The sequence below is a fragment of the Streptomyces sp. SID14515 genome (assembly GCF_010548505.1).
GTDB lineage: Bacteria > Actinomycetota > Actinomycetes > Streptomycetales > Streptomycetaceae > Streptomyces > Streptomyces caviscabies.
In genome coordinates this window covers 1-56,518 of the sequence record NZ_JAAGMH010000098.1, presented here as the reverse complement: position 1 = coordinate 56,518, position 56,518 = coordinate 1, and the positions used below count along the sequence as shown (strand labels likewise).

At 71.3% G+C, this 56,518-nt stretch carries 47 protein-coding genes and 1 tRNA gene; 36 read left to right on the top strand and 12 right to left on the bottom strand.

From position 1 onward, the window contains the following. Together G3I54_RS39050 and ligD are read right to left on the bottom strand one after the other, a co-directional pair. Positions 1-1,627 (bottom strand): PBS lyase (locus tag G3I54_RS39050; RefSeq protein ID WP_343240390.1); only part of this gene is annotated, 1,627 nt, incomplete at its 3' end. Between the two features lie 254 nt (positions 1,628-1,881). Then, positions 1,882-2,772, bottom strand: coding sequence for a non-homologous end-joining DNA ligase (ligD, locus tag G3I54_RS22225; protein WP_164616629.1), 891 nt, complete (start codon positions 2,770-2,772; stop codon positions 1,882-1,884). 59 nt (positions 2,773-2,831) lie between these two features. Here ligD and G3I54_RS22220 point away from each other — a divergent pair, with 59 nt between their 5' ends. Then, on the top strand, positions 2,832-4,013 hold the full coding sequence (locus tag G3I54_RS22220) for a Ku protein (protein WP_164616628.1): 1,182 nt from the start codon (positions 2,832-2,834) through the stop codon (positions 4,011-4,013). Positions 4,014-4,087: 74 nt separating this feature from the next. Then, positions 4,088-5,836: a serine/threonine-protein kinase gene (locus G3I54_RS22215; protein ID WP_203686944.1), complete on the top strand. Its 1,749-nt coding sequence runs from the start codon at positions 4,088-4,090 to the stop codon at positions 5,834-5,836. Here G3I54_RS22215 and G3I54_RS22210 read toward each other — a convergent pair. Together G3I54_RS22210 and G3I54_RS22205 are read right to left on the bottom strand one after the other, a co-directional pair. Continuing rightward, the gene (locus G3I54_RS22210) at positions 5,805-7,442 is read right to left on the bottom strand and encodes a hypothetical protein (protein ID WP_239144501.1); all 1,638 of its coding nucleotides are present in this window, start codon (positions 7,440-7,442) and stop codon (positions 5,805-5,807) included. The two genes, G3I54_RS22215 and G3I54_RS22210, sit on opposite strands and share 32 nt — an antisense overlap. A 416-nt stretch (positions 7,443-7,858) precedes the next feature. Then, on the bottom strand, positions 7,859-11,059 hold the full coding sequence (locus G3I54_RS22205; RefSeq protein WP_343240389.1) for a BTAD domain-containing putative transcriptional regulator: 3,201 nt from the start codon (positions 11,057-11,059) through the stop codon (positions 7,859-7,861). Between the two features lie 331 nt (positions 11,060-11,390). On the opposite strand from G3I54_RS22205, the gene G3I54_RS22200 reads away from it, so the two are divergent. Further along, positions 11,391-12,641: a hypothetical protein gene (locus G3I54_RS22200; RefSeq protein WP_164616626.1), complete on the top strand. Its 1,251-nt coding sequence runs from the start codon at positions 11,391-11,393 to the stop codon at positions 12,639-12,641. A gap of 520 nt (positions 12,642-13,161) precedes the next feature. Here the strand turns inward: G3I54_RS22200 and G3I54_RS22195 are convergent. Beyond that, positions 13,162-15,495, bottom strand: a complete 2,334-nt coding sequence (locus G3I54_RS22195) for an NB-ARC domain-containing protein (RefSeq protein ID WP_164616625.1) — start codon at positions 15,493-15,495, stop codon at positions 13,162-13,164. Positions 15,496-15,782: 287 nt separating this feature from the next. Here G3I54_RS22195 and G3I54_RS22190 point away from each other — a divergent pair, with 287 nt between their 5' ends. Both G3I54_RS22190 and G3I54_RS22185 read left to right on the top strand, forming a co-directional pair. After that, positions 15,783-16,103, top strand: a complete 321-nt coding sequence (locus tag G3I54_RS22190) for a hypothetical protein (protein WP_164616624.1) — start codon at positions 15,783-15,785, stop codon at positions 16,101-16,103. 211 nt (positions 16,104-16,314) lie between these two features. After that, a complete protein-coding gene (locus tag G3I54_RS22185) occupies positions 16,315-16,878 on the top strand; it encodes a hypothetical protein (RefSeq protein ID WP_164616623.1) in 564 nt (187 codons plus the stop codon). Between the two features lie 123 nt (positions 16,879-17,001). Here G3I54_RS22185 and G3I54_RS22180 read toward each other — a convergent pair. Beyond that, positions 17,002-17,073: transfer RNA gene (locus G3I54_RS22180), tRNA-Arg, on the bottom strand. 211 nt (positions 17,074-17,284) lie between these two features. Here G3I54_RS22180 and G3I54_RS22175 point away from each other — a divergent pair. The 26 genes from G3I54_RS22175 (at position 17,285) to G3I54_RS22050 (ending at position 45,126) form a co-directional block, all read left to right on the top strand. Continuing rightward, a complete protein-coding gene (locus G3I54_RS22175) occupies positions 17,285-17,698 on the top strand; it encodes a response regulator (protein WP_164616622.1) in 414 nt (137 codons plus the stop codon). A 55-nt stretch (positions 17,699-17,753) separates the two neighbouring features. Then, positions 17,754-18,833: an ArgS-related anticodon-binding protein NrtL gene (gene nrtL / locus G3I54_RS22170; protein WP_164616621.1), complete on the top strand. Its 1,080-nt coding sequence runs from the start codon at positions 17,754-17,756 to the stop codon at positions 18,831-18,833. Between the two features lie 33 nt (positions 18,834-18,866). Beyond that, positions 18,867-20,258: a diaminopimelate decarboxylase gene (gene lysA, locus G3I54_RS22165; RefSeq protein ID WP_164616620.1), complete on the top strand. Its 1,392-nt coding sequence runs from the start codon at positions 18,867-18,869 to the stop codon at positions 20,256-20,258. 95 nt (positions 20,259-20,353) lie between these two features. Continuing rightward, positions 20,354-21,655 (top strand): homoserine dehydrogenase, encoded by a 1,302-nt coding sequence (locus tag G3I54_RS22160; RefSeq protein WP_203686942.1) that lies wholly within the window; start codon positions 20,354-20,356, stop codon positions 21,653-21,655. Positions 21,656-21,662: 7 nt separating this feature from the next. Beyond that, positions 21,663-22,733: a threonine synthase gene (gene thrC, locus G3I54_RS22155; protein ID WP_164616619.1), complete on the top strand. Its 1,071-nt coding sequence runs from the start codon at positions 21,663-21,665 to the stop codon at positions 22,731-22,733. A gap of 386 nt (positions 22,734-23,119) precedes the next feature. Further along, on the top strand, positions 23,120-24,037 hold the full coding sequence (gene thrB / locus G3I54_RS22150; RefSeq protein WP_164616618.1) for a homoserine kinase: 918 nt from the start codon (positions 23,120-23,122) through the stop codon (positions 24,035-24,037). Positions 24,038-24,426: 389 nt separating this feature from the next. Further along, positions 24,427-26,445, top strand: coding sequence for a transcription termination factor Rho (gene rho / locus G3I54_RS22145; protein ID WP_164616617.1), 2,019 nt, complete (start codon positions 24,427-24,429; stop codon positions 26,443-26,445). Positions 26,446-26,690: 245 nt separating this feature from the next. Then, positions 26,691-28,421, top strand: a complete 1,731-nt coding sequence (locus G3I54_RS22140) for a trypsin-like serine protease (protein ID WP_343240388.1) — start codon at positions 26,691-26,693, stop codon at positions 28,419-28,421. A gap of 253 nt (positions 28,422-28,674) precedes the next feature. Beyond that, positions 28,675-29,778, top strand: coding sequence for an LCP family protein (locus tag G3I54_RS22135; protein WP_164616616.1), 1,104 nt, complete (start codon positions 28,675-28,677; stop codon positions 29,776-29,778). Positions 29,779-29,944: 166 nt separating this feature from the next. After that, positions 29,945-30,169 (top strand): 50S ribosomal protein L31, encoded by a 225-nt coding sequence (gene rpmE / locus G3I54_RS22130; RefSeq protein ID WP_015611364.1) that lies wholly within the window; start codon positions 29,945-29,947, stop codon positions 30,167-30,169. Positions 30,170-30,322: 153 nt separating this feature from the next. Next, on the top strand, positions 30,323-31,399 hold the full coding sequence (gene prfA / locus G3I54_RS22125) for a peptide chain release factor 1 (protein WP_073802672.1): 1,077 nt from the start codon (positions 30,323-30,325) through the stop codon (positions 31,397-31,399). Positions 31,400-31,445: 46 nt separating this feature from the next. Beyond that, a complete protein-coding gene (gene prmC / locus G3I54_RS22120; protein WP_007447711.1) occupies positions 31,446-32,291 on the top strand; it encodes a peptide chain release factor N(5)-glutamine methyltransferase in 846 nt (281 codons plus the stop codon). Between the two features lie 52 nt (positions 32,292-32,343). Then, entirely contained in the window at positions 32,344-32,991 is a 648-nt protein-coding gene (locus tag G3I54_RS22115; protein WP_164616615.1) for an L-threonylcarbamoyladenylate synthase, read from the top strand. Further along, positions 32,988-33,629 carry a protein-tyrosine-phosphatase gene (locus tag G3I54_RS22110; protein ID WP_137233501.1) on the top strand — a complete coding sequence of 214 codons (642 nt, stop codon included), beginning with the start codon at positions 32,988-32,990 and terminating at the stop codon, positions 33,627-33,629. Before G3I54_RS22115 ends, G3I54_RS22110 begins: the two co-directional genes overlap by 4 nt. 150 nt (positions 33,630-33,779) lie before the next feature. Then, positions 33,780-35,066 (top strand): serine hydroxymethyltransferase, encoded by a 1,287-nt coding sequence (gene glyA / locus G3I54_RS22105; protein ID WP_164616614.1) that lies wholly within the window; start codon positions 33,780-33,782, stop codon positions 35,064-35,066. Positions 35,067-35,150: 84 nt separating this feature from the next. Beyond that, entirely contained in the window at positions 35,151-36,542 is a 1,392-nt protein-coding gene (locus tag G3I54_RS22100) for an MraY family glycosyltransferase (RefSeq protein ID WP_343240387.1), read from the top strand. Between the two features lie 264 nt (positions 36,543-36,806). Continuing rightward, positions 36,807-37,244, top strand: coding sequence for a hypothetical protein (locus G3I54_RS22095; RefSeq protein ID WP_164616612.1), 438 nt, complete (start codon positions 36,807-36,809; stop codon positions 37,242-37,244). Between the two features lie 225 nt (positions 37,245-37,469). Then, positions 37,470-38,291 carry a F0F1 ATP synthase subunit A gene (gene atpB / locus G3I54_RS22090; RefSeq protein ID WP_343240386.1) on the top strand — a complete coding sequence of 274 codons (822 nt, stop codon included), beginning with the start codon at positions 37,470-37,472 and terminating at the stop codon, positions 38,289-38,291. A gap of 66 nt (positions 38,292-38,357) precedes the next feature. Next, entirely contained in the window at positions 38,358-38,588 is a 231-nt protein-coding gene (atpE, locus tag G3I54_RS22085) for an ATP synthase F0 subunit C (RefSeq protein ID WP_164201926.1), read from the top strand. A 44-nt stretch (positions 38,589-38,632) separates the two neighbouring features. Continuing rightward, positions 38,633-39,178: a F0F1 ATP synthase subunit B gene (locus G3I54_RS22080; RefSeq protein ID WP_164616611.1), complete on the top strand. Its 546-nt coding sequence runs from the start codon at positions 38,633-38,635 to the stop codon at positions 39,176-39,178. Next, the gene (locus tag G3I54_RS22075) at positions 39,175-39,990 is read left to right on the top strand and encodes a F0F1 ATP synthase subunit delta (RefSeq protein WP_164616610.1); all 816 of its coding nucleotides are present in this window, start codon (positions 39,175-39,177) and stop codon (positions 39,988-39,990) included. The genes G3I54_RS22080 and G3I54_RS22075 overlap by 4 nt, the downstream gene beginning before the upstream one ends. Positions 39,991-40,127: 137 nt before the next feature. Further along, on the top strand, positions 40,128-41,699 hold the full coding sequence (atpA, locus tag G3I54_RS22070; protein WP_030580920.1) for a F0F1 ATP synthase subunit alpha: 1,572 nt from the start codon (positions 40,128-40,130) through the stop codon (positions 41,697-41,699). A 3-nt stretch (positions 41,700-41,702) separates the two neighbouring features. Further along, positions 41,703-42,620, top strand: coding sequence for a F0F1 ATP synthase subunit gamma (locus tag G3I54_RS22065; protein ID WP_164616609.1), 918 nt, complete (start codon positions 41,703-41,705; stop codon positions 42,618-42,620). Continuing rightward, the gene (gene atpD / locus G3I54_RS22060; RefSeq protein WP_030580926.1) at positions 42,620-44,062 is read left to right on the top strand and encodes a F0F1 ATP synthase subunit beta; all 1,443 of its coding nucleotides are present in this window, start codon (positions 42,620-42,622) and stop codon (positions 44,060-44,062) included. The genes G3I54_RS22065 and atpD overlap by 1 nt, the downstream gene beginning before the upstream one ends. 109 nt (positions 44,063-44,171) lie before the next feature. Then, entirely contained in the window at positions 44,172-44,546 is a 375-nt protein-coding gene (locus tag G3I54_RS22055) for a F0F1 ATP synthase subunit epsilon (RefSeq protein WP_010060164.1), read from the top strand. Positions 44,547-44,679: 133 nt separating this feature from the next. Further along, positions 44,680-45,126, top strand: a complete 447-nt coding sequence (locus tag G3I54_RS22050) for a DUF2550 domain-containing protein (RefSeq protein ID WP_164616630.1) — start codon at positions 44,680-44,682, stop codon at positions 45,124-45,126. Positions 45,127-45,247: 121 nt separating this feature from the next. Here G3I54_RS22050 and G3I54_RS22045 read toward each other — a convergent pair whose 3' ends face one another. The 3 genes from G3I54_RS22045 to G3I54_RS22035 form a co-directional block, all read right to left on the bottom strand. After that, positions 45,248-47,119, bottom strand: a complete 1,872-nt coding sequence (locus G3I54_RS22045; protein WP_164616608.1) for a glycoside hydrolase family 18 chitinase — start codon at positions 47,117-47,119, stop codon at positions 45,248-45,250. 165 nt (positions 47,120-47,284) lie between these two features. Further along, entirely contained in the window at positions 47,285-47,935 is a 651-nt protein-coding gene (locus G3I54_RS22040; RefSeq protein ID WP_164616607.1) for a response regulator transcription factor, read from the bottom strand. Continuing rightward, positions 47,932-49,131, bottom strand: coding sequence for a histidine kinase (locus tag G3I54_RS22035; protein ID WP_164616606.1), 1,200 nt, complete (start codon positions 49,129-49,131; stop codon positions 47,932-47,934). The genes G3I54_RS22040 and G3I54_RS22035 overlap by 4 nt, the downstream gene beginning before the upstream one ends. Positions 49,132-49,281: 150 nt before the next feature. Between G3I54_RS22035 and G3I54_RS22030 the strand changes: the two genes are divergently transcribed. Beyond that, on the top strand, positions 49,282-49,854 hold the full coding sequence (locus tag G3I54_RS22030; protein WP_164616605.1) for a hypothetical protein: 573 nt from the start codon (positions 49,282-49,284) through the stop codon (positions 49,852-49,854). A gap of 3 nt (positions 49,855-49,857) precedes the next feature. Here G3I54_RS22030 and G3I54_RS22025 read toward each other — a convergent pair whose 3' ends face one another. The 3 genes from G3I54_RS22025 to G3I54_RS22015 are packed head-to-tail and all read right to left on the bottom strand — an operon-like array spanning position 49,858 to position 51,986. Further along, entirely contained in the window at positions 49,858-50,430 is a 573-nt protein-coding gene (locus G3I54_RS22025) for a cob(I)yrinic acid a,c-diamide adenosyltransferase (protein WP_164616604.1), read from the bottom strand. A gap of 13 nt (positions 50,431-50,443) precedes the next feature. After that, positions 50,444-51,193 (bottom strand): ABC transporter permease, encoded by a 750-nt coding sequence (locus tag G3I54_RS22020; RefSeq protein ID WP_164616603.1) that lies wholly within the window; start codon positions 51,191-51,193, stop codon positions 50,444-50,446. A gap of 10 nt (positions 51,194-51,203) precedes the next feature. Next, positions 51,204-51,986, bottom strand: a complete 783-nt coding sequence (locus G3I54_RS22015) for an ATP-binding cassette domain-containing protein (RefSeq protein ID WP_164616602.1) — start codon at positions 51,984-51,986, stop codon at positions 51,204-51,206. A gap of 108 nt (positions 51,987-52,094) precedes the next feature. Between G3I54_RS22015 and G3I54_RS22010 the strand changes: the two genes are divergently transcribed. From G3I54_RS22010 to G3I54_RS21995, 4 genes are all read left to right on the top strand, one after another. After that, the gene (locus G3I54_RS22010; RefSeq protein WP_164616601.1) at positions 52,095-52,736 is read left to right on the top strand and encodes a TetR/AcrR family transcriptional regulator; all 642 of its coding nucleotides are present in this window, start codon (positions 52,095-52,097) and stop codon (positions 52,734-52,736) included. A 150-nt stretch (positions 52,737-52,886) separates the two neighbouring features. Further along, positions 52,887-53,735: a 3-hydroxyacyl-CoA dehydrogenase family protein gene (locus G3I54_RS22005; protein WP_030079294.1), complete on the top strand. Its 849-nt coding sequence runs from the start codon at positions 52,887-52,889 to the stop codon at positions 53,733-53,735. Positions 53,736-54,004: 269 nt separating this feature from the next. After that, entirely contained in the window at positions 54,005-54,328 is a 324-nt protein-coding gene (locus G3I54_RS22000) for an STAS domain-containing protein (RefSeq protein WP_003966237.1), read from the top strand. A 239-nt stretch (positions 54,329-54,567) separates the two neighbouring features. Beyond that, positions 54,568-56,518 (top strand): ATP-binding protein (locus G3I54_RS21995; RefSeq protein WP_164616600.1); only part of this gene is annotated, 1,951 nt, incomplete at its 3' end.

The following is a 56,518-nucleotide window of genomic DNA, read 5'->3' as shown; positions in this document are numbered from 1 at the left end:
GCTCCACCTCCGCGAGCCTGCGCCGCAGCGCCCCGGCGAGCGGCCGGGCCGCCGCGCCCAGGTGGCCCACCGCGAACCCCACGTCGTGCGCCACCTGCGGCAGCTCCAGCGCCGCCGCGAGCGCGGGCACCGCACGGGCGTCGCCGAGGCGGGTCAGGGCCTTCACCGTGGAGCCGAGCCCGGGCGGACCGCTGGCCCAGGACTTCACCCAGCTCCCGGGATCGGCGGCCAGCCGGGCGGCCAGGGCGTCGGCGGCGGGCGCGGCGAGGCCGAACAGCTCCTCCAGGACATGGGACGCGGCCTCGGCCAGCCGGGGTTCGGGATCGGAGAGCTGATCGCCGACGAGCGCCACCAGCTCCTCGTACGGGCCGCGCCAGGCCCGTATGAGCCCGCCGCTCATCCGTACGGCGTCGATGCGCTGGCGGCGGTCCGGGCTGCGCAACTGGTCGGCGAGCAGCGCGGTGCGGTCGCCCACCCGGTCGTCGAGGCCGACGTGCAGGGTGCGCAGCAGATCGGCGGCCCAAGGGGTACCGCGCCCGGCGCTCTCCGTGCTCCCGGCGTTCTCGGCGCTCTCCGTGTTGACCTGGGCGGACAGCGACCGCAGCCGCCCCACGAGGGTCGGCGCCGCGATCTGCTCGCCCCGACCGGCCTCCGCCGCGAGCGCCGACTCGGAGTCGACCGGCTCGGAGTTCACGGGCTCGGAGTTCACCGGCTCGGAGTTCACGGGGTCGGAGTTCACGGGGTCCGGGTCCTGAGTCCGGTCGGGGTCGGGCTTCCGGTCGGGGTCATGCTTCCGGTCGGAGGCCGGGGCCAGGGCCGGGCCGGGGTCCGGGGCCCGATCATGACCCGGCTCGCCGCCCTTCCCCTCCTCCCGCTCCGGAACGGCACGCTCCTCCGGCGCCGAACGCATCTCGCGCAGCAGCCCCGAGACCACCGGCACCACATCACCGGGCAGCCCGTCGGGCGAACACCGCGCCAACTGGGCCAGGGCCGCGAGCCGCAGCCCCGGCGAGTGCGCCCGGGACGCCAGCCGGCCCAGCCACTCCGCGGCCCGCCCCGCCAGCGGCCGGTGCCGCAGCGCGACCCGGCCGGCCGCCTCCACGAGGGCGAGCCGCACCTCCTCGTCGGGCTCCACCGGCAGCCGCTCCCGGAGCAGCGCGAGCACCCGCACGGGGTGCCGGTGCAGCGTGGCGAGCGCCAGCGGGGCCGCGAGCCGTACGCCGGGGTCCTCGTCGGCGATCAGCTCGAAGAACACCCCCGCGCCCGCGGTGACCGCGGCGGCCGCCATCGCGTAGTTCGCGGCACCCTCGATCTCGTCCTCGTCGATCTCCGCCTCGTCGTCCTCGTCGAGGTCGAAGCCGCCGATGCTGGTGAGCAGTTCGACCACGCTGCCCCGGTCCTGCACGCCCGGATCCACGACCAGCTCGAACAGGAACGGGATGCACGCGAGCGTGCACGCGTACACATCGCCCTGGTGGTGGACCGCGCCGTACATGCCGTCGAGCGCCGCCTCCCGCACCGCCGGATCGTCGGAGGCGAGCCCCCGCAGAAGCTCCGGCACATCGTCGGCAGGCCCGTAGGCATGCTCCATCGAGGCCCAGTCGACCTCGTCGATCCCCGAGAACACGCCATCCCCTCCCCACGACCACGACAGCGCCCGGACCGGCGCGCCCGATGGCGCGCCCTTGTCCATCACACCCCTCCCGGCGCGCCCCGTAGAAAGCGCCTGCGCAGAGTGTGCACCACCGCTCCGACAATCCACCCGCCACTTGTGGCCTTTCCTCGGGCCGTAACGAGGTCATGACCCGGTCAAGACGATTCGGCTGTGGATTCCCTGTGGACAGGGGTGCCCCCCGGGGGTTTCCAGGGCCCTTCCGGGGTTCACACGGGCAGCGGACGCGCCCGCTCCGGATCGTTCAGCGGGGCGAGCAGATCGCCGTGCCGGTCCAGCCGGGCGGCCATGTCCCCGGCGCGGAACACCAGGGCCCCGGCCTCCCGGCACTCCGCGATCTCGTCCCAGGCGACCGGGGCCGAGACGGTGGGCTCGGTCCGGGCCCGCAGGGTGTAGGGCGTGGCGGTCGTCTTCGCCGCGGCGTTCTGGCTGAAGTCGACGAAGACCTTGCCCGGCCGCAGGGCGCGCTTCATCCGGTGCAGCGCCAGCTCCGGCAGGGCCGCCTCCGCCTCCACCGCGAGCCGCTTCGCGTACGCCGACACCTCGCCGGAGGGGGTGGGCTCCAGCGGGACCAGCAGATGCAGCCCTTTGGACCCGGACGTCTTCCCGTACGCGAACAGCCCGTCGGCCGCGAGGCGCTCCCGCAGCCAGAGCGCCACCGTGCAGCACTCCACGACGGTCGCGGGGGAGCCGGGGTCCAGGTCGAAGACCATCCGGTCGGCGACCTCCGGCGCGTCCGTGCGCCACTGCGGGGTGTGGAACTCCACCACCAGGTTGGCCGCCCACATGAGCGAGGCCAGATCCCGCACGACCACCTGCCGGGCGTTCTGGTCCTCGCTCCGGGGAACGGCGGCGGTGGCCACCCAGGCGGGCGTACCGGGCGGCGGATTCTTGGTGAAGAAGAGCTGGCCGCCCGGCCCGTCCGGATACCGCAGGAAGGACACGGGGCGGTCGCGCAGATGGGGCAGGATCACGCCGCTCACGGTCGCCGCGTAGTAGTGCAGCACCTCGCCCTTGGTGGTCCCGGTGGCCGGATAGAGGACCTTGTCGAGATTGCTGAGCGAGACCCGTCGCCCCTCCACCTCGGTGATCGGCGTCATACGATAAGAGTCACACGAAAACCCTCCGAACTGTGCTTGGCGGTCAAAAGGGGTGAACGGTGAGGTCCATATGGAACGGCGCGATCTCCTTCGGGCTGGTCAGCATCCCGATCAAGCTGGTCAACGCCACCGAGAACCACTCGATCCACTTCCGGCAGATCCACCTCGCCGACGGTGGCCGGATCCGGTACCGCAAGGTCTGTGAACTGGACGAGGAGGAGGTCGGGACCGGCGAGATCGGCAAGGCCTACGAGGACGCCGACGGCACGATGATCCCGATCACCGACGAGGACCTCGCCCAGCTCCCGCTGCCCACGGCGAAGACCATCGAGATCGTCGCCTTCGTGCCCGCCGACCAGATCGACCCGCTCCAGATGGACGCGGCGTACTACCTCTCCGCCAACGGCGTCCCGGCCGCCAAGCCGTACACCCTGCTCCGCGAGGCCCTGAAGCGCAGCAACAAGGTCGCCGTCGCCAAGTACGCCCTGCGCGGCCGTGAACGGCTCGGCATGCTCCGCGTCGTCGACGATGTGATCGCCATGCACGGCCTCCTGTGGCCGGACGAGATCCGCGCCCCCGAGGGCGTCGCCCCGGACGGCGACGTCACGGTCCGCGACGCCGAACTCGACCTGGCGGACGCCCTGATGGACACGCTCGGCGAGGTCGACATGGACAGCCTCCACGACGACTACCGGGAGGCGGTGGAGGAACTCATCGCCGCGAAGGCCTCCGGCGGGAGCGTGCGCCCCGCCGAGACCGAGGACGCCGGCGGCGGCAAGGTCATCGACCTGATCGCGGCCCTGGAGAACAGCGTGCAGGCGGCCAAGAAGTCCCGGGGCGAGCAGTCCGCCGAGGCGGCGGACGAGGGCGACGGCGACGGAGAGATGGCCGACGTCCACCCCATCAAGAAGGCATCCGGAAAGTCCGCCGGGAAGCCCTCGGGGAAGTCGTCCGGGGGAACCACGAAGAAGACCACGCACCGCACCCCGACCGGCAAGACGGTCACCCGCTCCGGAAGCTCCACGGCGAAGAAGTCCGCCCCCAAGTCCACCGGCGCGAAGAAGTCCACGTCGACGGCGAAGAAGTCCTCCGGAAGCACCGGAAGCACCGGAAGCACCGGAAGCGCCGGAAGCGGCGGAAGCCGGGCGACCGGAAAGAAGACCGCGGCGAAGAAGACGTCGTCGAGCGGCGGCACCACGGCGAAGAAGACGGCGTCCACACGCAAACGCGCCTCGGCCTGAGGCCGCTTCAGCCCTTCAGCCCTCGGCGCGGCCCCCGCTCCCCGCTCTCGTACGCCCCCCGTACGCTACGGCCCATGAGCGAAGAGGCCCCTGCGAGACGGGTGATCGACGGTCGCTTCACGCTGGTGGAGCGGCTCGGCAGCGGTGGTATGGGCATGGTCTGGCGGGCCCGGGACGAGGCGCTCCACCGCGATGTCGCGCTCAAGGAAGTACGGCCCCCGGACCCGGCGCTCGCGGAGTACGACCCCGAAGGGGCCCGCACGCTGCGCGCCCGGGTGTTGCGCGAGGCCCGTGCCCTGGCCCGGGTCGACCATCCCAACGTGGTCACCGTCCACCACATCGTCGACCCCGGCGAGGAGGGCTACCCGTGGATCGTGATGGAGCTGGTGGCCGGCTCCTCCCTGCACGAACGGCTCGCCGCCGGGCCCATGGAGCCCGCCGAGGCCGCCGAACTGGGGCGCGGCATCCTCTCCGCCCTCCGCGCCGCTCACGCCTCCGGCATCCAGCACCGTGACGTCAAGCCCGCCAACGTGCTCCTGCGCACCGACGGCCGCCCCGTCCTCACCGACTTCGGCATCGCCGCGATCCGGGAGTCGACGAGCCTCACCGCCACCGGCGCCCTCATCGGCTCGCCCGACTACATAGCCCCCGAGCGCATCCGGGGCACCGAGGGCGACCCGTCCTCCGACCTCTGGTCGCTCGGCATGATGCTGTACGTCGCCGTCGAGGGCCGCCACCCGCTGCGCCGGGCCACCACCCTGGCGACGCTGGCCGCCGTGCTCGACGAGGAGATCCCGCCGCCGGTACGCGCCGGGGCCCTCACCCCGGTGCTGAGCGCGCTCCTCACCCGGAACATCCCGGCCCGCCCGGACGCCGAGGCCCTCGACCGCATGCTGGCCGAGGCCGCGCGCACCGGCGGGAGCCCGGCCCCGACCCCCACCGAGCCCGTACGGGAACAGCCCGCGCAGCCCGGGTCCGCGCACCCCGGGTCCGTACACACCACGCCCACGCAGACGGCCGCCGTGTCTCCGCCCGGTGCGCCGGAGGATCGTGTACCTACGGGCTACGGCCACGGCTACCAACAGGTCGTCACCGGCCCGTCCCGCACCCCGGGCACCCCGGAAGAGCGCGAGCGCCGGGACCTGCGCCGCGTCCGGATGATCAGCGCCGCCTCGTCCGTCGTCTCGGCCGTGGTCATCGCGGGCGTCATCCTCTGGATGGTCGACCCGTTCTCCTCCAAGGGCTCCGACGGCGACGAGCGCCCCCGCGACCGGGCGAGCGCGCCCCAGGCATCGGCTCCGGCGCCGAACCCGGTCACCGACGGCTCCGACGAGCCCGGCCCGTCCGACGAGCAGGACGTACCGGAGGCCGAGGACCTGCTGACCCCGGACGGGGCGCGGGCGGCGATCAAGGCGCTCAAGCCGCTCATGGGCGGGACGAAGGTCACCGACTTCACCCTCTACGACGCGCACGCCTCGGCGCAGGCACCGTTGAAGTCCAACTCCGCGCTGTACGACCGCTTCAGCTACCGCGACGGCCGGGCGAAGAACGACGAGATGGGCGGCACGCGGATGTCGGGGGACACCACGGTCGACCTGAACTCCGTCGACTGGGACGCGCTGCCCGCCCTGCTGAACACGGCGGAGAAGACGCTCAACGTCCCGGACCCGGAGAGCCGTTATGTGATCGTGGACCCCTCCTCGCCCTTCCACGAAGACCGCCCGGTGCTGCGCGTCTACGTCTCCGACTCGCACGGCGGCGCCTTCCTCACCGCAGGCCTGGACGGACGGGTCATCGAGAAGAACCCGCGTCCCAAGGGCTGACCACCGGCTTGACCGGGTCCGGTATCAGGGGCGGGTCCAGCCCGAACGGATTCCGCTCGATGACGTAGGTGCAGCTGGTGTACGTGTAGCCCGGCTGGACCTTCGTGCCCGAGGAGTAGCTGTCCACCCCGGCGGTCGCGCCCGTGCCGTGCTTGTAAAGGAAGTGGTACTCCCCGGCGGGAAGCTGAAGCCGTGCCTTCGGGTAGCTCCTGCCGCTCGCCTTGCAGGCCTGCCGCCCTCCGGCGGAGGCGCTGTACCGCTTGCAGCCGGCACAGGCTTTGAGCGTGACGGTGCCGGTGACCGGGCCGGTGTAGAGCACCTCTACCGCGTTCGGCGCGTCATTGCTGATGACCAGCTCCATCCGGGCCCCGCCGGGCCGCTTCGTCGGCGGCAGCCGCTTGCCCGCCGCCGGCCGGTCGTCGGCGATCTCCGCGGCGATGGCGATGTCCCGCGCCTGCCGCACCCGCCCGTCGCTCTTGTACGTCCGCGCGAAATCGGTCAGCGTCGTGCGCGCGTCGCCGAACTTCTCGTCCTTGAACTGGTCGACCCCGCAGGCGTACGTCCCGTTCAGGACGCCCCGGTCCGCATCGGCGCGCAGCGACTTCACACTCTCGGCGGGGAGCCCGGACGCGGTGGCGCCGAGGCTGCGCAGCACCGTGGTGGCCGCACACGGCTCGGCCCCCTTCAACGCCTTCACCTGGGCCTTGATCCGCTCGTCGATCGCCGGCCCCACCTGCTGCGCGGACGCGGACTCGGGGAACGTACGCAACAACTCGCCCAGCTCCGTGCCGCCTCCGCCCGCCGCGCCCAGGCGCGAGACCCCGCAGCCGTACAGCGACTCGGCGAGAGGCTCGTCGGGCCAGGAGGCCAGGGCCCCGAGAAGCTTCGCGTCGACCGAGTCCGGCAGCGTCCGCAGATAGGTCAACGGCTCCACGGCTTCGCAGTGCCGCTTCTTCGCGTACGGGGCGGAGACGGCGTCGTAATACGTCTTCAGACGGTCCGGGACCAGCTTCGCGGCCCGGGAGCCGGGATGGTCGTCGCCGAGCGCGCGATAGACGTCGAGCCCCTTCTCGTAGTCACCCTTCGCCGAGCCGAACGGCTGCCGCGAGGCCGCCGCGACCCGCTCGTCACCGGCCGCCAGCCGGTCCAGCAGCATCTGCTCCCGCGCCTCGTCCCGCGCGGAGCCGTACACCGCCGCCCCGCCCGTCGGCACGGCCAGCAGCACCACCCCGAGCCCGACCGCCAGGACGGGCCGCCACGCCCCGCCCAGCGCCGAACGCCGGGCGATCCGGGCCCCGTCGGCGGCGGCGAGCACCAGCACCAGCAGATACCCGGCGAGGACGCCCCCGGGCACCCCGTCCGGATCGGCGGGCAACGCCACCCACAACAGCATTGCCGTGGCCGCCCAGCACCCGGCCGCCCGCACCCAGCGCCCCAACAGGGCGTAGCCCAGCCCGAGTCCGGTCAGATTGAGCAGCGCGGCCCCGACCGCGCGCAGCGCCGCACCGGGCGGCGGCGGTCCGACGGAAGGCGCGTGAGAAGGCGGCGGCGGCACGGCCCCGCCGGCCCCGTACCCCGCAACCCCGTAATGATCACCGGACTCCATACGGTCCCCCCACCGTCGAGCCTCATAGGTCCCCGACACTCTGCCCGGATCCGCCCCGTTCCACGCCACAGCCGATGGGTGATTTTCTATCGGTTCGTCGGTGATCGATCCGATGCATGATCTGGGCGGACATGCACGTGACGAGGCCGTCGGATGCCCGACATTCACTCGAACGAAAATACAGTTCGACAAGGGGCCACCACGCCCGCAAGGATCATGCCCGTCGGCTCCGCGGAGCCCGGCAATCCGTTCGTGCAGATCCGTTCGCGCCGTCAACTCGGCCTATGAAGAAAGTGATTCGGAGAGACATGTTCTCGATCGACCAATGGATGTGGTGAGCCCGCACGGCCTGACCGGCCCTGTCGGCAGAGGGTGATCACAGACCCTCACTCGAACGGGACCGGCTGCCCGCACCGTCAGGCGCCGGTCCACTTCGTCTCCTCCAGCAACAGCCGCCGCAGGCTCTCCGCCTCGGCCTCGGAGCCCAGGCTCCGGTACACCCCCTCCGCCCTCCTGCCGTACTCCACGGCCAGGTCGCCCCGGTGCGTGCTCAGCGCCGCACGCGCGAGACCTTCCAGCGCCCGCGCCGCGGCGGGACGGGAGCCGGTGCGTTCGGTCAGGCGGAGCGCCTGACCGTAGACCTCCAGGGCCACGTCCGGCCGGCCCGCCGACCGGTGGACGTCGGCCACGCCGAGCAGGGCCCTGGTGCGCTCGTAGGCGCTGTCGATCCGCCGCGCGACCTCCTCCGCCAGGGTGAAGTGCAGCAGCGCCCCGTCGTCGTCACCGCTCGCGGCGTGCGCCGCGCCCAGGCTGATCAGGGCGTTCGCCTCGCCCAGCGAGTCCCCCCGGGAGCGGTGGCTCTCCAGCGCCCGCCGGAAACCCGCCAGTGCCCGCGGAGTGTCGCCCATGGCCTGGTACACGGCGCCGAGATTCGTGTCCAGGATCGCCAGCTCCTGCGCCCCGCTGTGCAGCCGGGCCAGCACCCTCGACCGTTCGAAGTGGTCGTGGGCGTGCTCGATGCGGCCCTGGAGGTGGTGGATCTCGCCGACGTTGTTGTGCGCGCGGATCTGCCCCAGCAGATCACCCGTCCCCTCGTGGATCTGCAGCGTGAGGCGCGCCCGGCCGAGCGCCTCGTCGTACCGGCCTTCGTAATACAGCGCCGCGCCCTCGATGTTGAGGCAGTCCGCCTCGCCGTGCAGATCGCCCAGGGAGCGGTAGAGCGCCAGCGCCCGCGCCACCATGCGCAGCGCCGGGCCGGTGTGCCCGGCGGCCAGGTGCGCACGGCTCGCCTGAAGCGAACTGTCGGCGCACCCCGCGGGGTCGTCGAGATCCTGGAACAGGGTCAGCGCCTCGCCCGCGCAGCTCAGCGCCTCCCCGGGCCCCGTCTGCGCCAGTACGTCCGCCGCCTCCACCAGCGTCTGCGCCAGCAGCAGCGGATTGCCCCGGGAGCGCAGCGCCTCCACGGCCGCGCCGTACAGCTCGTTGGTGACCGCCCAACTGCCCCAGATCCTGAGCGAGGGGGCGAGCGCGTGCGGGAAGAGCGCCGCGTGGTCCGGGTCCTCCGCGGCCGCCGTACGCGCGGCGGCCAGCAGGTTGGCCCGCTCGGCGTCCAGCCAGGCCGCCGCCTCCTGGGCGTCGCCGAACTCGGGCGCGTACACCGACAGCTGCTCGGGCTCCAGGGCCCGGCGGCGCGGATGGGTGAGCCGGTGGGCCCGGTGCGCGGAGGTGAGGCAGTACCCGAGGAGCCTGCCGACGGCTTCGCCGCGAGCGCTCTCCGGTTCCTCGGCGGAGGACATGCGCAGCGCGAACGCCCTTGTCAGGTCGTGCAGTTGATAGCGGCCGAGCACCGGCTCCGCCAGCAGATGGCAGTCCAGCAGCTCCTCGATGCTGCGCCGTACGCCCTCGGACCCGCCGCCGGGTCCGAGCCCGGTTCCCCGCCCCGCCAGGGCGGCCGCGGCCGCCGCCGTGATGTCGGGCCCCGGGTGCAGCGCGAGCAGCCGCAGCAAGCGGCGTGTGCCCGGCGCGAGCTCCGCGTAGGAGAAGCGGAACGCCGAGACGAACACCTCCTCGTCGAGCTCGTCCAGCGGGTCGCTCGACTGCGCCAGCCGCTCCAGGAGATGGCGCAGGTCCCAGATCTCCCGGTGCCGGAAGCGGCCCGCGAGCAGCGTCGTGGCCAGCGGATGGCGGCCGCAGGCGTCCACCAGCAGCTCCAGCGCCTCCGGGTCGCGGGAGGTGCGGGCGGTGCCCGCGATCCGGGTGAACAGGGCCGCCGCCTCCCGGGCCGACAGCGCGTCCAGCAGCAGGGACGTGGCGCCGTCCAGCGCGGAGAGCCGGTTGCGGCTCGTCACGATCGCCAGACACCCGGCCGAACCGGGCAGCAGCGGACGGACCTGGGCGGCGTCCCGCGCGTTGTCGAGCACCACCAGCACCCGGTTGCGCGCGGTCCACTCCCGCCATGCGGCCGCCCGCCCGTCGAGGGTGTCCGGCAACGTGCCGTCGGCCCCTGCGGCACGCAGCAGCAGAGCCAGCGCCTCGGCCGGGTCCAGGGGCCGCCGCCCGCTGAACCCGTGCAGATCTACGTACAGCTGACCGGCCGGATAGTCCTCGGCCAGCCGGTGCGCGGCGTGCACCGCCAGCGCGGTCTTGCCGATGCCGGGCATCCCGTGGAGCACGGCGAGCGGCAGCGCGTACCCGTCGGCCCCGGCGACGCCCTCGCGCAGCGACGTCAGCTCCCGCGTCCGGCCGGTGAAGTCCCGGGTGTCGCGGGGGAGGTTGTTGCGGACCGAGGGGGCGGGCGAGGACCGCGCGACCGGGGCGGCGGGCGATGCCGGAGGAGTGGGCGATGCCGGGGGAGCGGGCGCGGGAGTGAGGGTGGCGGAGGCCCTGACGGTGACGGCCGCCGACCGGGGCTCCGTCAGGTCCCGGTCCTGTTCCAGGATCCGCTGGTGCAGCGCCCGCAGCTCGGGCCCCGGATCCATGCCGAGCCCCTCCCGCAGGCGGGTGTGCGTCGTGCGATAGAGCTCCAGCGCCTCGCTGTGCCGCCCGCTGCGGTGGAGCGCCAGCATCAGGGAGCCGACCACCCCTTCCGCCAGCGGGCTCTCCGCCGCCAACTCGCGCAGCTCACCGATGAGATCGGCATGCCGGCCGAGCTCCAGCTCCAGCCGGATGCGCTCCTCCCGGACATGGCGGTGATCCTCCATCAGCCGCGCACGCACCGACGCCGCCCACTCGCCGGAGCTCTCCGGCAGCGGCTCGCCCCGCCACATGCTCTCGGCGGTCCGCAGCAGCCCGATCGCCCAGTCCGTGCGGCCCTGCTCCGCCGCCACGGCCGCCTCGGCGCGGAACCGCTGGAAACGGACCAGGTCCAGATCGTTGCGGTCGTTCATCCGGAGCCGGTACAGCCGGGGCGGCACATGGTCCACGCGCAGAAGCGCCGGCCCCACCGCGGCGTCCAGACGCCGACGCAGTTTGGAGAGGTACGTCTGGAGCGTCGCCGGTCCTTTGGGAGGAGGTTCGTCGCCCCAGACCCGCTCCATGAGCGTGTCCACGGCGACCGGTTCTCCGCGCGCGTGTACCAGAACCGCGAGCACGCAGCGGTGTTTCACCGAACCGAGCATGTGCTCCTGGTCCCCGTGCCATAGTTCCAGAGGTCCCAGAGCAAGAAGGTCCATATCGCCCCCCGATGGGTGCGCCACTTCCTGCCGCCACCGGCAGCGTCCGCACGTCTGTGCGGAACAGTCCACTGTTCCCTGAGCCACCGGCCCGGACCAGAGCGCACAGGGGGCGTGAGCGGGGCGCATGGCGCAGCGCTGTTCCGCCTACAGCTGGAACACAGGATTCCTGCAAGCCACCCGTCCACCTCCGTGGGCAGACGCTTCCCCGGGCCGCCGTCAGCCGCGGCCCACGCGGACCCACCGGTCCGCGGCGACGGAAACGGGGACTGATCAGATGAGCCTGACCATGCCGGACGCGCACCGGACCCTTGTACCGGTACGCCTCGACGTCGAACGCTGGGCCACCCGGCGGACCCGCAGGAAGATCCTGGCCGTGGTGCACACCGTCACGGCGGGGCAGCGGCTGCTCGAAGCCGTGCGGCTGCTGGAGGGCGACGCACGGGTGCAGGTGTTCTTCACCCAGGCGCCCGATGTGTTCAGCCACGGGGTGGACCACTTCCTGGAACAGCTGGGCGGCCTGGTCCTGCCCTGGCACCAGGTGGTCCAGATGCCCTTCGACCTGGCGCTGGCGGCCGCCCACGGCGGACTCCAGGAACTGCACGCCCCGGTGATCGTGCTGCCGCACGGCGCCGGGCACAACAAGCTGCTCCCCGCCGGGCAGCGCGGCCGCCGGGTCACCGGGCGCGGGATCTACGGACTCGGCCGGCAATGGCTCGTCCAGGACGGCCGGGTGGTGCCCGAATCGATCGTGCTCGCCCACCACGAGGACCTGACCCGCCTCGGCCGCGAGTGCCCCGAGGCACTGCCCGCCGCCGAGGTGGTGGGCGACCCCTGCTTCGACCGGATCACCGCGAGCCTGCCGCAACGGGCCCTCTACCGCGACGCGTTGGGGGTCGGAGCGCGGCAGCAACTGGTGACGGTCTGCTCCACCTGGGGGCCGGGCTCCTTGCTGGGCCAGCAGTGGGAGCTGCTGGAACGGCTGGTCGACGAGCTTCCCCGGGAGGACTTCCGGGTCGCGCTCCTGCTCCACCCGCACGTCTGGAACGCCCACGGCGAATGGCAGATCCGCAGCTGGCTCGCGGGGCTCGTACGCTCCGGACTCCTGGTGATCAGCCAGCACGCCGACTGGGTGGGGGTGCTGGTCGCCGCCGACCACATCGTGGGGGACCACGGCTCCGTCTCGCTGTACGGGGCGATGACCGGGGTCCCGGTCCTCATGGGCAACGTCCCCGACGGCGACCTGGACCCCGGCTCGCCCGCCGCCGAACTGGCCTCCTTCGCCCCGCGGCTGCACGCCGGCCGCCCGCTTGACCGCCAGCTCGCCCGCGCCGCCGCGGCCCACCGCACGGAGCGGTACGAGCAGGTGGTGGCCCGGATCACCTCGGAGCCGGGGCGGTTCGCCGTCCGGATGCGGGCCCTGATCTACCGCAAGCTCCGGCTGCGCGCCCCGGCCGCCCGGCCGCGCACGGACCACGCGCCGCTGCCGGTGACGGTGCGCCACGACGAACGGGGAACCGCCCGATGACCGCGACGACCGTACGGCTCACCGAGGACGTCCCGCAGCGCGGGGTCCGCCGGGCCGGAGCCGCCCTGCTGCACCCGGACCGCCCGCTGCGGGTCGTCGACGAGCACCTGCGCGTCCGGCTCTCGGCCGCGCACCCGATGCCGCTGCTGGCGGACGCCCTGGTGGCGGAGCTCCCGCCGGGGGCGCTCCGGTCAGGTGCGCTACGGGCCGACGCGCTCCGGTCCGGGGAGGTGCTGCCCGGAGCGCTTCCGTCCGGGGAGCTTCCCCCGTACGAGGACCCCGCCCGGTACGCCGCCGAGCTCGCCGACTGCCACCCCGGCGCCCTGGTGGTGGCCGTGTACCGGGGCCCCCGCTGCTGGCTGCGGCTCGGCGGCCGGCCACGGCTGCTGGTCCATGAGCCGGGGTGGCCGGTGCAGCCCTGGGCGGTCTGGGCCTCGGTCGCGCACGTCTGGCTGGTGGCGGGCCTGGACCCGGCCGCGTTCGACCCGGCCGCCGTACGGGTCGTCAGGACCGTACGCGGCTACGCGCCGGCCCCGCCCCGCTCGTCACCACCCCGGTCGTGCCCGGACGGAGCGGGCCCCGGGAGCACGGGCGGCGGCGAGCCCTCCGCTTCCGGCAGCTCCTGCGACTCCTGCGGCTCCTGCGGCTCCGGCGGCTCCGGCGGCTCCGGCCGATCCAGCGCACCGAGCCGGGCCTCCGCCTCGACCGCCTCCGCCGACCGCGACCGGCCGACGGAGGAGTACAGGGACAGCGCCTCCCGGTAGTACAGCCGGGCCTGCCGCGGCTGCCCGCGCCGCTCGGAGAGCCGAGCCAGGCCTCCGAGCACGCGGGCCGCCTCGAACCCGGCCGCCTCCGCCCGTAACGCGGCCAGCGCCGCCGACAGCTCCGCGTCCGCCCGGTCGAGCCGGCCCAGACCCACACAGGCCCGCCCGGTCAGACCGGCGGCCCGCGCGGCGTTGTACGTGTCGCCGGCCGCCTCCAGAGTGATGCGGGCGGCTTCGGCGTCGACGACGGCGTCCTCGTACCGCCCCTCGGACAGAGCGACATCGGCCAGATTGAACCGGGCCAGCGCACCGGCCCGGAGATCACCGAGGGCGGGCAGCTCGGCGGCCGCGCGCGCGAAGAACTCGGCCGCGCGGTCCAGACGCCCGAGCCGCTGATGGGCCAGCCCCCGGTAGTTCAGCGTCCGGGCGTGCCCGAGGGCGTCGCCGCGCTCCAGGAAGGCGGCAGCGGCCCGCTCGAACATGGCCAGCCCCTCGGCGTGGTCGCCCGTGGCGAGCATTCCCAGCGCGCCGGAGGTCAGCATCCGGCAGGCGGCCTCACCGTTCCCCGCCTCCTCGGCGGCCGACAGGCCCTCCTGGTGCGCCTCGGTCCACTCCCGGTACAGCTTGCGACGCGGGAACAGCGGCCACATCGCGTCGGTGAGCTGCCAGGCCAGCTCCGGGGCGCCCAGCGGGCGCGCGAGCCGGACCACCGCCATCAGGTTGGGCAGCTCCCGCTCCAGCCAGTCCAGCGCCGCCTCCGCCTCCGTCCGCCCGTCGACGGGACCGAAGTCCTCCTCCGCCACGGATCCCGGTCCGACGTCCCGCCCGGAGCCCTCGGCGCTCCGCCCGAAGTCCCGCTCCAGGGCGGTGCGTCCGGGCTCGACGATCTCCTCGGCCCGGCCGGTGTTGGCGAGATAGTGGTGGCCGATGCGGAACAGTGCGGCGGTCCGCTCGTCGGCGCTCTCGTCCTGCGCGGCCCGTGCGGCGGCGTGCAGCCGCACCAGATCGTGGAACCGGTAGCGCTCGCCGCCCGACGCCTCGGCGACATCGACGAGCAGATTCGCGTCGTGCAGGGCGTCGAGCGCCTCGGCCGGGTCCCGGCCCAGCAGCGTCCACGCCACCGGGGCGCCGAACTCGCGGCCCGGGTGGAGCCCGAGCAGCCGGTAGAGCCGGGCCGCCGTGGGCGGCAGGCCCTGGTAGGAGAGGTCCAGCGCCGCCCGTACGTCGTGGTCGCCCTCTATGGCCAGCGCCTCCAGCCGCTCGTGCTCCTCGGACAGGGCCCGGACCATCGCGGTGATGCCCTGCCGGGGGCGGGCCGCCAGCCGTGCCCCGGCGATACGCACCGCGAGCGGCAGCCCCGCGCAGAGCAGGACGAGGGCCCGCGCCTCCTCCGGCTGGGCGGCGACCCGGCCGTCGGCGAGGGTCGCGTCGAGCAGTTCGACCGCCGCCTCGGTGGAGAGGGGCTCCAGATGGATCACATGGCCCCCGTCGAGGCTCAGCCCCGGCATCCGGCGGCGGCTGGTCACCGCCGTCACACACCGCCCCGCCGGCAACAGGGGCCGCACCTGGGCCGCGGTCGCCGCGTCGTCCAGCAGCACCACGAGCCGTCGGTCGGCCGTCAACGACCGGTAGAGCGCGACCCGTTCGCCCAACGCCTGCGGCACCTGACCGGTGGGTACGCCCAGCGCCCGCAGGAACCGTCCCACCACCTCGCCCGGGTCGGCGGGACCGTCCGGGGCCTGCGCGCCCAGATCGGCGTACAGCTGACCGCCGGGGAAGTGCGGGCGCAGATGGTGCAGCCAGGCCAGCGCGACCGCGGTCTTCCCCACCCCGCCGAGACCGCTCACCGCCGCCAGCGTGGGATGCCCGTCCTCCGTGGCCCGGCAGCGGTGCACCTCCAGGGCGCGGAGCTCGTCCGTACGGTCGGTGATCCGGACCGAGGGCGGTAACTGCCAGGGCGGCGGCACCTCCTCCCGCGCCGCGGGCCCCGCCACATGGATGCCGCCGTGCACGCTTCCCGCCTGCACCACGAAGCCGTGCACCGTACCGCTCAGGTCGTTGTCGTTCTCGCTGTGCTCGTGCCCCCGCATGCGCGTCCCCTCCGGACAGCCGAGTACCAGCTTCCGCAGACATCCTTTCCGTACAGGCGGTCGATACCCGGGCCCACGGCGAGCGGCTGCGGCTGGTGGCCGAATCCTCCATCGGATCGCGGAACTTGGCATATGCCATAGGTATGAGCAACCCGTACGAGTGACCGTACGCATGACGCACACCGCCCCCGCCTTTTCACAGGTTCTCCGCCCTCCGCACCATGCGCTGTGGCACCGTTGGTCAACTGATGGCTCGGGTGTTCGGGCGTCCGCGTAGGGGGACTTTCATGCGTTTTCGCACTGTCGCGGCCTCGGCCGCACTCGTCCTGTGCGCCACGGCGGGCGTGGCGGCCTGCTCGTCCGCGTCGGATACCGCCGACGCCGATCGGCCCGCCCGCCCCGGCGCCCCGGCTTCCGTGGAAGGCCTGACGGAGAACATCGAGACGGGCAAGCGCCGGGCGGGCCCGCCCGAGACGGGCGGCCAGGAGGCGACCGGCCCCGCGAAGTGCGCGACGTCCGCCGCCGAGATCCCGGCGGAGTGCGCCGTCGACGTCACGTTCTCCGAGATCACCGAGGGAGAGCGGGCCGCGGAGCCTCCCGTGCGGTGAACGCGTTACGAGAAAGGGGCGGGCACACAGCGTGTGCCCGCCCCTTCGCCGTGCCCGCGGCGTGAGTACCAGAGGGCCCCACCCGCACCATGAACCCCTCACGTCACAGAAGCCCCTTCCATCCGTCACAGCGATCTCTTAGTCTCACACCCTGTTCACATTTGATAATTGATGATCTCGCCACAGAGGTCAGGCGCGGGGGTAGTGAAGCATGCGTGAAAACTGGCGCTCGAAGTTGAGTGTTCTCGTCGGTGCGTCGGCGCTTGCGCTCTCGGCCGTCACCGCGACGCCGGCGCTGGCCGACGACGCCCCGGAGACCCCCGTGGAAATCCAGCTGCCCGCGGACGTGAAGATCGTCGAAGGCGTCGCCCCGGCGCCCGGCACGGAGGTGCCCTTCCCGGTGGACGAGGCGGAGAAGGCGGGAGCGTCGGCCGCGCCGGCAGCCGCCAAGGCCGCCCCACCGTCGAACACCTGCCTGGGTTCGACCGCCGCCTACGGCTCCACCGGGTGCTTCCAGCACAACGGCGACATCGTCTGGGCGGGCGACACGAAGAAGGACGGCATGTCCGCGGCCGTCGGCGTCTACACCGACTACGGCCGCGCCGAGGAGGTCTGCGTCAACAAGCTCGGCGTGAACACCTGGGCGACCTGCAACAAGGACTACCGCGAGACCGGGAACGTACGCCTCCGCGTCCTGCGCTACGACGGCGACACCGGCAAGTTCTACCAGCCCGAGTCCTGGTCCGGCTGGATCCCGGTCGACGGCAAGTACTGACCGGCCCACCTCGGAGGGCGAGCCGGACCACGCTCCGCTCGCCCTCGTGAGGGTGAGCCACGCGCGCGACGCACACGAAAAAACCGGACCAGCCTCTGCTGGTCCGGTTCTTCAATCCGGAAGTGCCCCCGGCAGGATTCGAACCTGCGCACCCGGCTCCGGAGGCCGATGCTCTATCCCCTGAGCTACGGGGGCGTATCGCGGTGCTGCTCTGCGACGGGTGAAACACTACCAGCTCCTACGGGGTGTCCGTGAACAGGTATTCCGTCGTGGCTCCGCCTCCCTTCCTCCCGGTCGGGCGGGCCGTGGAAGCGGTGGCCACCCGTCCGGGGCGGAAGTGGACAAAACCCGGACGCCGCCCCTCCGGCCGACCTACTCTCGAAGGGTGTCAGGGGCGTACGGCCGCGTGCTTGTTGTCGACGACAACAAGGTCATCCGGCAGCTGATCAGGGTCAATCTCGAGCTGGAGGGCTTCGAGGTCGTGACCGCGGCCGACGGTGTCGAGTGCCTGGACCTGGTCGAGCGAGTCCGCCCCGACGCGATCACCCTCGACGTCGTGATGCCCCGGCTGGGCGGTCTGGAGACCGCCACCCGGCTGCGCTCCGACCCCCGCACCCGCCGTCTGCCCATCGCCGTCATCAGCGCCTGTACGCCTTACGAGGTCGACGCGGGTGTGGCGGCCGGGGTCGACGCGTTCCTGGCGAAGCCGTTCGAGCCGAGCGAGCTGGTGCGGATCATGCGCCGGCTGGTGACCGGGGAGGAAGGGCCCCCGGTGGACGGGCGGCGCGGTGCCGGGCGGGCGGGGAGCACCGCCGGCTGACCGGATGGCGAAACCGGGTCGCGAAGTGCCCCCCTCTCTCACCTACGCTTGACCCGTGACCCCCGCCGACCTCTCCCGGACCGTGCTGCACGCCGTGCGCCGCGCGGTCGACGAGGATGCGTTGCGCGCGCCCGTGCCCGCGCGCGTGCGGGTGGAGAGGACCCGGCCCGGCGGCAGCGGCGACTACGCCTGCGCCGTCGCCCTTCAGCTCGCCGGGCCCGCCGCGCTGCCCGCCCTGGAGGTCGCCCGCATCCTGCGCGAACGCGTCGCCGCCGAACCCGGCGTCGGGCGGGTCGAGATCACCGGGCCGGGGTTCCTGAGCTTCACCCTCGACGCCCCGGCCGAGAGCGACCGGGCCGTCCTCGACGCCGTACGGCGACAGGGCCTCGCGTACGGGCACGGGGACGCGCTCCGGGACGAGATCCTCCAGGTCCACCACGCGCGGGAGGTCCGCGCCGCCGTCACCGCCCATGCCGTGCGCCGGCTCCTCATCGCCCAGGGCGCCCGGGTCCGGGTCAGCTGCGCGGAGCCGTCCGACCCGTACTGGGCCCGCCTCGGCGTCACCGTCGACGCGCACGGGACGCCGCCCGTACCACTCACCGGGATCCGGCCCGTCCCCGCCGGGGCCACCGCGCGCGAGCTGCTGGACCGGCTCGGGCCCGACGCCACCCGCTGGGGGCTCCTGCGGCCGGCCGGGCACGACCGCGCAGCCCTCGGCCCCGAACTGCTCGTCCAGGGCGAGGCCAATCCGCTCTTCCGGGTCCGGTACGCCCACGCCAGGGCCCGCGCCCTCACCCGGGGGGCCGCCCTCCTCGGCTACACCTCCGAGCCCGCCGAGGACGTCCGGAGTGCCCCGTACGACCGCGCCGCCCGCCCCCTCCTCGACCTCATCGCCGACCACCCCGGTGTCCTGCTCGCCGGGGCCCGTCACCGCGCGCCCGACCGGGTCGCCCGGCAGCTGGAAGCCGTCGCGCACGCGTTCTTCGACTTCCACGACTCCTGCCCGCCCCTGCCCGTCGGTGACGAGAAACCCTCGGCCGCCCACCGTGCCCGGCTGGCTCTCGCCGAAGCCGCCGGAACGGTGCTGGCAGGCGGCCTGTCCCTGCTCGGCATCCGTGCGCCCGAACACCTCTGACGCGATCAGAAGCGACCCGAAAGAACCATCACGATGAGCCGCTCCGCACACCCCGCAGGACCCCGCCACGCCGACGTCCTCACCGAGGGCCACTACTCCGCGCCCGCCGCCGACCTCAACGTCCTGGACGAGAAGGTCTGGTCGCGTACCGTCACCCGCGACGCGGACGGCGCCCTCACCGTCGGCGGGATCACCGTCGCCCGGCTCGCGGAGGAGTTCGGCACCCCCGCCTACTTCCTCGACGAGAGCGACTTCCGGGCCCGCTGCCGCGCCTGGGCCGACGCCTTCGGGCCGGACGCCGATGTGTTCTACGCCGGGAAGGCCTTCCTCTCACGCGCCGTCGTGCGCTGGCTCAAGGAGGAGGGGCTGAACCTCGATGTGTGCTCCGGCGGAGAGCTGACCACCGCTCTCGACGCCGGTATGCCCGCCGAGCGCATCGCCTTCCACGGCAACAACAAGACCGTCGCCGAGATCGAGCGGGCCGTCGAGGCGGGCGTCGGGCGGATCGTGCTCGACTCCTTCCAGGAGATCGTCCGCGTCGCCCACATCGCCCAGCGGCACGGGGTGCGCCAGCGGGTGCAGATCCGGGTCACCGTCGGCGTCGAGGCCCACACCCACGAGTTCATCGCCACCGCGCACGAGGACCAGAAGTTCGGCATCGCGCTCGCCGACGGGCAGGCCGCCGAGGCGGTGCGCCGTGCGCTCGCCCTCGACGGGCTCGAACTCATCGGCGTCCACTCGCACATCGGCTCGCAGATCTTCGACATGGCCGGCTTCGAGGTCTCCGCCCGGCGCGTGGTCCAGCTGCTCGCCGAGATCCGCGACGAGCACGGCGTCGAGCTGCCCGAGATCGACCTCGGCGGCGGCCTCGGCATCGCGTACACCTCCGAGGACGACCCCCGCGAGCCGCACGAGATCGCCAAGGCGCTCAGCGACATCGTCACCCGCGAGTGCGAGTCGGCGAAGCTGCGCACTCCCCGGATCTCCGTCGAGCCGGGGCGCGCCATCGTCGGACCCACCGCGTTCACGCTGTACGAGGTCGGCACGATCAAGCCCCTGGAGGGGCTGCGGACGTACGTCAGCGTCGACGGCGGCATGTCGGACAACATCCGCACCGCGCTGTACGACGCCGAGTACAGCGTCGCGCTGGTCTCGCGGACCTCGGACGCCGAACCGATGCTGGTCCGGGTCGTCGGCAAGCACTGCGAGAGCGGTGACATCGTGGTCAAGGACGCGTTCCTGCCCGCCGACCTGGCCCCCGGCGATCTGATCGCCGTCCCCGCCACCGGCGCGTACTGCCGTTCCATGGCGAGCAACTACAACCACGCGCTGCGGCCGCCGGTCGTCGCGGTCCGCGACGGAGAGGCACGCGTCATCGTCCGGCGCGAGACGGAGGAAGATCTCCTGCGTCTCGATGTCGGCTGATGAAATAGTCATCTCAGGATCCGGACGGGGGTCAGAAACTCCCGTCCGGTGAGTGAGACTGGTCCGGAGAATCCAGGTATGAGAAACGAGGTCGGATGATGCGTACGCGTCCGCTGAAGGTGGCGCTGCTGGGCTGTGGTGTGGTCGGCTCAGAGGTGGCGCGCATCATGACGACGCACGCCGACGACCTCGCGGCGCGCATCGGCGCGCCCGTCGAGCTCGCCGGCGTGGCCGTCCGCCGGCCCTCGAAGGTGCGTGAGGGCATCGACCCCGCACTGATCACCACCGACGCGACCGCGCTCGTGCAGCGCGGCGACATCGACGTCGTCATCGAGGTCATCGGGGGCATCGAGCCGGCCCGCGCGCTCATCACCACCGCTTTCGAGAACGGCGCCAGCGTCGTCTCCGCCAACAAGGCGCTGCTCGCCGAGGACGGCGCGGCCCTGCACGCCGCCGCCGAGAAGTACGGCCGCGATCTGTACTACGAGGCCGCCGTCGCCGGGGCCATTCCGCTGGTGCGGCCGCTGCGCGAGTCGCTCGCGGGCGACAAGGTCAACCGGGTGCTCGGCATCGTCAACGGCACGACCAACTTCATCCTCGACAAGATGGACACCAGCGGCGCCGGCTACTCCGAGGCGCTAGACGAGGCCACCGCCCTCGGGTACGCCGAGGCCGACCCGACCGCCGACGTCGAGGGCTTCGACGCCGCCGCGAAGGCCGCGATCCTCGCCGGGATCGCCTTCCACACCCGGGTGAAGATCGGCGACGTCCACCGCGAGGGCATCACCGAGGTCACCGCGGCCGACATCGCCTCCGCCCGCCGCATGGGCTGCACCGTCAAGCTGCTGGCCATCTGCGAGCGCGCCGCCGACGGGCAGTCCGTCACCGCCCGCGTCCACCCCGCGATGATCCCGCTCAGCCACCCGCTGGCCTCGGTCCGCGAGGCGTACAACGCGGTGTTCATCGAGGCCGACGCCGCGGGGCAGCTGATGTTCTACGGGCCCGGCGCCGGCGGCTCGCCGACCGCCTCCGCGGTCCTCGGCGACCTCGTAGCGGTCTGCCGCAACAAACTGGGCGAGGCCACCGGACCCGGTGAGTCCGCCTACACCCGCCTGCCGGTCAGCCCCATGGGCGAGGTCGTCACGCGGTACCACATCAGCCTCGACGTGGCCGACAAGCCGGGCGTCCTCGCCCAGGTCGCGACGGTCTTCGCCGAGCAGGGCGTATCGATCGATACCGTCCGCCAGCAAGGACGTCCAGATGGAGGCGGCGAGGCATCGCTCGTCGTCGTCACCCACCGCGCGCCCGACGCCGCCCTCTCCGGGACCGTCGAAGCGCTGCGCAAGCTCGACACCGTGCGCGGTGTCGCCAGCATCATGCGTGTTGAAGGGGAGTAAAGGACCCATGACCAGCAAGGGCACCCACCAGTGGCGCGGCATCATCGAGGAGTACCGGGACCGGCTTCCGGTCACGTCGACGACGCCGGTCGTCACACTTCGTGAGGGCGGTACGCCGCTCGTTCCGGCGCAGGTCCTCTCCGAGCGCACGGGCTGCGAGGTGCACCTCAAGGTCGAGGGCGCCAACCCCACCGGTTCGTTCAAGGACCGCGGTATGACCATGGCCATCACCCGGGCCAAGGAGGAGGGCGCGAAGGCCGTCATCTGCGCCTCCACCGGCAACACCTCGGCCTCCGCCGCGGCGTACGCGGTGCGCGCGGGCATGGTCTGCGCCGTCCTCGTACCGCAGGGCAAGATCGCGCTCGGCAAGATGGGCCAGGCGCTCGTGCACGGCGCCAAGATCCTCCAGGTCGACGGCAACTTCGACGACTGCCTGACCCTGGCCCGCTCGCTCTCGGACAACTACCCGGTGGCGCTGGTCAATTCGGTCAACCCGGTCCGCATCGAGGGCCAGAAGACCGCCGCCTTCGAGATCGTCGACGCGCTCGGCGACGCCCCCGACATCCACGTCCTGCCGGTCGGCAACGCGGGCAACATCACCGCGTACTGGAAGGGGTACACCGAGTACGCCGGTGACGGTGTCTCGACCCGCTCCCCGCGCATGTGGGGCTTCCAGGCCTCCGGCTCCGCGCCCATCGTGCGCGGCGAGGTCGTCAAGGACCCGTCCACCATCGCCACCGCGATCCGCATCGGCAACCCGGCCTCCTGGAACTACGCCCTCGCCGCACGCGACGAGTCGGGCGGCTTCATCGACGAGGTGACGGACCGGCAGATCCTGTCCGCGTACCGGCTGTTGGCCTCCCAGGAGGGCGTCTTCGTGGAGCCCGCGTCGGCCGCGTCCGTCGCCGGTCTGCTCAAGGCCGCCGAGGAGGGCAAGGTCGACCCGGGCCAGCGCATCGTCTGCACGGTCACCGGCAACGGCCTCAAGGACCCCGACTGGGCCGTCGCGGGCGCACCGCAGCCGGTCACGGTCCCGGTCGACGCGGCCACCGCCGCCGAGAAGCTCGGACTCGTCTGATCCGGTCCTCGGTCGAACGCGGCGGGCGTCGCGTTTGGCCGAGGGCAACCGCGACAACCCGGCCCAACCAGCCCTTTACCGGGGCGGAGAGCGCATGGGAGGCGGGCGACACGCATCGTGCGCCTCCTGTGCGCCCTATGTCGCCACAGAACCTTCCTTCGATAAGCTGTACCCCATCCGCCCGGCATCCGCCCGCCGGACCGCCACGCCTGCGGTCCCCGTCGTGGCCGTCGGGCCGGTCACCGGATTCCCGCACCGTTTCGGAGCCCTCCGCACAGCCGCGACCCCCGCTGTACGCACCCGCCCATATCCCCGTCTTCAACGCCCCGCCGCCGCAGAGCCACCCGCACTGCATCCCCGCCGCCTTACAAGGAGTGGTCCGACCGATGGCCGGTCCCGCGTTCCGAGCCGCCGCCGTCAGGGTGCGCGTCCCTGCAACCAGCGCCAACCTGGGCCCGGGGTTCGACTCCCTGGGTCTCTCGCTGGGGCTGTACGACGACGTCGTCGTCCGGGTCGCCGACTCCGGGCTGCACATCGACATCGCAGGTGAGGGCAGCCGGACGCTGCCCCGCGACGAGAGCCACCTGCTCGTGCGCTCCCTGCGCACCGCGTTCGACCTGCTCGGCGGGCAGCCCCGCGGGCTGGAGATCGTCTGCGCCAACCGCATCCCGCACGGCCGCGGCCTCGGCTCCTCCTCCGCCGCCATCTGCGCCGGAATCGTCGCCGCCCGCGCTGTGACGACCGGCGGCGACGCCCGCCTCGACGACGCGGCCCTGCTGGAGCTGGCGACCGAGATCGAGGGGCACCCCGACAACGTCGCGGCCTGTCTGCTCGGCGGATTCACGCTCGCCTGGATGGACGGCGGCGCGGCCCGGGCGATCAGGATGGACCCCGCCGACTCCGTCGTCCCGGTGGTCTTCGTACCCGGGCGCCCGGTGCTCACCGAGACGGCGCGCGGCCTGCTCCCGCGCACCGTCCCGCACGTCGACGCGGCGCTCAACGCCGGCCGGGCGGCCCTGCTCGTCGAGGCCCTGACCCGCCGCCCGGAACTGCTGCTCGCCGCCACCGAGGACCGGATCCACCAGGAATACCGGGGCCCGGCCATGCCGGAGAGCGTGGAACTGGTCAACCGCCTGCGCGCCGACGGTGTGCCCGCGGTCATCTCCGGTGCGGGGCCCACGGTCCTCGCGCTGACGGAGGAGGGATCGGCCGACAAGGTCGCCCGACTGGCGGGGGAGGGCTGGGCGGCGAACCGGCTGGCCCTCGACGCGACGGGCGCCAGTGTGCTGCCGCTGGCCGCGTAACCGCATGTGATTACCGGTGAGCGAGAGGGGGAATGTTTGTTGGAGCCGGTAGTGTTAACCTCAAGTCTGCAACCGACGTCTTTGAGGCGCGTTGCTTCGTGTCCCCCTCCGGGACCGCCATTCTTCCGGGAGCCTCCCCAACTGCCTGAGCAGCCTGCCTGAGCAGTTTCGAGCACGCTCCGGAACCGGCACGACACCCCTCGCTCGTCCAGGAGTGGGCCGAGCAGGGGGATCTCGCGCCGGACCCCGCACGTTCATCTCTCCGCCGTACCCGGCGGACCACCGCCCCGGCAAGGTCCGCGATCCAGCAAGATCAACAGACCGCAGTCGGACAGCACAACCGGTCGCCGAGCCAGAAGGCCGACGTCCGCTCCAGGGAAGGACCCTTCGTGAGCGACACCACCGATCTGATGGGCGTGACTGCCGACAAGAACGTCGACAGCGCCGCGCCCGCCGAAGGTGCTGCCACTGGCACCACCGCACGGCGCCGCCGCTCCGGCACCGGCCTCGAGGGCATGGTCCTGGCCGAGCTGCAGCAGGTCGCGTCCGGCCTCGGCATCAGGGGCACTGCGCGGATGCGCAAGAGCCAGCTGATCGAGGTCATCAAGGAGGCGCAGGCGGGTGGCGGATCCGCCGCCCCCAAGACCTCCTCCAAGGCCGCGGCGGCCCCCGCCGAGGCGGAGAGCAAGCCGAAGCGCCGCGCGACCTCCAAGGCGCGCACCGGGGACGAGGGCGCCGCTGCCGCCGAGAAGGACACGGCCCAGCAGCAGATCGACATCCCCGGTCAGCCGGCCAGCGACGACCAGCCCGCGGGCGAGCGTCGTCGCCGCCGTGCCACCGCGCAGGCGGGCAGCCCCGACACCAAGACCGAGGTCAAGGCGAAGGCGGAGCCCCAGGCGGAGCAGAAGACCGAGGAGCGCGCCGAGCCGAAGGGCGACGCCAAGGCCGAGGCCGCCACCGACACGGCCGAGGGCCGTCGTGGCGACCGTCGCGACCGCGGTGAGCGGGGCGAGCGCGGTGAGCGCGGCGACCGCCGCGAGCGTCAGCGCGACCGCCGGGGCAAGGGCGACGACCAGGGCCAGCAGGGCGGCGGCGGGCAGCGCCCGCAGCGCCAGGGCCAGGGCCAGCAGAACCGTGACAACGGTCCGCAGGACGACTTCGACGACGAGGCGGGCGGCCGTCGCGGCCGTCGCGGACGCTACCGCGACCGCCGGGGCCGTCGCGGACGCGACGACTTCGCCAGCGATGTGCAGGTGGCCGACGACGACGTCCTGATCCCCGTCGCGGGCATCCTGGACATCCTCGACAACTACGCGTTCATCCGGACCTCCGGCTACCTGCCGGGCCCGAACGACGTGTACGTCTCGCTCGCCCAGGTCCGCAAGAACGGCCTGCGCAAGGGCGACCACGTCACCGGCGCGGTGCGTCAGCCCAAGGACGGCGAGCGGCGCGAGAAGTTCAACGCGCTGGTCCGCCTCGACTCGGTCAACGGCATGGCCCCCGAGTCCGGCCGCGGCCGCCCGGAGTTCCAGAAGCTGACCCCGCTCTACCCGCAGGACCGGCTCCGTCTGGAGACCGACTCCAACATCCTGACGACGCGGATCATCGACCTGGTGGCCCCGATCGGCAAGGGCCAGCGCGGGCTCATCGTGGCCCCGCCGAAGACCGGCAAGACCATGATCCTGCAGGCCATCGCCAACGCGATCACGGTCAACAGCCCCGAGTGCCACCTGATGGTCGTCCTGGTCGACGAGCGTCCGGAAGAGGTCACCGACATGCAGCGGTCGGTGAAGGGCGAGGTCATCTCCTCGACCTTCGACCGTCCCGCCGAGGACCACACCACCGTCGCCGAGCTGGCCATCGAGCGCGCCAAGCGCCTCGTCGAGCTGGGGCACGACGTGGTCGTCCTGCTCGACTCGATCACCCGCCTGGGCCGCGCGTACAACCTCGCGGCACCGGCCTCCGGCCGCATCCTCTCCGGTGGTGTCGACTCGACCGCGCTGTACCCCCCGAAGCGCTTCTTCGGCGCCGCGCGCAACATCGAGGACGGCGGCTCGCTGACCATCCTGGCCACCGCGCTCGTCGAGACCGGCTCGCGCATGGACGAGGTGATCTTCGAGGAGTTCAAGGGCACCGGCAACATGGAGCTCAAGCTCGACCGGAAGCTCTCGGACAAGCGCATCTTCCCGGCGGTGGACGTCGACGCGTCCTCCACCCGTAAGGAAGAGATCCTGCTCGGCACCGACGAGCTGGCGGTCGTCTGGAAGCTGCGCCGGGTGCTGCACGCGCTCGACCAGCAGCAGGCGATCGAGCTTCTCCTGGACCGGATGAAGAAGACCCAGTCCAACGCGGAGTTCCTGCTCCAGATCCAGAAGACGACGCCGGGCAGCGGAAACGGCAACGACTGACGTATCTCCAGCGGTATCCGCGAGCGCCCCTGTTACTTCGGTGACGGGGGCGCTTCCGCGTTATAGCATCAGCAGCAGTTGGTGGGGGGGAACGTATTTTCTAATACGCCCACTGTGTCGATTACCGGTGGGGAGAACTCTCTCCTTCTTTTGTGCACCTACGCGGTCCGTCGCTGTGACGCGCCGTGTCGATCGAGGGGAGTCCTGTGACATCTGGCAGACGGAGGGGTTTCATCACCCTCCCCGTGGCAGCTGCCGTGTTCGCTCTGGGGGCAGGGGCACTCGCCGCCGCTCCGGCGCAGGCCGCGGACACCGTTCCGCTTCCGGGCAAGCAGAGCACCCAGAAGCGGACCGACGTTCCGCAGGCCGAACTGCTCGACACCATCAAGGGGTCGGCCGCCACGCTGGAAGAGGGCGCCTCCGGTGCGCCCGAGCGGCCGGCCGAGGGCCGCACGGAGTCCGCGCCGCCCGCGCCCGGGCGCACGGCGGACCCGAAGATCATCGGAGGCGTGGAAGCGCCGATCTCCGAGGCGCCGTGGATGGTGCAGCTGCACTACTACGACGACAAGGGCACCTCCGGCACGGCGGACGACGAGAGCTACTTCTGCGGAGGCACCCTCGTCGCCCCGGCCAAGGTCCTGACCGCCGCGCACTGCGTGGACGGACTGGACTGGAGTAAAAACGGAGCCGTCCTCGGCGGCACCGCCAAGCTGCCGGTCGGCAATGACCTCAACGGCGGCCAGGCCGTCGGCGTCTGGCGTCAGTGGGTCCACCCCGCGTACGACGACGCCGAGTTGAGCAGTGACATCGCCGTGCTGACGCTGGGGGCCGCGCTCCCGTACAAGACGCTTCAGCCGGCCGCCGGCGCCGAGACGGCGCTGTACAAGGCAGGCACCCGCGCCACGGTCTACGGCTGGGGCCGCACCAGCTCCACCAGCGACGAGATCTCGCCGACCCTGCGCAAGGCCACGGTGCCGATCAACGCCGACGCCACGTGCACGTCCTACTACGGCTCCGAGTTCGTGCCCGGGAAGATGACGTGCGCGGGAGACCCCGCCGTCGGCCAGGACGAGGGCACCGTATCGCCGTGCAACGGTGACTCGGGCGGTCCGCTCGTGGTCAACGGCCGTATCGCGGGCGTCGTTTCGTGGGGTGTGCGGGACTGCGTCGCCACCGGCGCGTACAGCGTCTACTCCAAGGTCAGCTCGTTCTTCGGGCAGATCAACCCCCGGGTGGACGACGCCAACCTGAACTTCGACACGACGGCGGACCTGTTCGCCCGGCAGTCGAAGGGCGAGGCGTTCGAGTACTACTCCAACGGCAAGGCGCTCGGCTCCCCGACGGCCCTCGGCAACTGGGGCGCGGCCAACCTGGTGCGTCAGGTCGACTGGGACCGCGACTTCTACCAGGACTACGTCTACCGCGTGGGCAACGACCTGTACTGGTTCTACTTCAACGGCACCGAGTGGGCCGAGAAGAAGATCGGCACGGGCTGGTCCTCGTTCAAGAACATCCTCTTCCCCGGTGACGTGACCGGGGACGGCAACCCCGACCTCGTCGGCATCGACAGCACCGGCACCCTGGTCACCTACCCGGGCAAGGGCGACGGCACCTTCGGGGCCAAGGCCGTGGCCGGCTCCGGCTGGGGTTCGCTGACGCTGTTCGGCAAGGGCGACTACAGCGGCGACGGCATCCCGGACCTGCTGGCCCGGGACGGTCAGGGCCAGCTGTGGCTCTACGCGGGCCGGCACAACGTCAACTCGCCGTTCGCCAACAAGGTCCTGGTCGGCACCGGCTGGAACTTCACGGCGTACATCGGCACCGGTGACAACACCGGTGACGGCAACGCCGACATCACCGTCCGTGACAGCGCGGGCGCGATGTGGTTCTACCCGAGCAGCGGCTCGGCGACCAAGCCCTTCGGGCCGAAGCTGAAGGCCGGGACGGGCTGGAACGGGTTCAACCTCTTCGGCTGACCCGAGACCTTGGCCACACCGGTGACGACCGGACAGCAGTCCGCACGATCGCTGCACCGCACACGAAACCCCAGGTGAGCGCCGCCTCACGGCCCGTTTGCCCGAATCGTCTGTGGCCCCCGTCCTCCGACGGGGGCCACAGACGCGTATGCAACCCTTCTTGGTGCTTCGGCCGTCCCTACAGGAGAGGCCGACCGCGCGTGGACCACCACGGCAGGGGGCAGACGGGCAACAGGAGTCACGAGGGAGACGTGTGAGCGAGCAGAGCAGGAGTACGGGCCGCATACGCGGTACCGGCAGCCGACGGAGGAAGCCCTCGGGACGGCACCGTGCCAAGGTCGTCGCGGCCTGGACGGTGGCGGGTGTCGTGGTCGTCGGCGGGGCCGGACTCGGATACGCGTACATGGCGCTCGACGGCAACCTCTCCAGCATCGACATCGACGCCAAGCTCGGCGCCGACCGTCCCGACGACGTGGACGACGGCTCCCAGGACATCCTGGTGCTGGGCTCCGACTCGCGCTCCGGCGACAACGGGAAGTACGGCGCCGACGAGGGCGCGGCCCGCTCCGACACGGCGATGGTCGTGCACGTCGACAAGGGCCACAAGACCGCGAGCGTCGTGTCGATACCGCGCGACACCCTGATAGAGCGCCCCGCCTGCACGAGCGACACGACGGACGAAACGGTTCCGGCCGAGCACCGGGCGATGTTCAACACCGCGTACGAGGTCGGCGGGCCGGCCTGTGCCGTGAAGACCGTCGAATCGATGTCCGGTATCCGCATGGACCACTACCTCGAGGTCGACTTCACCGGTTTCGAGAAGCTCATCGACGAGCTGGGCGGCGTGGAGATCACCACGAAGACCGCCATCAACGACTCCAAGAGCCACCTCGACCTGGAGCCGGGCACCCACACCCTGGACGGCGAGGAGTCCCTCGGGCTCGTCCGTACCCGCAAGAGCGTCGGCGACGGCAGCGACCTGGGGCGCATCCAGCTCCAACAGGCGTTCATCAAGGCGCTGATGGAGCAGGCGAAGAGCGTCGGGGTGTTCTCCAGCCCCAAGAAGCTCTACGGGCTCGCGGACGCCGCCACCAAGGCCGTCACCACCGATTCCGGACTGGGCTCGGTCAAGAAGCTCACCGGGTTCGCCAACGGCCTCAAGGGGCTCGGCGCGGACAACGTCCACATGGTGACCCTGCCCGTGGAGTACGACCCGGCCGACCCGAACCGGGTCCTGCCGCAGGAGAAGGCGGGCCGCCAGGTCTGGGCCGCCCTCAAGAACGACCGGCCGATCCCCGCCTCCGCCACCGAGAAGTCGGCCGGCGACAAGGGCGACGCCGCGAAGGTCGTCGAGTAGGACCCGCGCCGGTCACCCTCCGTGCGCGGAGAGTAGGGGAATACCTGCCTTCCGTCCCCGGTTTTGGGAGATACGGCCGGTCCTGGCAGACTGGTACGTCGGCCCCGGTTCACGGCCGCGCAATCCGCGCGGACGACCCGGCGCCCTCCCGAAACTAGGAGACACCTTGAAGCGCGACATCCACCCCGAGTACGTCGAGACGCAGGTCAGCTGCACCTGCGGTGCGTCGTTCACCACCCGGAGCACCATCGACTCCGGCGCCATCCGCGCCGACGTCTGCTCCGAGTGCCACCCGTTCTACACGGGCAAGCAGAAGATCCTCGACACCGGCGGCCGCGTGGCCCGCTTCGAGGCCCGCTTCGGCAAGGCTGCCGGCTCCGCCAGCAAGTAGCGAGCCACTGCGCCGGTTCCTGGCGCCCTCTTCCCGGGGGCGTCGGAACCGGCGTTTTTTCCGGTCGGGTGTGCGCGGGAGTCACCTCCGGACACCCCACCGGGCAGTACGCCATCCAGCAGGCCCGCAGACGTCATCAACAGGAGCCCCCGAATGTTCGAGGCGGTCGAGGAACTGATCGGTGAACACACCGGTCTCGAGAAGAAGCTCGCCGATCCGTCGGTCCACGCCGACCAGGCCAACGCGCGCAAGCTGAACAAGCGCTACGCGGAGCTGACCCCGATCGTCTCCACGTACCGGAGCTGGAAGCAGACCGGCGAGGACATCGAGACCGCGCGCGAGTTCGCCGCGGACGACCCCGACTTCGCCGCCGAGGTCAAGGACCTGGAGAAGCAGCGCGAGGAGCTCACCGAGAAGCTCCGCCTCCTCCTCGTCCCGCGCGACCCCAGCGACGACAAGGACGTGCTCCTGGAGATCAAGGCGGGCGCCGGCGGCGACGAGTCCGCCCTGTTCGCCGGCGACCTGCTGCGCATGTATCTGCGCTACGCCGAGCGCGTCGGCTGGAAGACCGAGATCATCGACTCCACCGAGTCCGAGCTCGGCGGCTACAAGGACGTCCAGGTCGCCGTGAAGACCAAGGGCGGCAACGGCGCCACCGAGCCCGGCCAGGGCGTCTGGGCCCGGATGAAGTACGAGGGCGGCGTGCACCGGGTGCAGCGCGTGCCCTCCACCGAGTCCCAGGGCCGTATCCACACCTCCGCCGCGGGCGTGCTCGTCACCCCCGAGGCCGAGGAGGTCGACGTCGAGATCCACGCCAACGATCTCCGTATCGACGTCTACCGCTCCTCAGGACCCGGCGGCCAGTCCGTCAACACGACCGACTCCGCCGTCCGCATCACCCACCTGCCGACCGGCGTCGTCGCCTCCTGCCAGAACGAGAAGAGCCAGCTCCAGAACAAGGAGCAGGCCATGCGCATCCTGCGCTCCCGGCTGCTGGCCGCCGCCCAGGAGGCCGCCGAGCAGGAGGCCTCCGACGTCCGCCGCAGCCAGGTGCGTACCGTCGACCGCTCCGAGAAGATCCGGACGTACAACTTCCCGGAAAACCGCATCTCGGACCACCGCGTCGGCTTCAAGGCGTACAACTTGGACCAGGTGCTCGACGGAGAGCTCGACGCCGTCATCCAGGCATGCGTCGACGCCGACTCCGCCGCCAAGCTCGCCAACGCGTAAGCGACCCGCCCGCCCCGCACACCCGTAAACCGTACGGAGAACCGCGATGAACCTGCTGCTCGCCGAGGTGGCCCAGGCCACCCAGCGGCTGGCCGACGCCGGTGTCCCCTCACCGCGATTCGACGCCGAGGAACTCGCGGCCTTCGTCCACGGGGTGAAGCGGGGCGCGCTGCACACGGTGCCCGACACCGACTTCGACGCCCGGTACTGGGAGACGATCGCCCGCCGCGAGGCCCGCGAACCCCTCCAGCACATCACCGGCCGCGCCTTCTTCCGCTACCTGGAACTCCAGGTCGGACCGGGTGTCTTCGTGCCCCGGCCGGAGACCGAGTCGGTCGTCGGCTGGGCGATAGACGCCGTGCGCGCGATGGACGTCGTCGAGCCCGTCGTCGTCGACCTGTGCACCGGATCGGGCGCCATCGCGCTCGCCATGGCGCAGGAGGTGCCCCGCTCCAAGGTGCACGCCGTGGAGCTGTCAGAGGACGCCCTCAGGTGGACGCGGAAGAACGCCGAGGGGTCCAGGGTCACCGTGCACAAGGGAGACGCCCTGAGCGCCCTTCCCGAGCTCGACGGCCAGGTCGACCTGGTGATCTCCAACCCGCCGTACATCCCGCTCACCGAATGGGAGTACGTCGCCCCCGAGGCCCGCGACCACGACCCGGAGATGGCCCTGTTCTCCGGCGAGGACGGCCTCGACACCATCCGCGGCATCGAGCGCACCGCCCACCGTCTGCTGCGCCCCGGCGGCCTCGTCGTCATCGAGCACGCCGACACCCAGGGCGGCCAGGTGCCGTGGATCTTCACCGAGGAGCGGGGCTGGGCGGATGCCGCCGACCACCCCGACCTGAACAAGCGGCCCCGGTTCGCCACCGCCCGCAAGGCCATGCCGTGACCGGCCCCCGGCACCACCACCCGTACCCGCACCTGTCCGAGGAGGCCGGCTGATGGCTCGGCGATACGACTGCAACGACGCCACCGACCGGACCACGGGTCTGCGCGAGGCCGCATCGGCCGTCCGCCGGGGCGAACTGGTCGTGCTGCCCACCGACACCGTGTACGGGATCGGTGCGGACGCCTTCACCGCGGAGGCCGTCGCGGACCTGCTCGACGCCAAGGGCCGGGGCCGCAACATGCCCACCCCTGTCCTGATCGGCTCGCCGAACACCCTGCACGGCCTGGTCACCGACTTCTCGGAGGAGGCCTGGGAGCTCGTCGACGCCTTCTGGCCCGGCGCTCTCACCCTCGTCGCCCGGCACCAGCCCTCCCTCCAGTGGGACCTCGGCGACACCCGGGGCACCGTCGCCATCCGGATGCCGCTGCACCCGGTCGCCATCGAGCTGCTCACCGAGGTCGGCCCGATGGCCGTCTCCAGCGCCAACCTCACCGGACACCCCGCGCCGGAGGACTGCGACGCCGCCCAGGGCATGCTCGGCGACTCCGTCTCCGTCTACCTCGACGGCGGCCCGACGCCCGGCATCGTGCCGTCCTCGATCGTCGACGTCACCGGCGCCACCCCGGTCCTGCTGCGCGCCGGCGCCCTCTCCGCGGAGGAGCTGCGCAAGGTGGTCCCCGACCTCGAGGTGGCCAATTGACCGCCCCCGAGGGGCGTGGCATAGCGGGGCGGACCGACACCTTCCGCATCCTCCACGTCAGCACCGGCAACGTCTGCCGCTCACCGATCACCGAGCGGCTGACCCGCCATGCCCTGGTGGACCGCCTCGGCGACCCGCTCAGCGGCGGCCTGATCGTGGAGAGCGCGGGCACCTGGGGCCATGAAGGCGCGCCCATGGAGGCCAACGCCGAGGTCGTCCTGGCCGACTTCGGCGCGGACGCCAGCGGCTTCGTCGGCCGCGAGCTCCTCGACGAGCACGTCATCCGCGCCGACCTGGTCCTCACCGCCACCCGCGACCACCGCGCCCAGGTCATCTCCATGGGCCACTCCGCGGGCCTGCGCACCTTCACGCTCAAGGAGTTCACCCGGCTGGTACGGGCCATAGACCCGGCCACCCTGCCCGACCCGCGCGACGAGGGCGTCGTCGAGCGCGCCCGCGCCCTGGTGCGCGCCGCCGCCGCGCTGCGCGGCTGGCTGCTGGCCCCGACCGCCGAGGCGGACGAGGTCTACGACCCCTACGGCGCCCCCATCACCTTCTTCCGCTCCATCGGCGACGAGATCAACCAGGCCCTCGACCCGGTCGTCACCGCGCTCACCGGCGTACGCGCCCCGAGCTGAGGGGCACACCCGCGCCGCACCGGGCGGCCGGTGCGCCGACCGGCGTACGGGATGCCGCGACAGCGGGCACGGCGCCCGGCCCCGGCCTACATTGGAGCTGACACCGGCACCCCTCGCCGGCGCACCCACCTCCAGGCCCGGAGCCGTCCCATGCCGGTCACCTCTCCCGCCGTACCCGCACCCGCAGCCGTGTCGCCCGCGCCCGACGCCCTGCCCCAGGACTTCGGCGCCCTGCTCCGCCAGGACCCGGAGGTCGCCGGGGTCCTGCGCGCGGAGAGGGACCGCCAGGCGAGCACCCTCCAGCTGATCGCCGGCGAGAACTTCCAGTCGCCCGCGGTCCTCGCCGCCCTCGGCTCCCCGCTCGCCAACAAGTACGCCGAGGGCTACCCGGGCGCCCGCCACCACGGCGGCTGCGAGCACGCGGACGCCGCCGAACGCATCGCGGTCCGCCGGGCCACCGCCCTCTTCGGCGCCGAACACGCCAACGTCCAGCCGCACTCCGGCTCCTCGGCCGTCCTCGCCGCCTACGCCGCGCTGCTGCGCCCGGGCGACACGGTCCTCGCGATGGGACTGCCGTACGGCGGACACCTCACCCACGGGGCGCCGGGCAACTTCTCCGGCCGCTGGTTCGACTTCGTCGGCTACGGCGTGGACCCGGACACCGGGCTCATCGACCACACCCGGCTCCGCGCCCTGGCCCGCGCCCGCCGCCCCAAGGCCATCGTCTGCGGCTCGATCTCCTACCCCCGCCACCCCGACTACGCGCTGTTCCGCGAGATCGCCGACGAGGTCGGCGCGTATCTGATCGCGGACGCCGCTCACCCGATGGGGCTGATCGCCGGGGGAGCGGCGCCGAGCCCGGTCCCGTACGCCGACGTGGTCTGCGCCACCACGCACAAGGTGCTGCGCGGGCCGCGCGGCGGCATGATCCTGTGCGGCGCGGAGCTGGCCGGGCGGATCGACCGGGCGGTGTTCCCGTTCACCCAGGGCGGGGCGCAGATGCACACGGTGTCGGCGAAGGCGGTCGCGTTCGGGGAGGCGGAGACACCCGCGTACACGCTCTACGCCCACCAGGTCGTCGCCCACGCCCGGGTGCTCGCCGCCGGCCTGGAGGCGGAGGGTTTCGAGGTCACCACGGGCGGCACCGACACCCACATCGTGGTCGCGGACCCGGCCCCGCTCGGCGTCGACGGCCGCACCGCGCGGATGCGGCTGGCGGCGGCCGGCATGGTCCTGGACACCTGCGCACTGCCGTACGGGGACGCCCGGGGCATCCGCCTGGGCACCGCCGCCGTCACCACGCAGGGGATGGACGACGGGGACATGGCCAGGATCGCCGCCCTGTTCGGAGCGGCCGTACGGGAGCCGGGCGATGTGAGCCCGATCGCGGCGGAGGTCCGTGAACTGGCCCTGCGCAATCCGCCGTATCCGGGGTAGGCGAGTCCCGTGGAACCATCACCCGTACCGTGGAGTCCTTGTTTCAGAGACTAGGGTGTGGGGCTCAGATGGCCGGCGAATTCTGTGGGGCAGCCCGTGCGTGATTACCTGCTGACGCTCTGTGTCACGGCAGCGGTGACTTATCTGCTGACCGGACCGGTGCGTAAGTTCGCCATCGCGGTCGGGGCGATGCCCGCGATCCGCGCGCGCGACGTCCACCGGGAACCGACTCCTCGGCTCGGTGGCATCGCCATGTTCGGCGGACTGTGTGCGGGACTGATCGTCGCCGACCACCTGTACAACCTGAACGGCGTCTTCGAACTCTCCAACGAGCCACGGGCGTTGCTCTCCGGCGCCGCGCTGATCTGGCTGATCGGCGTCCTGGACGACAAGTTCGAGATCGACGCGCTGATCAAGCTCGGCGGCCAGATGATCGCCGCCGCCGTCATGGTCATCCAGGGCCTCACGATCCTGTGGCTGCCGATCCCGGGCATCGGCACGGTCGCGCTCACCCCATGGCAGGGCACGCTGCTCACGGTGGCGCTGGTCGTCATCACGATCAACGCGGTCAACTTCGTCGACGGCCTGGACGGGCTCGCGGCGGGCATGGTGTGCATCGCCTCGGCGGCGTTCTTCCTGTACGCCTACCGCCTGTGGATGGGTTACGGGATCGAGGCGGCGGCCCCCGCGACGCTGTTCGCGGCGATCCTGATGGGCATGTGCCTCGGCTTCATGCCGCACAACATGCACCCGGCGCGGATCTTCATGGGCGACTCGGGCTCGATGCTGATCGGCCTGGTGCTGGCGGCGGGCGCGATCTCGATCACGGGCCAGGTCGACCCGGACAACATGCAGATCTTCGGCAGCGAGCGCGGGGCCACCCACGCGATGCTCCCGGTCTTCATCCCGCTGGTGCTGCCGCTGACGATCATCGCGATCCCGGCCGCCGACCTGGTCCTCGCCATCGTCCGGCGCACCTGGAACGGCCAGTCGCCGTTCGCCGCCGACCGGGGCCACCTGCACCACCGGCTGCTGGAGATCGGCCACTCGCACAGCCGGGCCGTGCTGATCATGTACTTCTGGTCGGCCCTGATCGCCTTCGGCGCGGTCGCCTACTCGGTGCACTCGGCCTCGATGTGGATCGTCTTCGTCATCATCGCGTCGAGCGCGGTGGGCCTGGTCCTGCTGCTGATGCCGCGCTTCACCCCGCGCGCCCCGCACTGGGCCAACCGCTTCGTCCCGCCGCGCTACCGGCACCGGGCGGCGGAGCAGGCTCCCGCCCCGTCGCCCTCTCACGGCGAGAAGCCGGCCCTGGCGGCCTCCGGGGCCCAACAGGGCGCGGCAGCCGCTCAGATGGGCGAGGAGACCGCCGAACGGGCCCCTGTGGCGGTCGGGGTGTCCGGCGTCAACGGCGCTACCGCGATCGGCGCTCGTTCGCGGTTCCCGGATCGCCGTTCCATCGACTCCTCGCGCTGACGATTCGGATCCTGCGGTGCATTACCAGACATTGCGCCGCCTTGTCGTGCACACACGCGCGGAGTAACCCTCATGTGTGACAGTTGGCACACTTTCCAGGTAAAGACCTCATCAAATAGTTTGTGATACCGTTCACGAGACCCGGCGACGGGGCCGAAGGACCCTGATGAGATGGTCTATTGGCCCGAAGATCCGCCTCGCGGACCGGGCCTACGCTCATCCCTAATGACCACTGCCCACCCCCTGCCATGCGGAGACACCGCCATGCCCTCCATCGACACCCGGATCCTGATTCAGGCTGCCGTACCCACCGTCGCCGTCGGCACCGTTGCTGCCGTCGTCGGCGGACTGGTCGCCGGCGGTCAGGGGGTGATCGGATCGGTCGTGGCAACGCTCGTGGTGGTCCTCTTCATGGGGATCGGGCTGTTCGCCCTTCAGTACATCGCCAAATCTCTGCCGAACCTGTTCCAGGCGGCGGCCCTGATGCTGTACCTGGCCCAGATCCTGCTGCTGTTCATCTTCATCGCGGTGTTCAAGGACACGTCCCTGTTCGACCCGAAGGTATTCGCGCTCACGCTGGTCGCCACCACGCTCACCTGGGTCGCCGGACAGGCGCGCGCCCAGGTGAAGGCGAAGATCTTCTACATCGACCCGGACTCGACCGACGGTGACAAGGGCAAGAACTCCGGGCACTCGTCGTGAGGCGTAGGGCCGGAATAAGGGCGCAGGTCGGACCCTGCTATCGTCCGGTGCGAGCTGCTGCATCGCGGGTTCGGGCCTCGCGGCTGCCGCCTAGCGCATCACCATGCGGGATGTCGCACAGTCGCTCCCACATCCGTTACACCAGTCCCGTGCCGAACCGCGGCTCCGATCCGCACCGACACTACGAGGTTGCCGTACCCATGCGCCACGCTGAAGGAGCTCGCGGTGAGTGCTGACCCTACACAGGTGCTCGCTTTCGAGACCGACTGCCACATCTTCGACGGCTGTGGCTTCCCCTCTCCCGGCCTGCACTCGTTCCTGTTCAAGCCCCTGTGGGGTGAGGCAAGCGGCAGCATGTACTTCAACAAGACGATGCTGCTCGCGCTCCTCGGCTCGGTCATCGTGGTCGGCTTCTTCTGGTTGGCCTTCCGGAAGCCAAAGGTCGTTCCCGGCAAGCTGCAGATGGTCGCCGAGACTGGCTACGACTTCATCCGGCGCGGAATCGTCCACGAGACCATCGGCAAGCGTGAGGGCGAGAAGTACGTCCCCCTCATTGTGTCGCTGTTCTTCTTCGTCTGGATCATGAACCTCTGGTCGATCATTCCGCTCGCCCAGTTCCCGGTGACGTCCAGCATCGGCTATCCGATGGTGCTCGCCGCCATCGTCTACGTCGTGTGGATCTCCCTGACCTTCAAGCGGCACGGTTTCGTCGGGGCCATGAAGAACTTCACCGGTTACGACAAATCGCTCGGTGCCGCGCTGCCCGTGGTCATGCTGATCGAGGCCTTCTCGAACCTGCTCGTGAGGCCCTTCACCCACGCCGTGCGACTCTTCGCGAACATGTTCGCCGGGCATATCCTCCTGCTGCTGTTCACCATCGCCAGCTGGTACCTGCTCAACGGCATCGGCATCGCCTACGCCGGCGTGTCGTTCGTGATGGTCATCGTGATGACCGGCTTCGAGCTCTTCATCCAGGCGCTGCAGGCCTACGTCTTCGTCCTGCTGACCTGCACCTACATTCAGGGCGCGCTCAAAGCGCAGCACTGAGTCACCCCTCCCCCAGTCAACCGGTGGCCAACCCCCACCGGCCCGTGAAGAAAAGGAAGAACTGGTATGTCCCAGACCCTCGCGGCCGTCACCGGCTCGATCGCTTCTATCGGTTACGGCATCGCCGCCTTCGGCCCCGGCATCGGCGTCGGCATCATCTTCGGCAAGGGCACCGAGGCCCTGGCCCGGCAGCCCGAGGCGGCCGGCCTCATCCGTTCCAACCAGATCCTCGGCTTCGCCTTCTGTGAGGCGCTCGCTCTGATCGGCCTGGTCATGCCGTTCGTCTACGGCCTGTAATCGTCTGATCCGCGACCAGACCACTAGACGAAAGGCACTCTGATATGAGCGCACTGCTCCATATCGCGGCCGAGGAGGCTCAGAACCCCCTCATCCCGGAAATCCCCGAGGTCGTCGTCGGCCTCCTCGCTTTCGCCATCGTCTTCGGCTTCCTCGCCAAGAAGCTGCTTCCGAACATCAACAAGGTTCTGGAAGAGCGCCGCGAGGCGATCGAGGGCGGTATCGAGAAGGCGGATGCGGCCCAGACCGAGGCCCAGAGCGTTCTTGAGCAGTACAAGGCTCAGCTCGCCGAGGCCCGTCACGAGGCCGCGCGTCTGCGCCAGGAGGCGCAGGAGCAGGGCGCCGTCATCATCCAGGAGATGAGGGCGGAAGGTCAGCGGCAGCGCGAAGAGATCATCGCCGCGGGCCATGCTCAGATCGAGGCCGACCGGAAGTCCGCGGCTTCCGCGCTGCGGCAGGACGTGGGCACACTCGCCACCGCCCTGGCCGGCAAGCTGGTTGGCGAGTCCCTCGAGGACCACGCCCGGCAGAGCGGCACCGTCGACCGTTTCCTCGACGAGCTCGAGGCGAAGGCCGAGGCCGTCCGATGAACGGAGCGAGCCGCGAGGCACTGGCTGCCGCACGTGAGCGTCTCGACGCGCTGACCGACAACACATCGGTCGACGCGGCGAAGCTCGCCGAGGAGCTGGCAGCCGTCACCGCGCTGCTCCACCGCGAGGTATCGCTGCGCCGGGTCCTCACCGACCCGTCGCAGGGCGGTCAGGCCAAGGCCGAGCTGGCCGGACGGCTGCTGAGCGGTCAGGTGGGCGGCGAAGCCGTGGACCTGGTCTCCGGCATGGTCCGTTCCCGCTGGTCGCAGTCGCGTGACCTGGTGGACTCGGTCGAGGAGCTGGCGAACACCGCAGACCTCACCGCCGCCCAGCAGAGCGGTGTCCTCGACGATGTCGAGGACGAACTGTTCCGGTTCACCCGGATCGTCGGCTCCGACAAGGAACTGCGCTCCGCGCTGACCAACCGGACGGCTTCCGTCGCCAACAAGGGTGAGCTGCTGCGCAGCCTGCTCGGCGGCCGGACGCAGCCCGCCACCGAGCGAATCGTCACGCGCCTCGTGACGCAGCCCCGTGGACGTAGCCTGGAGGCAGGATTCGAGTCCCTGTCCAAGCTCGCCGCGGAGCGCCGAAATCGCATGGTCGCCGTGGTCACCTCGGCGGTGCCGCTGTCCGATCGCCAGAAGCAGCGCCTCGGCGCGGCCCTGGCGAAGATCTACGGCCGGCAGATGCATCTGAACCTGGACGTGGACCCCGCGGTCCTCGGCGGGATCTCGGTGCGCGTCGGTGACGAGGTCATCAACGGCACGATCGCGGAGCGCCTCGCCGAGGCGACCCGCCGGATGGTCAGCTGACGGCGCACGAACCGCACCAACTGAACGAGCAAGAACAGCGGCCCGGTTGGGCCGTGCAGAAATTGCAGAAGATTCCTGGGGGTTGCCCCAGACCCCTTAAGAAACTTCGGGCCCAACAAGGAGAGCAGGGAACCCAGATGGCGGAGCTCACGATCCGGCCGGAGGAGATCCGGGACGCACTGGATAACTTTGTCCAGTCGTACCAGCCGGACGCGGCCTCGCGCGAGGAGGTCGGTACGGTCAGCGTTGCCGGCGACGGCATCGCGAAGGTGGAGGGTCTGCCCTCCGCCATGGCGAACGAGCTGCTGAAGTTCGAGGACGGCACCCTCGGTCTCGCCCTCAACCTCGAGGAGCGCGAGATCGGTGCGATCGTCCTCGGCGAGTTCAGCGGAATCGAGGAGGGCCAGCCGGTGCAGCGCACCGGTGAGGTGCTCTCCGTCGGCGTCGGCGAGGGTTACCTCGGCCGTGTCGTCGACCCGCTCGGCAACCCGATCGACGGTCTCGGCGAGATCGCGACCGACAGCCGTCGCGCCCTCGAGCTGCAGGCCCCTGGCGTCATGGTCCGTAAGTCGGTGCACGAGCCGATGCAGACCGGCTACAAGGCCGTCGACGCCATGGTGCCGATCGGCCGCGGCCAGCGTCAGCTGATCATCGGCGACCGTCAGACGGGTAAGACCGCGCTGGCCGTCGACACGATCATCAACCAGCGCGACAACTGGCGCTCGGGCGACGTGAACAAGCAGGTGCGCTGCATCTACGTCGCCATCGGTCAGAAGGGTTCCACCATCGCCTCCGTGCGTGGTGCGCTCGAAGAGGCCGGTGCGCTGGAGTACACGACCATCGTCGCCGCCCCGGCGTCCGACCCGGCCGGCTTCAAGTACCTGGCGCCGTACACCGGTTCGGCCATCGGCCAGCACTGGATGTACCAGGGCAAGCACGTCCTGATCATCTTCGACGACCTCTCGAAGCAGGCCGACGCCTACCGCGCCGTGTCCCTGCTGCTGCGCCGCCCGCCGGGCCGCGAGGCCTACCCGGGCGACGTCTTCTACCTGCACTCGCGTCTGCTGGAGCGCTGCGCCAAGCTCTCCGACGAGATGGGCGCCGGTTCGATGACGGGCCTCCCGATCGTCGAGACCAAGGCGAACGACGTGTCGGCGTTCATTCCGACCAACGTCATCTCCATCACCGACGGCCAGTGCTTCCTGGAGTCCGACCTGTTCAACGCGGGTCAGCGTCCGGCGCTCAACGTCGGTATCTCGGTCTCCCGAGTCGGTGGCTCCGCCCAGCACAAGGCCATGAAGCAGGTTTCCGGCCGGCTTCGCGTGGACCTCGCCCAGTACCGCGAGCTGGAGGCGTTCGCCGCCTTCGGTTCCGACCTGGACGCGGCCTCGAAGGCCTCGCTGGAGCGCGGTAAGCGCATGGTCGAGCTGCTGAAGCAGCCGCAGTACGCCCCGTTCCCGATGGAGGAGCAGGTCGTCTCGGTCTGGGCCGGCACCACGGGCAAGATGGACGACGTCCCGGTCGAGGACATCCGTCGCTTCGAGGCCGAGCTGCTGGAGTTCCTGCGCCGTGAGCGCAAGGACCTCCTGACCAGCATCGCCGAGGGCGGCAAGATGTCCGACGACACGCTGCAGTCGATCGCCGACGCGATCGCCGCCTTCAAGCAGCAGTTCGAGACCTCGGACGGCAAGCTCCTGGGCGAGGGCTGATCGATGGGCGCTCAGCTTCGCGTTTACAAGCGCCGCATCCAAGCCGTCACCGCGACCAAGAAGATCACCAAGGCGATGGAGATGATCGCCGCCTCGCGCATCGTCAAGGCGCAGCGCAAGGTGGCGGCGTCCCAGCCGTACGCGACCGAGCTCACCCGTGCGGTGACCGCGGTGGCGACCGGCTCCAACGCCAAGCACCCGCTCACCACCGAGGTCGAAGCCCCGACCCGGGCCGCGGTCCTGCTCGTCACGAGCGACCGCGGTCTGGCCGGCGGCTACTCCTCCAACGCCATCAAGGCCGCGGAGCGACTGCGGGAGCGCCTTGCCTCCGAGGGCAAGGAGGTCGACACGTACATCGTCGGCCGCAAGGGTGTCGCGTACTACGGCTTCCGCGAGCGCAAGGTCGAGGACTCCTGGACCGGCTTCACCGACAACCCGGCGTACGCCGATGCCAAGCGCATCGCCGCCCCGTTGATCGAGGCCATCCAGAAGGAAACGGCCGAGGGCGGCGTCGACGAGCTGCACATCGTCTTCACGGAATTCGTGTCGATGATGACGCAGAACGCGGTCGACGACCGGATGCTGCCGCTTTCGCTCGACGAGGTCGCCGAGGAGAGCACCCGCAAGGGTGAGATCCTTCCGCTGTTCGACTTCGAGCCGTCGGCCGAGGACGTCCTCGACGCCCTTCTGCCGCGCTACGTCGAGAGCCGTATCTACAACGCACTGCTGCAGGCGGCCGCTTCCGAGCACGCTGCCCGCCGCCGTGCGATGAAGTCGGCCACCGACAACGCCGGGGACCTCATCAAGAGCCTGTCCCGGCTTGCCAACGCGGCCCGCCAGGCCGAAATCACCCAGGAAATCAGCGAGATCGTCGGCGGTGCCAGTGCTCTGGCCGACGCGACCGCGGGGAGTGACAAGTAATGACGACCACTGTTGAGACGGCCGCTGCCACGGGCCGCGTCGCCCGGGTCATCGGCCCGGTCGTCGACGTGGAGTTCCCCGTCGACGCGATGCCGGAGATCTACAACGCCCTCCACGTCGAGGTCGCGGACCCCGCCGAGGACGGCGCCCGCAAGACGCTGACCCTGGAAGTCGCCCAGCACCTGGGCGACGGAGTGGTCCGCGCGATCTCGATGCAGCCCACCGACGGCCTGGTCCGCCAGGCCGCGGTGACCGACACGGGCGCGGGCATCACCGTCCCCGTCGGTGACATCACCAAGGGCAAGGTGTTCAACACCCTCGGTCAGATCCTGAACGAGCCGGAGGCCGAGGCGCAGATCACCGAGCGCTGGCCGATCCACCGCAAGGCCCCGGCCTTCGACCAGCTCGAGTCGAAGACCGAGATGTTCGAGACCGGCCTGAAGGTCGTCGACCTGCTGACCCCGTACGTCAAGGGCGGCAAGATCGGTCTGTTCGGTGGTGCGGGCGTCGGCAAGACGGTCCTCATCCAGGAAATGATCATGCGTGTGGCGAAGCTGCACGACGGTGTGTCGGTGTTCGCCGGTGTCGGTGAGCGCACCCGTGAGGGCAACGACCTCATCGACGAGATGACCGAGTCGGGCGTTCTGGAGAAGACCGCGCTCGTCTTCGGCCAGATGGACGAGCCGCCGGGGACGCGTCTGCGCGTGGCCCTGTCCGCCCTGACCATGGCGGAGTACTTCCGCGATGTGCAGAAGCAGGACGTGCTGCTCTTCATCGACAACATCTTCCGCTTCACGCAGGCCGGCTCCGAGGTCTCCACGCTGCTCGGCCGTATGCCGTCCGCGGTGGGTTACCAGCCGACCCTGGCCGACGAGATGGGTGTGCTCCAGGAGCGCATCACCTCGACGCGTGGTCACTCGATCACCTCGATGCAGGCGATCTACGTCCCCGCGGACGACCTGACCGACCCGGCCCCGGCCACCACGTTCGCCCACCTCGACGCGACGACGGTTCTCTCCCGTCCGATCTCCGAGAAGGGCATCTACCCGGCCGTGGACCCGCTGGACTCCACGTCCCGCATCCTGGACCCGCGCTACATCTCCCAGGACCACTACGCCGCGGCCAGCCGCGTCAAGGGGATCCTGCAGAAGTACAAGGACCTCCAGGACATCATCGCGATCCTCGGTATCGACGAGCTGGGCGAGGAGGACAAGCTCGTCGTCCACCGTGCCCGTCGCGTCGAGCGCTTCCTGTCGCAGAACACCCACGCCGCCAAGCAGTTCACCGGCCTGGACGGTTCGGACGTCCCGCTCGACGAGTCGATCGCCGCGTTCAACGCGATCTGCGACGGGGACTACGACCACTTCCCCGAGCAGGCGTTCTTCATGTGCGGTGGCCTGGACGACCTCAAGGCCAAGGCCAAGGAGCTCGGCGTCTCCTGAGCCTCCGGCTCACCGAGGGGGGTGGGTGTGTCCCACCCCCCTCACCACGCCCCGTAGAATTGACCCAACACCCGGCCGGGCGGCCGGGTGGTGACCCGAGGAGCCACCCTTGGCTGCTGAGCTGCATGTCGAGCTGGTCGCCGCGGACCGAAGTGTCTGGTCCGGCGAGGCCACCCTGGTCGTCGCGCGTACCACGTCCGGCGACATCGGCGTCATGCCCGGTCACCAGCCGCTTCTCGGTGTGCTGGAATCGGGCCCGGTGACGATCCGCACGAGCGAGGGCGGCACCGTGATCGCCGCTGTGCACGGTGGATTCATCTCGTTCGCGGACGACAAGCTGTCGCTGCTGGCCGAGATCGCCGAGCTGGCCGACGAGATCGATGTCCAGCGCGCCGAGCGGGCGCTGGAGCTCGCCAAGTCGGATGCCGACGCTGCCGCTGAGCGGCGCGCCGAGATCCGTCTGCGTGCGGTGGCGGTGCTCTAGCACCCCCACGGACAGATGTTTTTACTCAGCCGCGGCCCGAGCTGGAGCAATCCAGCCGTGTCGCGGCTGAGGCGATGCAGGTGCAATACGGTTTCGGTGTTCGTTACTCGACGATGCGAGGAGGTCGGTGGAGATGGTCCTCGCGTTGTGGGTGGGCTTGTCCGTCGTCGTCATGGTCCTGCTGGGACTGTTCGTCTTCGGCCTGCGCCGGCGGCTGATCCAGCGGTCCGGCGGAACCTTCGACTGCAGCCTGCGCTGGGACGTGTCGGAGGAACCCGATGCGCTCGGCAAAGGCTGGGTCTACGGGGTCGCCCGCTACAGCGGTGACCGCGTCGACTGGTTCCGGGTCTTCTCCTACGCTCCTCGCCCCCGTCGGGGCCTGGAGCGTTCTGCGATCGAGGTGATCGCCCGCCGGCTGCCGGAGGGCGAGGAGGAGCTGGCGCTCCTGTCCGACTCCGTCGTGCTCGGCTGTCTCCACCGGGGGACGCGCCTGGAGCTGGCGATGAGCGAGGACGCGCTGACCGGCTTCCTGGCCTGGCTGGAGGCGGCGCCGCCCGGCCAGCGGGTGAACGTGGCCTGAGCACGTCGCGTAGCTGTCGACGCACCTGCCGTGCACAGCGAAAAACCGGGGAGACGGGGGGCGGACCCGTCTCCCCGGTGCTTTTCCGGGGCGGTGCGGTGGTGCTGTTACGGCGTGGGGACTACTGGAGACCGCTGTTGATCGCGCTCACCAGTTCGCCGTTGGTGGTGTCACCGGAGAACTCCCAGAAGAACGCGCCTCCCAGGCCCTGGTTCTTCGCCCAGGTCATCTTCGAGCCGATGGTGGCCGGGGTGTCGTAGCTCCACCAGTTGGTGCCGCAGTGGGCGTACGCGGTGCCGGCGATGGTGCCGGTGGCCGGGCAGGAGCTCTTGAGGACCTTGTAGTCCTCGATGCCCGCCTCGTACGTGCCCGGGGCCGCGCCGGTCGCCGTGCCGCCGGGGGCGGACTGGGTGACGCCGGTCCAGCCGCGGCCGTAGAAGCCGATGCCGAGGAGCAGCTTCTTGGCCGGGACGCCCTTGGCCTTCAGCTTGGCGATGGCGTCGGCGGAGGTGAAGCCCTCCTGCGGGATGCCGGTGTACGGGTTCAGCGGCGAGTGCGGGGCCGTCGGGCCCTTGGCCGCCCAGGCGCCGAAGAAGTCGTACGTCATCACGTTGTACCAGTCGAAGGACTGGGCGGCGCCCGCGTAGTCGGCGGCGTCGATCTTGCCGCCGGCCGAGCCGTCCGCGGTGATGGCGGCGGTGACCAGGTTGCCCGCGCCGAACTTCGTCTTCACGGCCGAGGCGAGGTTCTTCAGCGCGGCCGGGCCGCTGGTGTCACAGGTGAGACCACAGGCGTTGGGGTACTCCCAGTCGAGGTCGATGCCGTCGAAGACATCGGCCCAGCGGGGGTCCTCGACCAGGTCGTAGCAGGACTGGGCGAAGGCGGCGGGGTTCTGCGCGGCCTGGGGGAAGCCGCCGGACCAGGTCCAGCCGCCGAACGACCAGAGGACCTTGATGTGCGGGTACTTGGCCTTCAGCTTGCGCAGCTGGTTGAAGTTGCCGCGCAGCGGCTGGTCCCAGGTGTCGGCGACGCCGTCGACGGACTGGTCGGCGGTGTACGCCTTGTCGTAGTCGGCGTAGGAGTCGCCGATGGTGCACTTGCCGTTCTGCACGTTGCCGAAGGCGTAGTTGATGTGCGTGATCTTCGCGGCGGAACCGGACGTCACCAGGTTCTTGACGTGGTAGTTGCGCCCGTAGACGCCCCAGTTGGTGAAGTAGCCCAGGTTGATCTTGTCGCCGCCGGGCTGTTCACCGCCGCCTCCGGTGGTGCGCACGGAGACGGAGCCGGAGACCGGGCCGGTCTGGTCGGCGGTGTCCCGGGCCTGCACGGCGTAGGAGTAGTCGGTGCCGGCGGTGAGGCCGGTGTTGGTGTACGTCGTGCCGGTGACCGTGGCGACCTTCGCGCCGTCGCGCAGCACGTCGTAGTTCTTGACGCCGTTGTCGTCGGTCGCGGCGCTCCAGCTGAGCTTCACCGAGGTGTTGGTGACATCGCTGGTGGTCGGGGTGCCGGGGGCCGAGGGCGGGTTGTCGCCGGGCACGCTGCCGCCGTCACAGGAGGCGCCGTTCAGCTTGCAGCCGGTGGGGGAGCCGGAGCCGGTGCCGTTGAAGCCGAAGCTGATGCTGGCGCCGGGCGCCACGGACCCGTTCCAGGAAAGGTTCTTGGCGGTCCAGTGGGTGCCGCTGCTGGTGACGGTGGCGTCCCAGGCGGAGCCGACCGAGGTGCCGGAGGGGAAGTCCCACTCGATGGTCCAGGAGGAGAGCGCGGTGGTGCCGGTGTTCTTCACCGTCCACTGGCCCTCGAAGCCGCTGCCCCAGTCCGACTTCTTGGTGTACGTGGCGGTGGCCGACGCGGCTGCCGAGGCGGGGGAGGCGAGCCCCACCATCGCGGCCAGCGGCACGACCAGCGCGGTCAGGCCCGCGACGACCTTGGATCTGCCGCTCGGGGTGGGGATCCATCTGAATCTGGAACGGCGTTGGGGGGTGTCAGTGCTCAACGGTGCTCCTCGGGTGAGGTCCAACAAACGGGGGTGATTCGTGGACTGCAAACCCTGCGCCGCCCTGAGTACGGGTGCTCTCGTACTCACCGCAGTGTGTGTCGGTGACAGTAGAAAGGTCTGGACCAACCGTCAAGAGGTCTGGACCAAAGATCGGTAACCCGATCAGATCCCCAACTCCTGGGCCAGAACGGCCGCCTGGACCCGGCTGCGCAGCTCCAGCTTGCCCAGCAGCCTGCTGACGTGGGTCTTCACCGTGGCCTCGGCCATCGAGAGGCGCAGCGCGATCTCCGCGTTCGACAGCCCCTCGCCCAGACACCCCAGCACCTCGCGCTCGCGCCGGGTGAGCGCGTCCAGCACCGCCGGATCGGCCGTTCCCCGACCGCGTACGGACGTCGATCCGGCGAACTCCGCGATCAGCCGGCGCGTCACGGCCGGGGCGATGAGCCCCTCGCCGCGCGCCACCGTCCGTACCGCCTCCAGCAGATCGCGGGCGTCGGTGTTCTTCAGCAGAAAGCCGGCGGCCCCCGCGCGCAGCGCCCCGAAGACGTACTCGTCCAGGTCGAACGTGGTCAGCACCAGGACGTCCGCGAGCTCCTCCGCGACCACCTGCCGTGTCGCCGACACCCCGTCGAGGCGCGGCATCTGCACATCCATCAGCACCAGATCCGGGCGGAGTTCACGCGCCAGGCGCACCGCCGCCTCGCCGTCCCCCGCCTCCCCGACGACCTCGATGTCCGGCGCGCTGGAGAGGATCAGCACCAGCCCCGCGCGCACCGCCGACTGGTCCTCCGCGACCAGTACCCGGATCGTCATTCCCTCATCGTCCTCTCCGTCACGGGCAGTTCGGCCCGCACCCGCCAGATCTTGGTTCCCCCGCCGTCCGGCTCCGCCCGCGCGGTGATCGTCCCGCCGAGCAGCGCCACCCGCTCCCGCATGCCCACCAGACCCGCCCCCGAGCCGGGCGCCGTGGGCCCGGACCGGCTGCCGAACACACTGCTCACCTCGACCGTCAGCAGCTCCCCGGCCCGGCCGAGCCGCACCACGACCGGCCCCGGCGCCGCGTGCTTGAGGGCGTTGGTCAGGGACTCCTGCACGATCCGGTACGCGGCCAGCTCGACGGGCGTCGGCAGCGCGCCGGCCCCCGGGCTCCGGGTGTCCTCCAGAGTGCAGACGAGCCCGCCGGACGCCCCGTTGACGTTCGCCTGCTCGATCAGGGCGTCCAGCGCCGCCAGCGTCGGGGCCGCGGCCGGGGCGTCGTCCTCGCCGCCCTCCCGAAGCAGGCCGATCAGCCGGCGCATCTCCGCGAGCCCCTCGACGCTGTTCTCGCGGATCACCTTCAGGGCGTTGCGGGAGGTCTCCGGATCGTCGATGGACAGGGCCGCGGTGGAGTGGATCGCCACGGCGGAAAGGTGGTTGGCCACCATGTCGTGCAGCTCCCGGGCCATCCGGGCCCGCTCGGCGATCACCGCCTGCCTCCGGTCCATCTCGGCCAGCCGCGCGGTCTGGGCGGCGGCCAGCCGGGCCGCGTCGGCGGCGGTGCGGTGGGTGCGCACGCTGACTCCGGTGAGGGCGGGGATGAAGGAGACCAGCCCGATGACCAGGCCGATCAGCAGCGCCTCCGGCTTACGGAACCAGGCCAGGAAGCCGATCGTGGACGCGACGGTGATCAGGAGGGTGGCCACCGGGAGGCGGCGGGCGGCGGCCGGGCTCCCGTACAGCACGGCCGCGTACATGACGTCCGTGAACATCAGGATGGTGGCGAGGTTGCCCCAGGTGAACTGGTCCGCCACCAGCGCGAGCGCGCCGATCGTCAGCGCCGTGCGCGGGGCGGTGCGGCGCAGCAGCTCGGCCGCGGCCATGGCGGTCAGCGGTACGAGCGTGACCCAGGGCGCGGAGAAGGAGTGGCCGCCCTGGGTGTGGAGGCCCAGCAGCCACAGGAGCAGCCCCCCGAGCAGCCCGGAGACGGCGAGGGCCACCGCGTCGCGGTCGGGGCGGATCGAGGTGAGCACCCCTCCATCCAACACGCACCGCCGCCGCCGGACCTCCCTTCGCGGGCCGATCCGCGACTACATCGAACGATGCAGTCCCGTTTCGTCACTGCCGACGACGTATCCGCGCCCGGCGGCCGGGACGCTGAAAGGGAACGGGAGGAGAGAGTCGTGATCGCCCTACTGGTCGTGGCCTGCGAGGTCGCATTCTGGGTTCTGCTGGCCGCCGGACTCGCTCTGCGGTACGTCGCGAGGAAGCCGAAGCTCGGCGCGGCCGTGCTGCTGTGCGAGCCGCTGCTGGAGGTCGTGCTGCTGGTGGTGACGGCCGTCGACCTGAAGAACGGGGCCGAGCCGGACTGGAAGCACGGCCTGGCCGCCGTCTACATCGGCTTCACGGTCGGCCTCGGCCACCACACCATCAAGAAGGTGGACGCCTGGGTCGCCCACCGCTGGTTCGGCGGCCCGCCGCCGGTCAAGCCCCCGAAGTACGGCACGGCCCGCGCGATCCACGAGTGGCGTACGGCCGCCCGCTGGATCCTCGCCGCGGTGGTCGCGGCGGGCCTGCTCCAGGCGGCGATCTGGTACGTCGGCGGGGGAGGGGACACCGAATCGCTGCGGATGTGGCAGCAGAAGATGGGCTGGGTCGTCGGCATCAACCTGATCATCGCCGGGGGCTACACGGTGTGGCCCAAGCAGGCGCCCCGGGACGCGGTGACGGACCGCGAGCCGGCCGACCGCTTCTAGGGCCTACCGTTCGCCGCCCGGCACCCACAGCACGTCTCCGACCTCCTTGTTGGCGCTCCGCGCCAGGATGAACAGGAGGTCGGAGAGGCGGTTGAGATAGGTGGCGGTCAGCGTGTTCATGGAGTCGCCGTGCACCTCCAGGGCCGCCCAGGTGGACCGCTCCGCGCGCCGGACCACGGTGCAGGCCTGGTGCAGCAGGGCGGCCCCCGGCGTACCTCCCGGGAGGATGAAGCTGCGCAGCTTCTCCAGCTCCTCCAGGAAGGTGTCGCAGTCCGCTTCCAGCTTGTCGATGTACGACTGCTCGACCCGCAGCGGCGGATACTTCGGGTCCTCCACCACGGGGGTGCACAGGTCCGCGCCCACGTCGAAGAGGTCGTTCTGGACGCGGACGAGGACCTTCACCACGTCCTCGGACAGCTGCCCCAGCGCGATGGCGGTCCCGATCACCGCGTTGGCCTCGTTGGCGTCCGCGTACGCCGAGATCCGCAGATCGGTCTTGGCGGTGCGGCTCATGTCGCCGAGGGCCGTGGTGCCCTGGTCGCCGGTCCGGGTGTAGATGCGCGTCAGATTGACCATGGGGTCAGCCTAGTTACGCTCCGGCCCGCCGGAAGACCCGTGTGCCCACCGTCACGGCCGCGGCGGCGAAGCCCACGGCGACCAGGACCCCGTAGAGCATGTGCGCGGTGGCGTACGAGCCGCTGTAGGCGTCCCGTACCGCGTCCACCAGATAGCGGAACGGGGTGAAGTGCGAGAGCACGTCCAGCCAGCCGGGACCGAGCGTGATGGGCAGCATCAGCCCGGAGAGCAGCATGGCCGGCATCGTCACCGCGTTGATCACCGGCCCGAACTCCTGCGGGGTGCTGACGCGCATGGCCAGGGCGTACGAGAGCGAGGCCAGCGAGAGCGCCAGCACGGCGGTGAACGCGAAGCCGATGAGGACGCCCGCCAGCGGAGCGCGCAACCCCATGAGCAGCGCGGCGAGCACCAGCAGGACGGCCTGGAAGGTGAACAGCAGGGCGTCGCGCAGCACCCGCCCCAGCAGCAGGGCCAGCCGGCTGACCGGGGTCACCCGCATCCGCTCCACCACGCCCGTCGACTTCTCGACGATGATCGCGAAACCGGCGAAGGACGCGCCGAACAGGCTGAGTTGGAGCAGCAGGCCGGGCACGAGGATCTGCCAGGAGTCGGCGGGGGAGCCGAGCGGCAGGTCCTGGAGGAGCGGGCCGAAGAAGAACAGATAGAGCAGCGGCATCAGCAGGCCGAAGAGGACCTGGAAGCGGGAGCGCAGGGTCTGCCGGGCGTACCGCCCGAAGACGATCGCGGTGTCGTGGAAGAGCACTGATGAGGTCCTATACGGCTACGGGGGCGGTGTCGGCAGGGGCGACGGGGCGTCCGGTGGCGGCCAGGAAGGCGTCCTGGAGGGAGGCGTCGGGGGAGCCGGCGTACCGGGTCTTCAGTTCGGCGGGGGTGCCCTCGGCGACGACCGTGCCGCCGTCGATCAGGATCAGCCGGTCCGCCAGCGCGTCCGCCTCGTCGAGATAGTGGGTGGTCAGGACGACGGTGGTGCCGGTCTCCTCGCGCAGGCTCCGCACCAGGTCCCACAGGTCGGCCCGGCTGCCGGGGTCCAGGCCCGTGGTCGGCTCGTCCAGGAAGAGCACGGCCGGGCGGTGGGTGAGGCCCATGGCGATGTCGAGCCGCCGCCGCTGGCCACCGGAGAGGCTCACCGCCTTCCGGTCGAGCAGCCCGTCGAGGCCGAGCGCGGCGGCCAGCTCCTCGGCGCGCGCGGCCGCTTCCGACCGGCTCAGCCGGTACAGCCGGCCCTGGGTGACCAGCTCCTCCCGGACGGTCAGATACGGGTCGACGCCGCCGGACTGGGCGACGTACCCGCAGACCGCGCGGACGGCGGCGGGGTCGGCGAGCAGATCGTGACCGGCCACGGTGGCCGCGCCGCCGGTCGGGGTGAGCAGCGTCGTGAGCATGCGCAGGGTGGTCGTCTTGCCCGCGCCGTTGGGGCCGAGGAGCGCGACGATCTCTCCCGCGCGGATGGTCAGGTCGATGGAGCGGACGGCTTCCACCGGGCCGCTCGGGGTCGTGAAGGTCCGGGCGAGCCCGGCGGTGCTGATGACGGTCATGCGGCCAGAAAAACAGAGTGACCCCAAAAATGCAACGTCTCCAAAAATCTAAGTCACCCCAAAAATGTGCTGACCTCATGATCGTCCGGCGCGTCCTACGATGGGGGCATGGCTGAGGGACTCAGGGAACGCAAGAAGCGCCAGGCCAAGCAGCGCATCTCGGACATGGCGACCGGGCTGTTCCTCCAGCACGGCTTCGTCACGGTGACCGTCGCCGAGATCGCCGACCTGGCCGATGTCTCCGTGAACACCGTCTACAACTACTTCCCGGCCAAGGAGGACCTCTTCCTCGACCGGATGAAGGGCGTCACCCAGCGCGTCGCCCGGTACGTCCGCGCCCGCGACAAGGGCGAGTCGGCCGCCGAGGCCGTCCTGCGCGAGGTGCGCGCCGCCGTCGTCGCCGTCTCCCCGGAGTTCGGGCTGATGGACGGCTTCGCCGACTTCATGCGCGTCATCGAGGAAGCCCCCACCCTCAAGGCCCGCCTCTGGTACCTCCAGCAGGAGGTGCTCCAGTCCGTCGTCGCCACCCTGCGCGAGGACACCGGCGCGAGCGAGGACGACCCGCTGCCGCTCCTCGTCGGCGGCCAGATCGCCTGGATCGAACACGCCCTGGTCGGCTATGTCAGCCAGGAGATGATGAAGGGCCGCAAGGCCGTCGAGGTCTCCCGGGACGCCCTCGGCGTCCTCGACGACATCGAGGGGCTGCTCGGCGACCAGGTCCTCAACTACGCGCGGCGCGCAGCCGAATGACGCGTCCCGGTGTGATGTCCGTCATCTGAGACGTGACGCGCATCTCTTCACCGCCCCAGCGCGCCCGACGGGTACTAACCTCCGCCGGAGAGCAATGTGAACCGCCGTGAACAAACGCGCACGGGCGAACAGAAACCAAGGGGTGCGAACGTGGCCAGGAAGCTCGCCGTCATCGGGGCCGGACTCATGGGATCCGGGATCGCGCAGGTCTCCGCCCAGGCGGGCTGGGACGTCGTGCTGCGGGACGTCACCGACGCCGCGCTGACCCGGGGCCGTGACGGCATCAAGGCCTCGTACGACAAGTTCGTCTCCAAGGGCAAGCTGGACGCGGCCGACGCCGAGGCCGCCCTCGCCCGCATCACCACGACCACCGACCTCGACGCCGTGGCCGACGCCGACGTCGTCGTGGAGGCCGTCTTCGAGAAGCTGGAAGTCAAGCACGAGATCTTCCGCACCCTGGACAAGGTCGTCGGCGAGCACACCGTCCTCGCGTCCAACACCTCCGCCATCCCGATCACCAAGATCGCGGCCGTGACGGAGCGTCCGGAACGCGTCGTCGGCGTGCACTTCTTCTCGCCGGTCCCGATGATGCAGCTCTGCGAGCTGGTGCGCGGCTACAAGACCAGCGACGAAACCCTCGCCACCGCCCGGGAGTTCGCCGAATCGGTCGGCAAGACCTGCATCGTCGTCAACCGCGATGTGGCGGGCTTCGTCACCACCCGGCTGATCTCGGCGCTCGTCGTCGAGGCCGCCAAGCTGTACGAGTCGGGCGTCGCATCGGCCGAGGACATCGACATCGCCTGCAAGCTGGGCTTCGGCCACGCGATGGGCCCGCTCGCCACCGCGGACCTGACCGGCGTCGACATCCTGCTGCACGCCACCGGCAACATCTACACCGAGTCGCAGGACGAGAAGTTCGCCGCCCCGGAGCTGATGCGCCGGATGGTCGACGCAGGTGACATCGGGCGCAAGAGCGGGCAGGGGTTCTACACGTACTGACCGGATCCGCCCCCTCGGCCCGTCGGCCCGCCGCCGTCCGGGCCGGGGGAGCCGGGAATTTTACCCGGCGGTGACCGGACTCCGATGAACCGGAGTCACTCCACCGAGTGAATTCGGTATCGGTTTGCTTACAGACGGCAACTTCCCTGTCGTTGCGGCAGTCAGTGGTGGCAGAGGCAGGGCCGGCGAAGAACAGACAGACGGACCTCGCGGACAGACGGTCCGTAAGGGCAGACAGACTTTCTACGGAGCATGACCGGGGAGCGCATATGCACATCAGGGGCGACCACGCCGAGCTGGTCGTCGGGGGCCGCCTCGACGTCCGAAGCGCGGCGGACGCCCGTACGGTCCTGCACTCGGCCGTGGACGACGGAGTCGGCGACCTCGTGCTGGACCTGACCGAGCTGGACTCCTGGGACGCCACCGGACTCGGCGTCATCATGGGGGCCCACCGCCGGGCCGGACGGGCCGGACGCCGTCTCGTGCTGCGCGGCGTTCCGCCGCAGATGCAGCGCCTTCTGGTGGCCACCCGGCTGCACCGCATCCTGGCCATCGAGGGCGGCATCGCCGCGGAGTCGCTGCCGCGCGTCTAGAGGTCGTCCGGGCGGCCGAGGCCGTACGGAGAGCTGAGAAAGTCACGCAATCCTCACCGGAACGTGACGACCTGGACGGCGTGGCACCCCGGCGCTTCATGAATACTGTGCCAAGGTCTAGGGTTCGGCCGTCCGCCGAATGACACCGAACCCATGGGCGGACACCGGACCGGAAGCGACAGCGGGGCGTGCGAGGCCGGGAGGGGCAACCACGCACGACGCGTCTGGGGGACTTTGCGATGGACCCGACACACCGGGCACCGGAAGAGTACGGGCAGGGCCACGACCGCTCCGGCGGCGACCCCGGCCACCGCCGGCCGTCCCGCGACTCCGGCGGCGCCGACTTCGGCGCGCAGACACCGCAGCAGGTCCGCGTCGTCCAGCTGACCGCCGGAGACCTGCTGCTGACGGTCAACCCCGTCGACGGCAGCGAGGTCGAGGCCTGCCCGCCCGGCTCGGGCCCCGAGGCCCCGGTCCGCCGTACCCCCGCCGAACGCGCCGACCACGAACGCGCCGGCGCACCCCCCGTGCCCGCGGGCCCGCCCGCGCCGCAGCTGCCCCTCCTGGAGCGCGAGGAGGAGCGCGAGCGCCTGGTCCGCCTGCTGGCGCGCGGCCGCAGCGTCCGCCTCACCGGCCAGGTCGGCTCCGGCCGCACCGCGCTGCTCGACGCCGTCGCCGCCGACTGCGCGGACCTGGCCCCCGACGGGGTCGTCCGGCTCAACGGCCGCGGCCGCACCGGCGCCGATCTGCTGCACGCCCTCTTCGACACCGTCTACAAGGCCCCCAGCCACCGCCCCGACCGCGACGAACTGCTCGCGCTCGTCCGCGGTATCGGCGCCGTCGTCACCATCGACGACCTGGAGATCGGCGGAGCGGCCCTCGACGAACTGCTCGCCGCCACCCCCGAGTGCGCCTTCCTGCTCGCCGCCACCCCCGACATCACCACCCCCGGCGTCGACGCCCACCTGGAGGAGGTGCTCCTCGCCGGCCTCGGCCGCGGCGCCTCGCTGGCCCTGCTGGAGAAGGTCGTCGAGCGGCCCCTCGCCGAGGACGAGCGGAACTGGGCGGGCGACCTCTGGTTCGAGTCCGAGGGCCTGCCGCTCCGCTTCGTCCAGGCCGGATCCCTCCTCGTCCAGCGCGACCGGCTGCGCGTGGACCCCGAAGCCTTCGACGAGTACGACTACTTCGAGCCACGTGCGGAAGACGCGCCTCCACCGCCCGGAGCGCCCACCGCCGAGACCCTCGACCTGCCCCTGCCGAGCCTCGGCGAGGGCGCGGCGCCCGCCGTGCTGCTCGCCTCCCGGCTCAGCGAGGCGGCCCGCGCGACGCTGCGCTTCGCCGTCGCCCTCGGCGGCGAGGTGCCCCACCAGGCCCATCTACCGGCCCTGGTCGGCGACACCCACGCGGACGCCGCGCTCGGCGAGCTCGCGGGCTGCGGCCTGCTCTCCCCGGCCGGTCCCCGCTACCGCCTCGCCGCCGGAGTCCTCGCCCAGCTGGCGGCGTCCGGTTACGAGGACGACGCCGCCGCCCACGCCCGTACCGCCGCCCAGCACTACGCCTGGTGGACCTCGCACCCCTCGGTCACCCCGCGCCGGGCCGTCGCCGAGGCCGACGCGATCGTCGCCTCGCTGGCCCGGCTGGTCCCGGGCGACGAGGTGGGAGCGGCCAGCGCGGCCGTCCTGCTGGCCCGCAGCGCCTCCCCGGCCTTCGCCGCGGGCCTGGGCTGGGGAGCCTGGGAGCGGGCCCTCAGGATCGGCCAGGAGGCCGCGAGGATCGCCGGTGAGGTCGCCGAGGAGGCCTACTTCCACCACGAGTTGGGCGTCCTCGCGCTCTGCACCGGCAACCCGGACCGGGCCCGGACCGAGCTGGAGACCTCCATAGGCATGCGCGGCGCGCTCGCCGACAAGTCCGGGGCCGTCGCCGGACGCCGCGCGCTGGCCCTGGTCGCGGACCGCTCCGGCGACTTCCAGCCGTTGAACCGCACCCCCTCGGGCGACGAGGTGCCCGTCGTACGCCAGGACGCCCCGGGCACGCCGCCCGGCGGGATGCCGGGGGCGCCGCTGTTCGTCCGGCACCCCGCCGAGGATGAGCCCACCGTTCTCTCCTCGCTGCCGCCCGGCCCGGCCGCGCGCCGGAACGGCGGGCGCGTCGCGGTCCTGGGCGGCGCCCGGCGCAACCTGGCCGCCGCGG

Bases quoted from the DNA above. Each gene is read 5' to 3' on its own strand.
- G3I54_RS22010 (WP_164616601.1), top strand. From the start codon at position 52,095: ATGGCTGAGGGACTCAGGGAACGCAAGAAGCGCCAGGCCAAGCAGCGC.
- lysA (WP_164616620.1), top strand. From the start codon at position 18,867: ATGAGCCGCTCCGCACACCCCGCAGGACCCCGCCACGCCGACGTCCTC.
- atpE (WP_164201926.1), top strand. From the start codon at position 38,358: ATGTCCCAGACCCTCGCGGCCGTCACCGGCTCGATCGCTTCTATCGGT.
- G3I54_RS22015 (WP_164616602.1), bottom strand. From the start codon at position 51,986: ATGACCGTCATCAGCACCGCCGGGCTCGCCCGGACCTTCACGACCCCG.
- G3I54_RS22160 (WP_203686942.1), top strand. From the start codon at position 20,354: ATGATGCGTACGCGTCCGCTGAAGGTGGCGCTGCTGGGCTGTGGTGTG.
- G3I54_RS22025 (WP_164616604.1), bottom strand. From the start codon at position 50,430: ATGGTCAATCTGACGCGCATCTACACCCGGACCGGCGACCAGGGCACC.
- G3I54_RS22210 (WP_239144501.1), bottom strand. From the start codon at position 7,442: ATGGAGTCCGGTGATCATTACGGGGTTGCGGGGTACGGGGCCGGCGGG.
- G3I54_RS22095 (WP_164616612.1), top strand. From the start codon at position 36,807: ATGCCCTCCATCGACACCCGGATCCTGATTCAGGCTGCCGTACCCACC.
- G3I54_RS22185 (WP_164616623.1), top strand. From the start codon at position 16,315: ATGCGTGAAAACTGGCGCTCGAAGTTGAGTGTTCTCGTCGGTGCGTCG.
- G3I54_RS22190 (WP_164616624.1), top strand. From the start codon at position 15,783: ATGCGTTTTCGCACTGTCGCGGCCTCGGCCGCACTCGTCCTGTGCGCC.
- thrC (WP_164616619.1), top strand. From the start codon at position 21,663: ATGACCAGCAAGGGCACCCACCAGTGGCGCGGCATCATCGAGGAGTAC.
- prfA (WP_073802672.1), top strand. From the start codon at position 30,323: ATGTTCGAGGCGGTCGAGGAACTGATCGGTGAACACACCGGTCTCGAG.
- G3I54_RS22205 (WP_343240389.1), bottom strand. From the start codon at position 11,059: ATGCTCGGTTCGGTGAAACACCGCTGCGTGCTCGCGGTTCTGGTACAC.
- G3I54_RS22040 (WP_164616607.1), bottom strand. From the start codon at position 47,935: ATGACGATCCGGGTACTGGTCGCGGAGGACCAGTCGGCGGTGCGCGCG.
- atpD (WP_030580926.1), top strand. From the start codon at position 42,620: ATGACGACCACTGTTGAGACGGCCGCTGCCACGGGCCGCGTCGCCCGG.
- G3I54_RS22215 (WP_203686944.1), top strand. From the start codon at position 4,088: ATGAGCGAAGAGGCCCCTGCGAGACGGGTGATCGACGGTCGCTTCACG.
- ligD (WP_164616629.1), bottom strand. From the start codon at position 2,772: ATGACGCCGATCACCGAGGTGGAGGGGCGACGGGTCTCGCTCAGCAAT.
- atpA (WP_030580920.1), top strand. From the start codon at position 40,128: ATGGCGGAGCTCACGATCCGGCCGGAGGAGATCCGGGACGCACTGGAT.
- G3I54_RS22065 (WP_164616609.1), top strand. From the start codon at position 41,703: ATGGGCGCTCAGCTTCGCGTTTACAAGCGCCGCATCCAAGCCGTCACC.
- thrB (WP_164616618.1), top strand. From the start codon at position 23,120: ATGGCCGGTCCCGCGTTCCGAGCCGCCGCCGTCAGGGTGCGCGTCCCT.
- G3I54_RS22075 (WP_164616610.1), top strand. From the start codon at position 39,175: ATGAACGGAGCGAGCCGCGAGGCACTGGCTGCCGCACGTGAGCGTCTC.
- G3I54_RS22115 (WP_164616615.1), top strand. From the start codon at position 32,344: ATGGCTCGGCGATACGACTGCAACGACGCCACCGACCGGACCACGGGT.
- G3I54_RS22195 (WP_164616625.1), bottom strand. From the start codon at position 15,495: ATGCGGGGGCACGAGCACAGCGAGAACGACAACGACCTGAGCGGTACG.
- glyA (WP_164616614.1), top strand. From the start codon at position 33,780: ATGCCGGTCACCTCTCCCGCCGTACCCGCACCCGCAGCCGTGTCGCCC.
- prmC (WP_007447711.1), top strand. From the start codon at position 31,446: ATGAACCTGCTGCTCGCCGAGGTGGCCCAGGCCACCCAGCGGCTGGCC.
- G3I54_RS22000 (WP_003966237.1), top strand. From the start codon at position 54,005: ATGCACATCAGGGGCGACCACGCCGAGCTGGTCGTCGGGGGCCGCCTC.
- G3I54_RS22050 (WP_164616630.1), top strand. From the start codon at position 44,680: ATGGTCCTCGCGTTGTGGGTGGGCTTGTCCGTCGTCGTCATGGTCCTG.
- G3I54_RS22200 (WP_164616626.1), top strand. From the start codon at position 11,391: ATGAGCCTGACCATGCCGGACGCGCACCGGACCCTTGTACCGGTACGC.
- G3I54_RS22080 (WP_164616611.1), top strand. From the start codon at position 38,633: ATGAGCGCACTGCTCCATATCGCGGCCGAGGAGGCTCAGAACCCCCTC.